At 66.1% G+C, this 57671-nt stretch carries 43 protein-coding genes and 1 pseudogene (2 of these 44 only partly in view); 30 read left to right on the top strand and 14 right to left on the bottom strand.

Translation table 11 applies throughout. The annotated features are described in order from the left end of the window. On the bottom strand, nucleotides 1-6919 hold part of the coding region annotated (locus tag E1832_RS09445; RefSeq protein ID WP_165978844.1) for a leukotoxin LktA family filamentous adhesin (this coding region is incomplete at its 3' end). Its footprint begins 8757 nt before the window's first position; 6919 of 15676 annotated nt are visible. A 356-nt stretch (nucleotides 6920-7275) separates the two neighbouring features. Here E1832_RS09445 and E1832_RS09440 point away from each other — a divergent pair. Next, nucleotides 7276-8301, top strand: a complete 1026-nt coding sequence (locus E1832_RS09440; RefSeq protein ID WP_133359493.1) for a helix-turn-helix transcriptional regulator — start codon at nucleotides 7276-7278, stop codon at nucleotides 8299-8301. Between the two features lie 379 nt (nucleotides 8302-8680). On the opposite strand, the gene E1832_RS09435 is transcribed toward E1832_RS09440, so the two are convergent. Beyond that, the gene (locus tag E1832_RS09435) at nucleotides 8681-9838 is read right to left on the bottom strand and encodes an acyl-CoA dehydrogenase family protein (protein ID WP_133359492.1); all 1158 of its coding nucleotides are present in this window, start codon (nucleotides 9836-9838) and stop codon (nucleotides 8681-8683) included. Between the two features lie 124 nt (nucleotides 9839-9962). Next, nucleotides 9963-10580: a TetR/AcrR family transcriptional regulator gene (locus E1832_RS09430; protein ID WP_245513926.1), complete on the bottom strand. Its 618-nt coding sequence runs from the start codon at nucleotides 10578-10580 to the stop codon at nucleotides 9963-9965. Between the two features lie 129 nt (nucleotides 10581-10709). Here E1832_RS09430 and E1832_RS09425 point away from each other — a divergent pair, with 129 nt between their 5' ends. Genes E1832_RS09425 through E1832_RS09410 form a run of 4 tightly spaced genes read left to right on the top strand, consistent with a single transcriptional unit; the run spans nucleotide 10710 to nucleotide 14621 of the window. Further along, nucleotides 10710-12029 carry a flavin-containing monooxygenase gene (locus E1832_RS09425; protein WP_133359490.1) on the top strand — a complete coding sequence of 440 codons (1320 nt, stop codon included), beginning with the start codon at nucleotides 10710-10712 and terminating at the stop codon, nucleotides 12027-12029. Further along, complete coding sequence (locus E1832_RS09420) at nucleotides 12026-12928, top strand: bile acid:sodium symporter family protein (protein ID WP_133359489.1); 903 nt, start codon at nucleotides 12026-12028, stop codon at nucleotides 12926-12928. The genes E1832_RS09425 and E1832_RS09420 overlap by 4 nt, the downstream gene beginning before the upstream one ends. Next, a complete protein-coding gene (locus E1832_RS09415) occupies nucleotides 12925-13863 on the top strand; it encodes an SDR family oxidoreductase (RefSeq protein WP_133359488.1) in 939 nt (312 codons plus the stop codon). The genes E1832_RS09420 and E1832_RS09415 overlap by 4 nt, the downstream gene beginning before the upstream one ends. Further along, complete coding sequence (locus E1832_RS09410) at nucleotides 13860-14621, top strand: SDR family NAD(P)-dependent oxidoreductase (protein ID WP_133359487.1); 762 nt, start codon at nucleotides 13860-13862, stop codon at nucleotides 14619-14621. The genes E1832_RS09415 and E1832_RS09410 overlap by 4 nt, the downstream gene beginning before the upstream one ends. Nucleotides 14622-14669: 48 nt before the next feature. On the opposite strand, the gene E1832_RS09405 is transcribed toward E1832_RS09410, so the two are convergent. Further along, complete coding sequence (locus tag E1832_RS09405; RefSeq protein ID WP_133359486.1) at nucleotides 14670-15248, bottom strand: cupin domain-containing protein; 579 nt, start codon at nucleotides 15246-15248, stop codon at nucleotides 14670-14672. 158 nt (nucleotides 15249-15406) lie between these two features. On the opposite strand from E1832_RS09405, the gene E1832_RS09400 reads away from it, so the two are divergent. After that, nucleotides 15407-16684, top strand: a complete 1278-nt coding sequence (locus tag E1832_RS09400; protein WP_133359485.1) for a 4-aminobutyrate--2-oxoglutarate transaminase — start codon at nucleotides 15407-15409, stop codon at nucleotides 16682-16684. A 3-nt stretch (nucleotides 16685-16687) separates the two neighbouring features. Next, nucleotides 16688-18169, top strand: a complete 1482-nt coding sequence (locus E1832_RS09395) for an NAD-dependent succinate-semialdehyde dehydrogenase (protein WP_133359484.1) — start codon at nucleotides 16688-16690, stop codon at nucleotides 18167-18169. A 267-nt stretch (nucleotides 18170-18436) separates the two neighbouring features. On the opposite strand, the gene katG is transcribed toward E1832_RS09395, so the two are convergent. The 3 genes from katG to E1832_RS09380 form a co-directional block, all read right to left on the bottom strand. Continuing rightward, on the bottom strand, nucleotides 18437-20632 hold the full coding sequence (katG, locus tag E1832_RS09390) for a catalase/peroxidase HPI (RefSeq protein WP_133359483.1): 2196 nt from the start codon (nucleotides 20630-20632) through the stop codon (nucleotides 18437-18439). A 269-nt stretch (nucleotides 20633-20901) separates the two neighbouring features. Then, nucleotides 20902-21489 carry a hypothetical protein gene (locus E1832_RS09385; RefSeq protein WP_133359482.1) on the bottom strand — a complete coding sequence of 196 codons (588 nt, stop codon included), beginning with the start codon at nucleotides 21487-21489 and terminating at the stop codon, nucleotides 20902-20904. Between the two features lie 397 nt (nucleotides 21490-21886). Next, on the bottom strand, nucleotides 21887-22207 hold the full coding sequence (locus tag E1832_RS09380) for a hypothetical protein (protein WP_133359481.1): 321 nt from the start codon (nucleotides 22205-22207) through the stop codon (nucleotides 21887-21889). A 488-nt stretch (nucleotides 22208-22695) separates the two neighbouring features. On the opposite strand from E1832_RS09380, the gene E1832_RS09375 reads away from it, so the two are divergent. From E1832_RS09375 to E1832_RS09360, 4 genes are all read left to right on the top strand, one after another. After that, entirely contained in the window at nucleotides 22696-23907 is a 1212-nt protein-coding gene (locus E1832_RS09375) for a TCR/Tet family MFS transporter (RefSeq protein WP_133359480.1), read from the top strand. Between the two features lie 70 nt (nucleotides 23908-23977). Next, nucleotides 23978-25066 (top strand): Zn-dependent alcohol dehydrogenase, encoded by a 1089-nt coding sequence (locus E1832_RS09370; RefSeq protein ID WP_133359479.1) that lies wholly within the window; start codon nucleotides 23978-23980, stop codon nucleotides 25064-25066. 54 nt (nucleotides 25067-25120) lie between these two features. Further along, nucleotides 25121-26353 (top strand): mandelate racemase/muconate lactonizing enzyme family protein, encoded by a 1233-nt coding sequence (locus E1832_RS09365; protein WP_133359478.1) that lies wholly within the window; start codon nucleotides 25121-25123, stop codon nucleotides 26351-26353. Nucleotides 26354-26461: 108 nt separating this feature from the next. Then, complete coding sequence (locus E1832_RS09360) at nucleotides 26462-26764, top strand: ArsR/SmtB family transcription factor (RefSeq protein ID WP_133359500.1); 303 nt, start codon at nucleotides 26462-26464, stop codon at nucleotides 26762-26764. 22 nt (nucleotides 26765-26786) lie between these two features. Here the strand turns inward: E1832_RS09360 and E1832_RS09355 are convergent, their stop codons facing one another. Then, on the bottom strand, nucleotides 26787-27635 hold the full coding sequence (locus E1832_RS09355; protein WP_133359477.1) for a fumarylacetoacetate hydrolase family protein: 849 nt from the start codon (nucleotides 27633-27635) through the stop codon (nucleotides 26787-26789). Nucleotides 27636-27830: 195 nt separating this feature from the next. Beyond that, the gene (locus tag E1832_RS09350) at nucleotides 27831-30773 is read right to left on the bottom strand and encodes an ABC transporter transmembrane domain-containing protein (RefSeq protein ID WP_133359476.1); all 2943 of its coding nucleotides are present in this window, start codon (nucleotides 30771-30773) and stop codon (nucleotides 27831-27833) included. Between the two features lie 211 nt (nucleotides 30774-30984). On the opposite strand from E1832_RS09350, the gene E1832_RS09345 reads away from it, so the two are divergent. Continuing rightward, nucleotides 30985-31398, top strand: a complete 414-nt coding sequence (locus E1832_RS09345) for a DUF3307 domain-containing protein (protein ID WP_206021029.1) — start codon at nucleotides 30985-30987, stop codon at nucleotides 31396-31398. Nucleotides 31399-31850: 452 nt separating this feature from the next. Here the strand turns inward: E1832_RS09345 and E1832_RS09340 are convergent, their stop codons facing one another. Further along, nucleotides 31851-32756, bottom strand: coding sequence for a LysR family transcriptional regulator (locus E1832_RS09340; protein WP_133359475.1), 906 nt, complete (start codon nucleotides 32754-32756; stop codon nucleotides 31851-31853). A gap of 150 nt (nucleotides 32757-32906) precedes the next feature. Here E1832_RS09340 and E1832_RS09335 point away from each other — a divergent pair, with 150 nt between their 5' ends. The 10 genes from E1832_RS09335 (at nucleotide 32907) to E1832_RS09290 (ending at nucleotide 42144) form a co-directional block, all read left to right on the top strand. Next, nucleotides 32907-33950 (top strand): ABC transporter substrate-binding protein, encoded by a 1044-nt coding sequence (locus E1832_RS09335; protein ID WP_245513925.1) that lies wholly within the window; start codon nucleotides 32907-32909, stop codon nucleotides 33948-33950. A gap of 5 nt (nucleotides 33951-33955) precedes the next feature. Further along, on the top strand, nucleotides 33956-34768 hold the full coding sequence (locus E1832_RS09330) for an ABC transporter ATP-binding protein (protein WP_133359474.1): 813 nt from the start codon (nucleotides 33956-33958) through the stop codon (nucleotides 34766-34768). Then, on the top strand, nucleotides 34768-35571 hold the full coding sequence (locus tag E1832_RS09325) for an ABC transporter permease (protein WP_133359473.1): 804 nt from the start codon (nucleotides 34768-34770) through the stop codon (nucleotides 35569-35571). The genes E1832_RS09330 and E1832_RS09325 overlap by 1 nt, the downstream gene beginning before the upstream one ends. Nucleotides 35572-35649: 78 nt before the next feature. Then, nucleotides 35650-37014 carry an FAD-dependent oxidoreductase gene (locus tag E1832_RS09320; protein ID WP_133359472.1) on the top strand — a complete coding sequence of 455 codons (1365 nt, stop codon included), beginning with the start codon at nucleotides 35650-35652 and terminating at the stop codon, nucleotides 37012-37014. A gap of 11 nt (nucleotides 37015-37025) precedes the next feature. Then, nucleotides 37026-38195, top strand: a complete 1170-nt coding sequence (locus tag E1832_RS09315) for a CaiB/BaiF CoA transferase family protein (protein WP_133359471.1) — start codon at nucleotides 37026-37028, stop codon at nucleotides 38193-38195. Next, a complete protein-coding gene (locus E1832_RS09310) occupies nucleotides 38192-38968 on the top strand; it encodes an enoyl-CoA hydratase-related protein (RefSeq protein ID WP_133359470.1) in 777 nt (258 codons plus the stop codon). Before E1832_RS09315 ends, E1832_RS09310 begins: the two co-directional genes overlap by 4 nt. Nucleotides 38969-38980: 12 nt before the next feature. Beyond that, nucleotides 38981-39337 (top strand): 4Fe-4S dicluster domain-containing protein, encoded by a 357-nt coding sequence (locus tag E1832_RS23110; protein WP_133359469.1) that lies wholly within the window; start codon nucleotides 38981-38983, stop codon nucleotides 39335-39337. A 1-nt stretch (nucleotide 39338) separates the two neighbouring features. After that, a complete protein-coding gene (locus E1832_RS09300; RefSeq protein ID WP_133359468.1) occupies nucleotides 39339-40220 on the top strand; it encodes a dihydrodipicolinate synthase family protein in 882 nt (293 codons plus the stop codon). A gap of 16 nt (nucleotides 40221-40236) precedes the next feature. Then, nucleotides 40237-41685, top strand: coding sequence for an aldehyde dehydrogenase family protein (locus tag E1832_RS09295; RefSeq protein WP_133359467.1), 1449 nt, complete (start codon nucleotides 40237-40239; stop codon nucleotides 41683-41685). A gap of 3 nt (nucleotides 41686-41688) precedes the next feature. Continuing rightward, nucleotides 41689-42144, top strand: coding sequence for a deoxycytidylate deaminase (locus E1832_RS09290; protein WP_133359466.1), 456 nt, complete (start codon nucleotides 41689-41691; stop codon nucleotides 42142-42144). 192 nt (nucleotides 42145-42336) lie between these two features. Here E1832_RS09290 and E1832_RS09285 read toward each other — a convergent pair whose 3' ends face one another. The 3 genes and pseudogenes from E1832_RS09285 to E1832_RS09275 form a co-directional block, all read right to left on the bottom strand. Then, nucleotides 42337-43455, bottom strand: coding sequence for an ABC transporter permease (locus tag E1832_RS09285; protein WP_133359465.1), 1119 nt, complete (start codon nucleotides 43453-43455; stop codon nucleotides 42337-42339). Between the two features lies 1 nt (nucleotide 43456). Then, nucleotides 43457-46065, bottom strand: a pseudogene (locus tag E1832_RS23255) (ATP-binding cassette domain-containing protein). 5 nt (nucleotides 46066-46070) lie between these two features. Further along, nucleotides 46071-47126 carry an HlyD family secretion protein gene (locus E1832_RS09275; RefSeq protein ID WP_245513923.1) on the bottom strand — a complete coding sequence of 352 codons (1056 nt, stop codon included), beginning with the start codon at nucleotides 47124-47126 and terminating at the stop codon, nucleotides 46071-46073. A gap of 420 nt (nucleotides 47127-47546) precedes the next feature. Here E1832_RS09275 and E1832_RS09270 point away from each other — a divergent pair, with 420 nt between their 5' ends. Continuing rightward, on the top strand, nucleotides 47547-47933 hold the full coding sequence (locus E1832_RS09270; protein ID WP_133359464.1) for a DUF302 domain-containing protein: 387 nt from the start codon (nucleotides 47547-47549) through the stop codon (nucleotides 47931-47933). Between the two features lie 38 nt (nucleotides 47934-47971). On the opposite strand, the gene E1832_RS09265 is transcribed toward E1832_RS09270, so the two are convergent. Beyond that, entirely contained in the window at nucleotides 47972-48886 is a 915-nt protein-coding gene (locus E1832_RS09265) for a LysR family transcriptional regulator (protein WP_133359463.1), read from the bottom strand. Between the two features lie 156 nt (nucleotides 48887-49042). Here E1832_RS09265 and E1832_RS09260 point away from each other — a divergent pair, with 156 nt between their 5' ends. From E1832_RS09260 to E1832_RS09230, 7 genes are all read left to right on the top strand, one after another. Next, the gene (locus tag E1832_RS09260) at nucleotides 49043-49825 is read left to right on the top strand and encodes an HAD-IIA family hydrolase (RefSeq protein WP_133359462.1); all 783 of its coding nucleotides are present in this window, start codon (nucleotides 49043-49045) and stop codon (nucleotides 49823-49825) included. Then, nucleotides 49819-50748, top strand: coding sequence for an ABC transporter permease (locus E1832_RS09255; protein WP_133359461.1), 930 nt, complete (start codon nucleotides 49819-49821; stop codon nucleotides 50746-50748). Before E1832_RS09260 ends, E1832_RS09255 begins: the two co-directional genes overlap by 7 nt. 7 nt (nucleotides 50749-50755) lie before the next feature. Next, on the top strand, nucleotides 50756-51646 hold the full coding sequence (locus E1832_RS09250) for an ABC transporter permease (RefSeq protein WP_133359460.1): 891 nt from the start codon (nucleotides 50756-50758) through the stop codon (nucleotides 51644-51646). An 83-nt stretch (nucleotides 51647-51729) separates the two neighbouring features. Beyond that, complete coding sequence (locus E1832_RS09245) at nucleotides 51730-53283, top strand: ABC transporter substrate-binding protein (protein WP_133359459.1); 1554 nt, start codon at nucleotides 51730-51732, stop codon at nucleotides 53281-53283. Nucleotides 53284-53378: 95 nt separating this feature from the next. Beyond that, nucleotides 53379-54251, top strand: coding sequence for a metallophosphoesterase family protein (locus E1832_RS09240; protein WP_133359458.1), 873 nt, complete (start codon nucleotides 53379-53381; stop codon nucleotides 54249-54251). Nucleotides 54252-54254: 3 nt separating this feature from the next. Beyond that, nucleotides 54255-56099, top strand: a complete 1845-nt coding sequence (locus E1832_RS09235) for an ABC transporter ATP-binding protein (RefSeq protein ID WP_133359457.1) — start codon at nucleotides 54255-54257, stop codon at nucleotides 56097-56099. Between the two features lie 283 nt (nucleotides 56100-56382). Next, on the top strand, nucleotides 56383-57671 hold the 5' portion of the coding sequence (locus E1832_RS09230) for an amidase family protein (RefSeq protein WP_133359456.1). It continues 103 nt past the right edge of the window; the window shows 1289 of its 1392 coding nt (coding positions 1-1289); its start codon is at nucleotides 56383-56385; its stop codon lies beyond the right edge, outside the window.

Raw genomic sequence — 57671 nt, 5'->3', positions numbered from 1 at the left:
CGCCCTCGCTGCGCAGCACCGCCGAGGTGTCGATCTCGACCCCCACCGCGCTGCCCAGCTTCACCCGCGCCAGCGCCCCGGTGAAGGAGACCGTCCCGCCGCTGACACCGCCGGAGGTGGCGGTGATAATGCCGCTCTCCTCGCCTGCGACAGTGACGGACCCGGCCCTCACCACCGCGCTTTCGCCCACCCGCGCGGTCACCCCCTCGGGCACCACCGTGCCGCGGGCCGAGGCGATCGCGCTGCGCACCGACAGGGCGCGCTCCAGTGCCGCCTCGGCGGCATCGTCGCCGGCGCCATAGCCGTCGAACGAGCCGGAGTCGTTCATTTCATCCTCAACGGTCTCAAGCGAGCTGTCGATCTCACTGTCCGAGCGCGGCTGGCCGTCATTGGCGGCCAGATCCAGCACGTCGAGCCCGTAGCTCACCAGCGTGGCCGAGCCCTGGAACGCGAAGCCGCCCACCGCGGCGGCGGCGGAGTCGGCGGTGATGTCACGCTCGGCCTTCGCCGTCACCGTCACCGCGCCCGAGGCGGTGGCCGTGGCATGATCGTCGATCTCGGCCAGCACCTGATTACCGCCGGAAAGCTGCAGCACCGCCGCGCCGATGGCCGCGCCGCCGCCGTTGATATTGCCGACGGTCGCGCTGTGCTGGATGTCCTGATCGGCCTCAACCAGAATGCTGTCGGCGGTCCGCCCGGTAAGGCTGGCATGTTCGCCGATCCGGGCCGAAACCTCCTGTTCGGTCTTCACCACCAGCACCGAGGCCGACACTGCGACAGCCCCTGCCCCGCCGCTGACCACGATGTTGTCGATCTCCAGATCCGACGCGGCAGTGATCGCGACATCGCCCTCGGCATCCACCACCGCATGATCGGCGGCGCTGCCATCGGCGATCTCGGCCGTGACCGCATCTTCGGCCTGCATGTAGAAGACCTGACCGCCCACCGCGGCATAGAGGCCGAAATTGCCGTTGACGCCGGTCTGGTCGATGCTCCGCACCGACCCCGCGTCGATATCCAACCCGCCGCCGGCCTCGGCCGTGCCGCCGCTCAGCACTGCGGTGGTCTCATTCTCGCCCTTCATCACCTGCACCACGCCCGCCACTGCGGCGGTGGCCCCGGCGGAGAGGCTGGCAGAGGTGGTCTCGATCTCCTCCGCCGAGGTGGCGTCGAGGCCGATATCCCCCACAGCGATCAGATCGGCATCCTCGACCAGCGCCGAGGTGGTCTTGGCGAGGTTCAGAACCTCCACATCCGCGCCGCCCGACACCGCGCCGGACCCCTGCGCCAGCATTGACAAGATGCGCAGCACAGAGGCGTTGCCGGCCATGACCGATATATCGGCGGCGCTGTCGACGCTGCCGCCGGCGATATGGGCGGTCACGCTGTCCTCGACGAACAGCACCGGCACCTGGACCGAGATCGCCACCGTTCCGGCCGCCGCCGCGCCCACCGACAAGGCATTGAGCGCGGTGGCGCTGTCGGCGACCACGGCGACACCATGATAACGATGGCTCTCCAGCACCTGACCGTCGCGCCTATGCCCGGCAATCCCGTTGTCCTCTGCGGTGCCGGTGGCGGTCAGCGTGCTGCCGCCCACCACCTCGGCCATGACCGTGGCGGATGAGGTGATCACCGTGATCGAGGCCCCGATCCCCACCGTACCGCCACCGGCCAGCGACACGGTCGGTGCGCCGATGCCCGAAAGCAGCCCCTCGCCGCCGCCGCCGGAGGCGCCGAGCGTGGCCTCGGCCAGCGATTCGACCAGGATGGAATCCCCCGCCGTTAGCGCCGAGCCGTCGACGCCCGCGCGCACCGTATCCTCGCGGGTGATCAGCGAGATCGAGCCGGTGATCCCCGCCGTGCCGCCCACATTGGCGCCCATGGCGGCAGAGCCGATGGAGCGCTCCGAACTGGCGCTCAGCTCGATATCGGAGGTATTCGCGGCCAGTGCGCTGGAAATGGCCAGCGCTTCGGTCTTGCCGCGCAGCGTCACGTCCGAGATTGCCGCCCCGACGGCGATCGAGCCCGAGCCGCCGCCCTGCACGGTCAGCGCGTTGGTGGTGGCGTCCTGCGTGGCCGCGATAGAGAGCTTGCCGCCGGTCGCCATCAGGGTGCTGCCGAAGGCCCCGGCCCGCACCACCGCCCGCTGCGAGGTGGCCCCGATGGCACCGATCCCCGAGACCGAGCCGGCCGAACCGCCGCCGGCGATGGCCAGCGACAGGGCGCTGCTGCTGTCGTTCGCGTCAATCGTCAGCCCGCCGCCCGCCGTCACCGTCGCATTGGTCACCGCCGCAAGGCTGGCCGCGTCGAGATCGGCCAGCGAGACCGTTCCGCCCACCGCTGCATTCCCGCTCGCGCCCAGCGCGATGCCGCCGATGGTGGTGGCCCGGCCGCTGTTCTCGGCCGTGATATCGACCGTGCCTGCCCCGACCGCCCCGTTCAGGATCCCGGCCGTTGCCATCTGATTCAGCCGCGAATGCGACACCGAGGCGCCGATGCTGTTGCTGCCCAGTTGCATGCCAAAGCCCAGCGCCGTGGCCGTGGCGCGGTTGCGGCTGGCGATGGTCAGCGCACCGGTGCTCAGGCTGCCATCGGCGGACCATTCATCCGCCGCGGTCAGATCGACCTCGGCCACGACGCTGCCGCCGATCACGGTCACCCCGGCCGCTGCGCCCACAGTGGTGGCCGAGGTCGAGATAGTCCCGGCGTCGCTGATCGCATCCTTGAAATCGGAGATCGCATAAGAGGCTTTGACCCCGGTGCCGTAAACCTGTTTGGCGGTGTCCACCGCGTCGCCGACGCTATCGGGCCGCAGCGACAGGTCCACCCCATCTTCGGACAGGTCGTCGATGGAGAAATAGGTGGTGAAGGCCTCGGTCGCCGCGGCAACCAACCCGGACTGAAGCTGCCCGGCGATGGCGGTTGCCTTGCGATCATCCACCGCCTCGACCGTGACCGAACTGCCGAGATCGGCAACGCCGTCAGAGACCTTGAGCGTGGCGATGGTCAGGCTGTCGCGCACGTCCTGCGGCGCGAGCCCGCCACCGCCGAGATCGCCGGCGGCGATGTAATCGGCCGCCATCGCGTCCAGCACCGTGTCGGTCTCACCGCTGTAATCCGCGCGCTCGGAGCCGCCGTCGAGCAGCACCTCGGTCGCCTCGGTCAGCGCGGTATCGTCGGCCAGATGTCCCATGTCGACATAGGCGAGCGAGCCCATGCCGCCGAAATTGTCGGCCGCCCCGCCGCCCATGGTCAGGTCAAAGGCCGTGGCCGCGTTGGTTGCGGTGATGGAAACCGAGCCACCGTCACCGACTGTCGCCCAAACCGGGGCAAATTCCGGATCCTCCGGATCGACCGGCTCCCCTCCGGACATCACCGGCGTATAGAGATTCAGTTTGGCCGCGGTCCGGGTTTCGCCCCCCAGCAACAGCACACCGACCGCGATCCCCGCCCCGCTGCCGGAGCTGGCCTCAGTTCCCTGCAACAGCACGTAATTGTCCGTGCGGGTGGCGTCGATCTCCAGACCGCCCTCCAGCGAGATCTCGCTATAGGAGGCCGCGAGCCGCGCGCGCACATCGCGATCGTCGACGATCCAGGCGCCCAGCCCGGCCAGACTGGTGCCGGCGTCGCCGGTGGCCCGGCCGATCGACACCACATTCGAGCCGGTCTCGGACAGGGCGGTGATCGACAGACCGTCCACCATCCCATGGATCGGGACATCGCTCATACGGGCTACGGTATCGCGGCGATATTCGTCATAGGCCAGCGCGCCCAGCACGTTCAGGCTGTCGCCATCGGCCGAGGCATTGGCGACGATCTGCCGCCAGGTCCGGTCGGTGGCGCTGATCGTCAGCGCATCGCGTTCGAGCCCGTACCAGCCCAGGACTTCGGCCCGCACCTCGCCATGAGAGGTTACCAAAGCGGTGGCCGCCGAAACCTGCGCCTTGTCGTCGAGCACCGTGCCATTGCGCATCGCCACCGTATCGAGGCTGGTAGCGCTGTCCGCCGCCACCGAAACCGCATCGCGTTTGTCCGAGATGAACTGATTGTTCCCGATCCGCGCCAGCACGTCGGAATCATAGTCGGTGCGGGCAAAGCCCAATGTGCCAGAGGCGGCATCCGAGAACGTTACCGCCTCCTGCGCATTGGTCAGCTCCAGCTCTTCCGTCGCGCTGACCGCAATCCCGGCGATGTCCGAGGAAAAGAAATCGGTCATGATCGCCTGAGTGGTGAAATCGGTGTTCAGATAGCCGAAGGAGAGACCCATATCGGCGCCGCCAACGCTGCTCTGACGCATGGCATAGCCGCCGGTCAGCTCTGCCTCGACCGCCAGCTCGGGGCCCGAGAGGATGTTCAGCCCGTCCGCCGTGGCCGTGGTCTCGATGCCGAGGCCCGACAGGATCGCGGTGCCGCCGGCACTGAACCCCTCGTCGTTCTCCGAGCCGACCGTCGCGGCGACACTGCTTTCGCCCAGATCGGTCAGCGCCGAGATCGTCAGCGCGGTGCCCTCCGAGGCATCGTCTTCCGCATCCACCATCGCCGCGAAACTGCCGCCCGACCCTTCCCGCTCGGGCCACCAGGGATTGAGAACGCTCAGATAGGGTGTCTCCGCGCCGAAACTCGCCAGGGTTTCGGTATTGGCGACATCGACCACCATCGCCGCGCCGTCCAGTGTGCTGCCCAACACAGAGGACAGGGTCGCACGCGTGGCATCCAGCGCAGCGGCCAGCGTGTCGGTCCCGTCCGTCGGCGCGGCGACGGGCAGGCCAAGCCCGTCCTCGTCCACCGTCGCGCTCAGGTCATAGGCGACGTAATCGGTCAGCGCATCGATCGTGAAATCGCCGTCATCGGTGCGCAGAAAGGTCGTCACCGAGGCCTGCGCCAGCGTGTCATCATAGGACAGGATCACCGCCTCGCCGGCGCCGCTGTCATTTCCGCCCGACGTCGCCGAGATCGCGATGTCCTTGCGCACCTCCGCATGAACCGTGGCATCGCCCATGACCGTGGCGTCGAACGGAAAACTCTTGGTCAGCCCCTCGATCTCGGACAGGCGATAGGTCGATCCGACCATCAGCGCCGTGGCGCTGGACCGGCGCAGGCTGAGCGCCAGCGCCATGTTGCTGGCGCTGTCCGCATCATCGCTGCCCGCGCCGAGGTCCAGTTTCTCGATCGCCAGAGCCGATAGGTTCAGATCGCCGCCGGTGAACACCTGGCTGCCCTCGACCAGGGTTTCGGCCTGGGTATCGGAATAGGCGACGGCGATGGCCAGCGCCTGATTGTCAGGGTTCAACCCGATATCGGTCGTCGCCTTTGAACTGATCGTGGCGTTGCCCTTGGCGATGATATAGCTGCCGGCAACCCGGGTGATCGCCCTGGCGGTCAACGCGGCCGGCAGGTTCGCCTCGTCGAGGGTGTCGAGCAGTTCGGCAACGTCCTGATCGACACCGTTGACCGTGTTGCGCAACAGCGCGTCGATCTGGGTGACTCCGGTGCCGCCGAACATGTCGGTGACGTAGTCGTTCACCATGCCGTCGGTGGAATAGATGTTGTCCTTGTTCACCCTCGTGCGCAGGGTCACATCGCCGCCCCAGAGGACCGCGTCAAGAACGGTGATCCGGGCCGTGCCCGCCGGCAGGGCAGAGGTGGAAAGGTCGATATTGTCGAGCACATGGGCATCAAGCAGGATATCGCCGCTGGCAAAGCCGCCGGCATTTGCAAAGGCCAGCAGCATCGCCCCGGCCTCGATCTCGATCACCGGCGCCTCGAGCGTCAGCGCGCCGGAGGCGCCGATGGAATCCGCGGTCAGGTGATCGGTGGTGCCACCGGTATTGCGGGTCGAGACGGTCACCCCCTCGCCGACAGCAATCCGCTCGGAGGCCGTCAGGGTATAGTCCGCACCATGGGTGAACACATCCGCGCTCACGATCACCTCGGCCGGATCGATCAGGACCGAACCACCCTCGCCCATCGCCGACCAGGCCCGAAGCTCGCCCATCAGCTCGACAGTCTCGACCCCCGAGAACTCGACAAACCCGCCGCCGCCCTCGCCCAGGGCGGCGGCCGAGACCACCGCGCCCTCGCCCAGATGGGCCGTGTCCCCGGCAAAGATCACCACCTCGCCGCCGTCGCCGTTTTTCAGCCCCTCGGCCCCCACGACAGCGCCCCAGTCAAGCGAGATGTCGCGGCCGGCGCGAATGTCGACGCGACCGCCGTCCTCGCCTCCGCCGGCACTGATCCCGGCCCCATCCTGAAGGCGCACCGCGCCCCCCGCAAATAGCGAGACGTCCCCCATATTGACGGCTGCGTCCATCAGCCCGGCGCGGTCGCCGGCCTCGATCCGGCCCGAAACGGTGATGTCACCGCCCGCCCGCAGCCGCACACTCTCGTCCGCCGCAATGCGCCCGGCCACATCGATGCTGGCTTCGCCCAGCCGCGCATTGCCATCGACCAGCGTCCGCACCGCATCGCCGTCGACCCCACCATCGGCCCCGATCATGCGCCGGGCAAACCCTCTGGTCGGGGTCGACAGTCCGATACGCCCGGCCAGAATCTTACCATCGGCCCCGATCGTGAACCCATCGGGACTGGCGATATAAAGCCCACCGCCGACACGGCCGTTCTTCATGCCGTTGAGCGTTCCGTCGACGACCACACCGCGTCCGCCGGTGATGATGTTCACCGTTCCGCCGGCGCCCTTCGGCGCATGGATATTGGCGACCGTACCAACCCCGACATTCAGGTCGAGCAGACTATTGACGCCAAAGCCCTGCGATAATGTCGAAGTCCTGACATCGGTGACCCGCCCCTTGGTGGTCACCGTCGTGGCGGTGCGCCCATCCGGACGAATTCCCTGCGCTGCGGCCTGAAGCGCCGGCGCCACCGTCAGCACCGCCGACAAGACGGCCGCAGAGGCCATCCGCAATGTTTTGCGATGGATTATCAAATCAGACGAACGAAAAACGTTGGGGCAAAAAAATCCGGGCATTCTACAACTCTGTCTTCAAGATACCGAAATGTAGGCCGATCCCGCCGTCTCAACATCGAACAAACGTCCGATGCACATCCGGAATTCATCCCCCAAATCTTCTGTCCCGGCCCGAAACCGCCGAAGGGGTGCCCAAAAGCAAAATTCTGGGTATTCTGGTCGGATTTAGACGACGTCATTGCTTTAGGAGGTGGGCCTACTTGAGCCGAACGGAAGAAAAACTGCTGGCTTCGATCTCTGGGGTCTATGCCGCTGCCGAAGGATCCGGTTCCTGGAATCGGGCGCTGATGTCCATCTCCGACCTTTGCGAGGTCGAGAATGCCTCGTTGGTCATCAACGATCCCCGGCTTCGCCTGACCGAGGTGTTCTCTCCGCGGGTCAACCCCGAGGTGATCGAGTCCTATACCGACCATTGGTGGAGCAAGGATCCCACCATCAAGGCCACGGCCAGCGCGCCGGTCGGTCAGATCACCTCGCTCGAAGCATTTGGGCGAGACCGGTTTCTCGCGTCGGAATTCCACAATGATTTCTGGGCCCGGTCCGGCATTGGCGCGGAAAGACTGGCGAGCAAACTGATGATCCAGGATGGCGCCTTTGCCTCTCTGGTGATCCAGACCAGCTCGAACAACGACGTGATCGACGGAAACACGGCCCGGGCCTTTGCCGAGATCGTGCCGCACGCGATCCAGGCCACGGCGATCATGCGCCGGATGCAGGCGCTGAAACTGGCCCGCGAGGCCGCCGAACTGGCCGCGGAACATGGCGCGAGCTTTGTCATTCCGATCGACGCGCAGGCCCGCCCGGTCGTCGCCGATGACCATACCGAGGCGGCTCTCAGCGCGATATCGGTGCTTCAGCTGAGCAACGGAACCCTGGCCCTGAAGGCGCGCGAGCCCAACGCCAGACTGCTCCGATTAATCGCCGGTTGTGCCACCCCCGATGGCGGCGTGCGCGGCGGCGTGATCCGACTGGGCACCGATGACCATCCGGACAGGTTCATGATCGAGGTATTGCCCTGGTCCGATCCGGACGCCTCGGCGGGCATGATCCAGCGCCCCGTGGCGCTGGTTCTGGTCAGCGACAGGCGCCGAAGACTGGAAAACGACCGACGCCGGATCGCGCATCAGTTCGGTCTGACCCCGGCCGAGGCGCGGCTCACCACCGAATTGCTGGCCGGCGGCGGCCGCGGTGCAGTGGCTGCGCGTCTAGGCATCAGTGACTCGACGGCCCGCTCGCACCTTACGCGGATATTCGACAAGACCGGCACGCGCCGGCAATCGGAGCTGGTCGCACTCATCCTCGGACACAGGTGACCTCCTCCCGGCAGGGATGGAAAGCCTGCCAGGAGAACCCAAGGAAACCCATCTGACAGAGCATGGTCCAGACGCGTTTCGCCAATCGGCACCCATGTTTGGATACCCCCTCCTATGCAAGGTTCTTCCGACCTCCTGAACAGGGAACTCAGGCGCATTCATGTCACGGGCATCTCAGGGACGGCTTTGACATCCTGCGGGCCGATAGGGTGGCGCGCATGTGCCCCGCACAGGAGCAAGCGCGGTAAATTATCCTCGACTTCAATATATTACGGCCGATTTCCCTCCGGCCACTCCCGCCGGAGCCTCCCGCCTCCAGCCATGTGCCCAGCGCCGAACGGGACAGCGCCCCGCCCGGCACCCCGGCGCCAATCCCGCCTCACACGTCCATCGACCGGGCGATCAGTTCCTTCATGATCTCGTTGGTGCCGCCATAGATCATCTGCACCCGGCTGTCGGCATAAAGGCGCGCGATGGGATATTCCATCATGTAGCCATAGCCGCCGAACAGCTGCAGGCATTCATGCACCACCTCGTTCTGGGTCTGGCTGCCCCAGTATTTCGCCATCGACGCGGTGGCGGCATCGAGCTCGCCCGCCTGCAGCCGAGTGATGCAATCGTTGATGAAGGCCCGCAGCAGCTCGGCCTTGGTCTTCATTTCGGCCAGCTTGAAGCGGGTGTTCTGGAAATCCATCACCCGTTGGCCAAAGGCCTTGCGCTCCTGCACGTATTTCACCGTCTCGGCGATGGCGAAGTCGATCACGCCCAGCGCGGTCAGCGCGATCAGCAGCCGTTCCCACGGCAGTTGCTTCATCAACTGATAGAACCCCTGGCCCTCCTCTTTGCCAAGCAGGTTGGTCATCGGCACCTTGACGTCCTCAAAGAACAGCTCGGCGGTGTCGTTGGCCTTCATCCCGAGTTTTTTCAGGTTGCGGCCCCGGCGGAACCCCTCGGCGCCCTCGGTTTCCAGCGCGATCAGCGACACGCCCTTGGCACCGGCCGCTTTGTCGGTCTTGGCCACGACGATGATCAGGTCGGCGGTGTGGCCGTTGGTGATAAAGGTCTTGGAGCCGTTCAGCCGGTAGGAATTGCCGTCCTTCTCCGCCGTGGTGCGCACCGCCTGCAGGTCCGATCCGGTGCCCGGCTCGGTCATCGCGATCGCAGCCACCATCTCGCCCGTGACCAGTTTCGGCAGCCAGCGCGCCTTTTGCTCCTCGGTGGCGAAGCTGACCAGGTAATGCATCACGATGGACTGGATCGAAAAGCCCCAGCCGCTGTCGCCGCGCGCGCCCTGCTCATAGACGGTGACGGCGTCGAAGCCGATGCCGCCGCCGGAGCCGCCGAACTCCTCGGCAATGGCGCCGCCCATGATCCCGGCCTCGCCCGCCTTGGTCCAGAAGGCCCGGTCGACCATGCCCTGCTCGACCCAGCGGTCGATATTGGGCACCAGTTCGTTGTCGTAAAACCGACCGACGCTGTCGGCAAACATGCCGTGCTCTTCCTCTGCCCAGGCCGAGGTCTTGGTGATCAGGCTCATGATCCGTTCCTCCCAGAATGCGGTGTCGGGCCCGATCCTAGGCCGTGGCGGATCAAAGGCAATCCGGGCAGAGGCGCCGCTACGCAACGTCCCGGCGCCCGCTGCCGCAGCGTCAGCGCCAATGTCAGTGCGGGCGCAGCGCCGCCTCGATGCCCGCCGCGCAGAACGCCACCAGATCGCCCGGCGACGCCTCGTCTGCATCGCCGTCTGTATCCCCGCCCGCCAGCGCCCCGACCCGCCAGCCCGAGGTGACATGCGCCAGCATCGCCGCCACCGAATAGACGAACCCGGTGGCAACCGCCGGACGCGGCGCACCGGGGCGCAGGGCCGCAATTTCGTCGATAAAGCGGCCGGCGGTCGGGTCGAAGCACTCTGCCGCCAGCTCCCGCCACCGCGGATCGGCCGAGACATGGGCCACCAGCCGCGCATAGGCCAGCCATTGCGGCCCGCCGTCCCGCGCCATGCGGACATAAGGCTCCAGAAAACAGGCGACCACGTCGCGCACCGTCATCGCACCAGCCGCGCGGCGCGCCTCCAGCGCCGCCATCCGCAGCTGCGACAGCTCTTTCGCGCGGCGGGCAACGGTCAGATGAAACAGCGCCTCCTTGCCGCCGCCATGGTGATGCACCAGCCCCGCTTGCACCCCGGCCTCTGCCGCGATGTCGCGAATCGTCGCTGCGTCGAAACCACGCTCGGCGAAGATCCGTTCCGCCGCGTCAAGAATGCGCCCACGGGTCTGCAACGACCGCTTCGAAGGGGCCCTTTGTCGTTGATTTTCCGAGACTTTCCCCATCTCACCCCTCCTTCATGCAAATGCACATTGCGTTATTTTATACACATGTTCAATATATGCACAACGCAGGGAGGAGACATGACGGAAACGCGCGACAGGTTCGCCCTTATCGGGGCCGGACCAATGGGGCTGGCCGCCGCAAAGGTGCTGGCCGAACAGGATATTCCGTTCCAGGGGTTCGAATTGCACCGCGACGTGGGCGGTCTGTGGGACATCGACGGGCCGAAATCGACAATGTACGAGAGCGCCCATCTGATCTCGTCCAAGACGATGACCGAATTCACCGACTTTCCGATGCGCGCGGGGGCGGCCGACTACCCCTCGCACCGGGAGCTCAAGGAATATTTCCGGGACTTCGCCAGGGCCTTCGACCTCTATCGCCACTACCGGTTCGGGGCCGAGGTGACCGAATGCGAACCGCTGGGCGGGTCCGGCGACGGCTGGCGGGTCAGTTGGCGCGATGACGACGGCGCGCATGAGGAGGTCTTTGCCGGTGTGCTGATCGCCAACGGCACCTTGTCCGAGCCAAACATGCCGGAATTCGCCGGGACGTTCGACGGCGAGTTGATCCACTCCTCGGCCTATCGCTCTGCCGCCCAGTTCGACGGCAAGCGGGTGCTGATCATCGGCGCCGGCAATTCCGGCTGCGACATCGCGGTGGACGCGATCCATCACGGGGTCTGCTGCGATCTGTCGATGCGGCGCGGCTATTACTTCGTGCCGAAATACGTCTTCGGCAAACCCGCCGACACCATGGGAGGAATGATCAGGCTGCCGATGTGGCTGAAGCGGCGGATCGACGGACTGATCCTGAAATGGTTCGTCGGCGACCCCCAGCGCTATGGCTTCCCCAAGCCCGACTACCAGCTCTACGAAAGCCACCCGGTGGTCAATTCGCTGGTGATTCACCATGCCGGGCACGGCGATCTTTCGATCCGGCCAGACATTGTACGATTTGACGGAAAAACCGTACATTTCACCGACGGCCGCGCCCAAGACTACGACATGATCGTCGCCGCCACCGGCTACAAACTGCACTATCCCTTCATCGACAAGGCGCTTCTGAACTGGCAGGGCGACGCGCCGCATCTTTATCTCAACGCCATGCATCCCACCCGCGACGACCTCTTTGTCCTCGGCATGGTCGAGGCCTCCGGCCTCGGCTGGCAGGGGCGGCACGAGCAGGCCGAGATGGTGGCCCGCTATCTCGCCGGGCTGCGCGACGGCACCGCCGGGGCGAAAACGCTCCAGCGGGAAAAGGCCAAAGGCTTCAGCCCGGCGACCGGCGGCATGGCCTACCTCAACCTGCCGCGCATGGCCTATTACGTCGACAAGGCCACCTATCGCAAAGCAGTCACCGGCTGGATCGCGCGGCTCGGACGGGGGCGGGCGGCATGACCGGCATCGACGACATCACACTGAATTTCAGTCCTGCGTCGCTGATGCTGCTGAACGCGATCCTCGCGGTGGTGATGTTCTCCATCGCCATCGACCTGAAGCCGGAGGATTTCCACCGCCTGCGCCGGGCGCCCAAACCCCTGATCGTAGGGCTTTTTTCGCAGTTTCTGGTGCTGCCGGCCCTGACCTTTCTGATGGTGCTCGCGACCCAGCCGCGCCCCTCCATCGCGCTGGGGCTGATCCTGGTGGCGGCCTGCCCGGGCGGGAACATCTCGAACTTCATAACCCATCGCGCCGGCGGCAACGCCGCCCTCTCGGTATCCATGACTGCGGTTGCCACGGTGGGCGCAATCCTGCTCACCCCGGTGAACATCGCGCTTTGGGGCGGGCTTTACGGCCCCACCCGTGATATCCTGCGCGAGACCGCCATCGACCCGGTCCAGGTGGCACTCACCGTGGGCCTGATGCTGGTGCTGCCGCTGGTTCTGGGCGTTCGGTTGAACATGCGCCGCCCTGCCCTCACCGCCCGACTGCACCGGCCATTGCAGGCCCTTTCGATGGCGATCTTCTTCGCCTTCATCGTACTGGCGCTGGCGTCGAACTGGGATTTCTTCCTGGGGTATGCCGGGGCGGTTGCGGGCCTTGTGGTTCTGCACAACGCCCTGGCATTGGGGGGCGGCTGGGCCGTGGCCACTCTGGCCCGGCTGTCCCCCTTCAATCGCCGCGCCGTCACCATCGAGACCGGCATACAGAACTCGGGCCTTGGCCTGGTTCTGATCTTCGCCTTTTTCGGCGGACTGGGCGGCATGGCGGTGGTGGCCGCCTTCTGGGGCATCTGGCACGCGATCTCGGGTATCGCGCTGGCCGCGATCATGTCGCGGACCGTGGCGGAACGATGAGCAGGATCCTGATCACCGGCGCCGGCGGCATGGTGGGGCGCGCTGTGCTGACCGAACTGGCGGATAGCGGACAGGAGGTCATCGCAACCGATCTGGCCCAGCCGCCGGAACTGCCGGAAAACGCGCGCTTTGCAAGGATGGACGTGACCGGCGACGATCCCGCGCGGGTGATCGCGGCGGAGAAACCGGAGGTCATCGTCCACCTGGCCTCGATCGTCACCCCTCCGCCCGGATCGGGGCGCGATTTCGCCTACCAGGTGGATGTGGAGGGCACCCGCAAGGTGCTGGCGGCCGCGCGCGCGGCGGGGACGCGGCGGCTGGTGGTCACCTCCTCCGGCGCCGCCTATGGCTATTACCCCGACAACCCCGCCTGGCTGCGGGAAAGCGATGCGCTGCGCGGCAATCCCGAATTCCCCTATGCCGACCACAAGCGGCGGGTCGAGGAGATACTGGCCGAAGCCCGCCGCGACCATCCAGCGTTGGAGCAGGTGGTGCTGCGCGTCGGCACGGTGCTGGGGGAAGGCACCGACAACCAGATCACCGCGCTGTTCCGCAAACCCCGCCTGCTGGCCATCGCCGGATGCGACAGCCCCTTTGTCTTCATCTGGACCCGCGATCTGGCCCGCATCCTGCGGCGCGCGGCCACCGACGGGCCGGCAGGCATCTACAACGTCGCGGGCGACGGCGCGCTGAGCATATCCGAGATTGCCCTGCGGCTGGGCAAACCGGTGCTGCGCCTGCCCGCCTGGGGGATCAGGGCCGCGCTGGGGATCGCCCATCCGCTGCGGCTGTCCCGATACGGACCGGAACAGGTCCGGTTCCTGCAATACCGCCCCGTGCTGGCCAATGACGCGCTGAAACGGGAGTTCGGCTATGTCCCGGAAAAGACCAGCGCCGAGACCTTCGAGCTTTGGAAAACATGGGCCGGGCTATGAAACACGCGGTAATCTCGGGCGGCGCGGGCGGGCTGGGCCGGGCGCTGGCGGCGCAATTGCAGGCCGAGGGATGGGCCGTCGCCCTTCTCGACCTGTCCACCGAGGGGCTGGACGCCAGCCCGGCCCGGTTGCCGCTGGCCTGCGATCTGACCGACCCGGCCAGCCTCTCGGCGGCGATGGACCGGGTGGCGAAGTGGAGCGGCGGCGCGGTCGATCTGGCCATCTACAACGCCGGCGTAACCCAGATCGGGGCCTTCGATGCAACCGATGCGGAGAGCCACCGCCGGGTGTTCGAGATCAACTATTTCGCAGCCGTGGAAATGGCCCGCGCCCTGCTGGCCCCGGTGCGGGCGGCCGGCGGCACCCATCTGGCGATCTCCTCGGTCGCCGGTTTCTCGCCGCTGTATCACCGCACGGCCTATGCCGCCTCGAAACACGCGCTGGAGGGGTTCTTTGCCTCGCTGAGATCGGAAGAGCGGGCGCAGGGCGTCCATGTCGCCATCGCCGCCCCCTCCTTCGTCGCCACCAATATCGGCAATGATCAGCGCGGCGCCGACGGCATCGCCCGCCCCGGATCGGCGGCGGACGGGGTGGACTACATGACGCCGGATCAGGCCGCCGTTGAAATTCTGCGGGGGCTGGAGCGTCACCGCGACTTTATCCCGGTGGGACGCGTCGCGCGGCTGGCCTGGCGGATCAACCGGCTGTCGCCACGGCTGTTCCAGCGATTGATGGAGCGCAATATCGGCGGCTCCTGACCGCCGGGGACGCCCGCAAAGCCGGGCGGGACACGGTGCGCCCGCCTCTCAGAAGGTTGGCGGCGTGCAGGCGCTGACCACCACGCATTTCTCCGGTCCGACCTGCCTGAAGCGGTGCGGCTCGCGGCTGTCAAAGTAATAGGCGTCCCCGGGCCCGAGGATCTTGCGCTGCTCGCCCACCGTCACCTCGACCCGGCCGGAAATCACGATGCCGCCCTCTTCGGCCTCGTGCCCGTACATCTTGCGGCCGGTGTCGGCGCCGATGTCATAGGTTTCCTGCAGGATCATCATCGCCCGGCCGTGCAGATTGGTGCCCACCTGCCTGAACGACAGCTTGCCCTTGCCGATCTCGACCAGATCCTCGGCGGCAAAGAACACCGCCCGTTCGGCCTCGGGCTCCGGCTCGAAGGCGAAGAACTCCGACAGGCCGACCGGAATGCCGTCGAGGATACGTTTGAGCGCGCCAACCGAGGGGTTCACCTTGCCCGATTCGATCAGCGAGATGGTGGAGTTGGTCACCTCGGCCCGCTTGGCCAGCACCCGTTGCGACAGGCCGGCGCGCTGGCGCAGGGCGCGCAGCCGGCGGCCGATTCCAAGATCAAAGCTATCGCCCGGTATGTTGCGCATGTTGAGTATCCCGAAACAAATTCCAGCCTACTCTAGCAATATCAACAGCTTGCTCCAATGAAAAAACAGCCTATTTTTGCCATCCCATAACACCTTACGGTCGGCGCCAGCCCCGGATCCGGGCCTATGACACGATCCGCCAACCGAAAGGAAACAGGATGTCGAACGCAGATCTCGCCGCCCGCCGCGATACGGCCATTGCCCGTGGCGTCGGCATGTTGACCCAGGTCTATGCCGACCGCGCGCAGAATGCCGAGGTCTGGGACGTGGACGGCAACCGCTACATCGATTTCGCCGCCGGCATCGCGGTGGTGAACACCGGCCATTGCCACCCAAAGGTGATGGCGGCGGTCACCGAGCAGATGGGGCGCTTCACCCACACCTGCCATCAGGTGCTGCCCTATGCGCCCTATGTCCGGCTGGCCGAGCGGCTGAACGACAAGGTGCCGGGCAACTTCGACAAGAAAACGATCTTCGTCACCACTGGCGCCGAGGCGGTGGAGAACGCCGTCAAGATCGCCCGCGCCGCCACCGGGCGGCCCGCCGTGATCGCCTTTGGCGGCGGCTTCCACGGCCGCACCTTCATGGGGATGAGCCTCACCGGCAAGGTCGCGCCCTACAAGACAGGCTTTGGCGCGATGATGCCGGATGTCTATCATGTGCCCTTCCCGGTCGAACTGCATGGCGGCTCGGTCGATGCCTCGCTCGCGGCGATCGACAAGCTGTTCAAGGCCGATCTCGACCCCGCCCGCGTCGCCGCGATCATCCTCGAGCCGGTTCAGGGCGAGGGCGGCTTCTATCCCGCGCCGGCCGGGCTGATGCGCGCGATCCGCAAGCTTTGCGACACCCACGGCATCGTGATGATCGCCGATGAGGTGCAGACCGGCTTCGCCCGTACCGGGCGGCTGTTCGCGATGGAGGCCTATGACGTCGCCGCCGACATCACCACCATGGCCAAGGGGCTGGGCGGCGGGCTGCCGATCTCGGCGGTCACCGGACGCGCCGATCTGATGGATGCCGCCGCCCCCGGCGGGCTGGGTGGCACCTATGGCGGCAACCCGCTGGGGGTGGCTGCAGGCAACGCCGTGCTCGACGTGATCGAGGAGGAAGACCTCTGCGCCCGCGCCAATGAGCTGGGCGCCCGGCTGCGCCAGCGGCTTGAGGCAATCCGCGAGACCACGCCGCAGATCGTCGACGTCCGCGGCCCCGGAATGATGGTGGCCGCCGAGTTCAACAGCGCCGATGGCAGCGCGCCGGACGCCGATTTCACCAACCGGGTGCGGACCGAAGCGCTCAGCCGGGGGCTGATCCTGCTGACCTGCGGGGTCTATGGCAACGTGATCCGTTTCCTGGCACCGCTGACCGTTCAGGACGAGGTCTTTGCCGAGGCGCTGGACATTCTCGACGCCGCCATCACCGCCGCGAAGGGGGCCTGAACCATGCTGGATACCGCAAGCTTTCCCACCGCCCGTTCATTGAACGATCCCGGTCTGCTGGAATGCCGCGCCTATGTGAACGGGGAATGGATCGGGAAGGATAAGACCTTCGCGGTGCATGATCCGGCGACCGGGGCCTGCATCGCCCATGTAGCCGATCTGGATGCGGCGGATGCCGCCGCCGCCATCGACGCCGCCCATGCGGCACAGCCGGGCTGGGCGGCCTGGACCGGCAAGGAACGCGCCGCGGTGCTGCGCCGCTGGTTCGAACTGATGGTCGAGCATGCCGACGACCTGGCCACCATCCTTTGTGCCGAGATGGGTAAGCCCTGGGCCGAGGCGCGGGGCGAGATCCTCTATGGCGCCTCCTTCATCGAATGGTTCGCGGAAGAGGCCAAGCGTATCTACGGCGACACCATCCCGGGGCACCAGCGCGACAAGCGGATTGTGGTGCTGAAGCAGCCTATCGGCGTTGTCGGCTCGATCACGCCGTGGAACTTCCCCAACGCGATGATCGCGCGCAAGGTGGCCCCGGCGCTGGCTGCCGGCTGTTCCTTTGTCGCGCGGCCGGCCGAACTGACGCCGCTGTCGGCACTGGCGATGGCGGTGCTGGCTGAGCGCGCAGGCGTGCCCGCCGGCATCTTCAACGTGATCCCCGGCAGCGATCCGGTGGGCGTGGGGCAAGAGTTGTGCGCCAACCCCAAGGTCGCCAAGATCACCTTTACCGGCTCGACCCGGGTCGGGCGCATCCTGATGCAGCAGAGCGCGCCGACGATCAAGAAACTGTCGCTGGAGCTGGGCGGCAACGCGCCCTTCATCGTCTTTGACGACGCCGATCTGGAGGCCGCGGTCGAGGGCGCGATGATCGCCAAATACCGCAACAACGGCCAGACCTGCGTCTGCGCCAACCGCATCTATGTGCAGGCGGGCGTCTATGACGCCTTCGCCGAGAAGCTGCGGGCCAAGGTCGGCACGCTGAAGGTCGGCAACGGGTTCGACGACGGCGTGACTCTGGGCCCACTGATCAGCGAGGCGGCCCTGGCCAAGGTCGAGCGTCATATCGAGGACGCCGTGGAACAGGGCGCCGAGGTGATCGAGGGCGGCCAGCGGTCGAACCTGGGCGGCACCTTCTTCCGTCCCACTGTGCTGACCGGCGCGACATCGGGCATGGCGGTGGCAAAGGAAGAGACCTTTGGCCCGCTGGCACCGCTGTTCAAGTTCGAAGATGAGGCCGAGGTCATAGCCATGGCCAATGACAGCGAGTTCGGTCTGGCCGCCTATTTCTACAGCCGCGACATGGCTCGCGTCTGGCGCGTCGCCGAGGCGCTGGAGACCGGCATGGTGGGCATCAACACCGGGCTGATTTCCACCGAGGTGGCGCCGTTCGGCGGGGTCAAGCAATCGGGCCTGGGCCGCGAAGGATCGAAATACGGGATCGACGACTTTCTGGAGCTGAAATACCTCTGCATGGGCGAGATCGGCTGAACGTCGCGCCCGGCGGTTGCCGGCACCTCTCCCCGGCTGGCAACCGCCCTTTTGGGCGATGAGCGCGTCCCGCGTAAGGCCGCGCGACTGCAGATGGAAGCCGGGCGCGCCATCACCCAACAGTCCAGCCCGGCGTCTGCGCCGGGCAGCGCCTGCCGGGGGGCAGGCAGGCGCGGCCCTCTGCGCGTTGACCAATGAAAAAAGCGCGCCGCCGCAGCGACGCGCTCTCTTTTCTCTTGCATCAGGGGGCTACAGCCCCCTGCCCGGTCAGGCCAGGTCGAACCGGTCGGCGTCCATCACCTTGGTCCAGGCGGCGACGAAGTCGCGCACGAACTTTTCCTGATTGTCGCCCTGGGCATAGACCTCGGCCAGTGCCCGCAACTGGGAGTTGGAGCCGAAAACCAGGTCAACCCGGGTCGCGGTCCATTTCACCGCGCCGCCCTTGCGGTCGCGGCCCTCGAACACGCCCGCGTCGCCTGCGGCCGGGGTCCAATCCGTGCCCATGTCGGTCAGTGTCACAAAAAAGTCGTTGGTCAGGGCGCCGACCCGGTCGGTAAAGACGCCATGCGCCGAGCCGCCTTGGTTGGCCCCCATCACCCGCATGCCGCCAATCAGCGCGGTCATTTCCGGTGCGGTCAGGCCCAGCAGTTGCGCGCGGTCCACCATCAGCTCCTCGGCCGGAACGGTGTATTCCGTCTTGAGGTAGTTGCGGAAGGCGTCCGCCACAGGCTCCAGCACGTCGAAGCTGTCCGCATCGGTCTGCTCCTGGCTGGCGTCGCCGCGGCCGGTGGTCACCGGAACGGTCACGTCGAAACCAGCCGCCTTGGCGGCCTTCTCCACCGCCGCCGTGCCGCCGATCACGATCAGGTCGGCCATCGAGACGGGTTTGCCGAAGCCCTTCTGCACGCTTTCCAGCGCGTCCAGAACCTTGGCCAGCTGCTCGGGCTGGTTGACCTCCCAGTCCTTTTGCGGGGCCAGGCGGATGCGCGCCCCGTTGGCGCCGCCGCGCTTGTCCGAGCCGCGGAAGGTCGCGGCCGAAGCCCAGGCGGTCTGCACCAGGTCAGGTACCGACAGGCCAGTGGCCAGGATTTTCGCCTTCAGATCGGCGACATCCGCATCGGACAGCGGCGCGCCCGCCGGGATCGGATCCTGCCAGATCAGATCCTCGGCCGGAACCTCGGCGCCCAAGTAACGCGATTTGGGGCCCATGTCGCGGTGGGTCAGCTTGAACCAGGCCCGCGCGAAGGCATCGGCGAACTCTTCGGGATTCTCCATGAAGTGGCGCGAAATCTTTTCGTAAGCCGGGTCCATGCGCATCGCCATGTCGGCGGTGGACATGAAAATCGGCACCTTCTTCGAGGAATCCTCAGGATCGGGCGCCATGTCGGCTTCCTGGATGTCCTTGGGCGTCCAGACCCAGGCCCCGGCGGGGCTTTTCACCAGCTCCCACTCATATTTGAACAGGACGTCGAAATAGCCCATGTCCCATTTGATCGGGTTCGATGTCCAGGCGCCCTCAAGCCCGCTGGTTATGGTGTCGCGGCCCTTGCCCGACTTGTAATCGCTGAGCCAGCCAAAGCCCATCGCCTCCAGCGGCGCCGCCTCGGGTTCCGGGCCGACATGACCCGCGTCGCCCGCGCCGTGCATCTTGCCGAAGGTGTGGCCGCCGGCGGTCAGCGCGACGGTTTCATAATCGTCCATCGCCATCCGGGCGAAGGTCTCGCGGATGTCGCGGCCTGATTTGATCGGGTCCGGCTCGCCGTCCGGGCCCTCGGGGTTCACATAGATCAGGCCCATCTGCACCGCGGCGAGGGGATTTTCCAGCTCCCGTTCGCCGGAATAGCGGCTGTTCGCGGTGTCGGATGTGGCCAGCCACTCCTCCTCGGCGCCCCAATAGATGTCCTCCTCGGGCTCCCAGACGTCGGCGCGGCCGCCGGCAAAGCCGAAGGTCCTGAAGCCCATCGATTCCAGCGCACAGTTGCCAGCCAGGATCATCAGGTCGGCCCAGGAGATCCGGTTGCCGTATTTCTGCTTGATCGGCCAGAGCAGGCGACGCGCCTTGTCGAGATTGCCGTTGTCCGGCCAGGAGTTGAGCGGTGCGAACCGCTGCTGGCCTGTGCCGGCGCCGCCGCGACCGTCGCCGGTACGGTAGGTGCCCGCGCTGTGCCAGGCCATGCGGATGAAGAGGCCGCCGTAGTGACCATAATCCGCCGGCCACCAGTCCTGGTTGTCGGTCATCAGCGCATAGAGGTCATCCTTGATCGCCTTGAGATCCAGCCCCCTGAACGCCTCGGCATAGTCGAAATCGCCACCCATCGGGTCGGACTTGGCCGAGTTCTGGTGCAGGATCCGCAGGTTCAGCTGGTTCGGCCACCAGTCGCTGTTCATCCGGGCGCCGAAGGTCGTCGTCGCCCCGTGCATGACCGGGCATTTGCCGCCATTGCCGATATCGTTTCCGTCCATCTCTCTCTCCCAATTTGCAAGGATCACTCAAAACAATGGGGGCTCTCGCCGCCGGCCCGCGGTGGCCGCAACATGCAGCAGAGTCGCGCCCCTCTCTGGAATGGTTCTAACAAAATTGGACCATTGGTATAAGTTCTATTTAATGATCGTTACGATAGCTTATGATTATGGGGACTTCAGGACGGGCTGACCTCGGGGCACAGCCCCGGGTGCCGCCGCCTGACGGCGTGGCTGGACCAGCGGATGGACCAGAGTTACGCAAAGAACACTCAAAGAGTCCTGACGAAAACCCGCAGCCCAAATCGAAGCAACAGCAGCCACGCCACCAGACCCGTCAGTCCGCCAATGATCACATTGGCCGCGAGCCAGAGCGAGAAGTCGGAGGTGGCAAAGCCGAAATCCACCTGTGCAAAGGCGAGCATGCTGACGAGAGAGGCAAGCCCCCCCGCCGTCATCACAAGGCGCCAACTTGGTGCGTATGCACCATGTGCATAAGCGTACCACCCCAACGCGCGAAGACCCTCGAATGCGATGAAACTGCTGGTCGTAAAGGACAGGATCAACAACACAAGATCGCCCGCCCCGAGAGAGAAGTGTTCGGCCAACACGGCTGCCTCGACGGTCGCGCCGGGAAAAAGGAACACGATGGCCTCATGCCGGAACAGCCATGTTGCGACAACCCGGACCCCATGCGGCAGGATGACGAGACTGGTGACCTGCGCAAAGGCGACATACTCCGATGCGACGGCCACCTGGATCGGCATGAGAACGCAATACATCACCGCAAAGGCGGTAATATACAGGATCGAAATCAAACTCGTCAGAAAGGCGGCTCGCGACAAACGCATGTTTTCCACTCACAAAACTTGTTTCACATTGACACAAGAATCCGGATGCCCGCAAAAAAAACAGAACTACCTATAATTGTTTCACATCCAATCCATGCAATCAATATCAAAGGTCGGCGATCAACACTCTTTAATTGATTTCATCTCGCGGACTTTTATCTTAAGTGGAATTAATCCACGAAAAAGAACCGGAAATGCCCGGACCCGACGCAAAGTTATCCACTTGAAATATTTTAGCGGCCGCTCCACCCCCGGAACGAAACAGCGCCCGCGGTGAACCTGCTGCGATGATTTTTCGGCGTCGGCGCCGGTCCGGAAAACCTATGGCGCCGTTTGAGACGCCGAAAGCCCCGCCCGCCCCTGAGAGGCCCTCCGCAGCCGCCCGGACTGCGGACGGCAAAGCACATCAGGACCGACCGAACTTGCCTGAGAACAGCCCTTCTGCCACTTCGTACAGACCTGTTTTCTTACCTTTCACATGCCGGATGAGATCCTTTTGCAACAGCCGCTTCAGGTTCCGGTAGAAGGTAGGATTCGACATCCTGCTGCACAGGCTGTGCTTCTTGATGTCGGCGCTCAGAAAGGTCGCCCCTTCCGCGGCAGTCACCGACGTGATGGCATAGATCATCGCCCGCTCATCCTCGGAGAGCGTATGCAATCCAAGATCTTTTTCCATGGAGGCAATCAACTCATAAAGCTTTGCCAGGTGGAAAAGGCTGTCATTCACCAATGCACGCAGGCTCCCATAATTCAAATGGCATCACTTGGACCCAACACCCCGCCTGGCCACGCCAACAATCGGGATCGGATTCACCCAACATGTACCGCAAAGCCATTACCACACGCAAATCGCACGCACAGGTTAAAAAGGCGGGATGCTCAATATGGCCGACGGCCCCGGTTCCCGCAATCATATTCACATGTTTAATCGCTTGAATACGACCTGACGGACCGACCGGATCAGAATTAAATCGACGAGTCTCGAACATTGAATGTCAGCCCGAAGGGGATGCATTCCGGCGCCGGGGGTGTTCCGAGACCGGAATGCGGATCGGATCCCGCGGATTCCCCGGCTGAAACCGCCCCCGGCAATTGCGGCGGCACCCCGGCCGGACCTCAGATGCCGTTACGGCAGACCAGACCCTTTGCCCTTCCCGCCCCGGCTCCGCACCGCTAGCGTCTGGCCACTCGTTTCAGCCCTTTTTGAGCGCTGCCTTGCCCCGCCTGCCGATCCTGTTCCTGCTGATCACCGTCATGCTCGATGCCATGGGCATCGGGCTGATCATGCCGGTGATACCGGATCTGATACGCGATGTTCGGGGCGGAAGCCTGGCGCAGGCCGCGCTCTGGGGCGGGGTGCTGTCGACCGTCTTCGCGGTGATGCAATTCCTGTTCAGCCCCGGGTTGGGCAGCCTCTCGGATCACTTTGGGCGGCGCCCGGTATTGCTGGTGTCGCTGGCGGTGATGGCGCTGGATTACCTGGCGATGGCCCTGGCAGGCTCGATCTGGATTCTGTTTGCCGGCCGGATCGTCGGCGGCATCACCTCGGCCACGCAGGCCGTCGCCAGCGCCTGTATGGCGGACCTCTCGGCGCCAAAGGACAAGGCGGCGAATTTCGGCCTGATCGGCGCGGCCTTCGGCGTCGGGTTCGTGCTGGGGCCGCTGATCGGCGGCACGCTGGGCGCGCTGGGACCGCGTGCGCCGTTCCATGCCGCCGCGCTGCTGGCCACGGCCAACCTGATCTTTGGCCTGCTGGTGATGCGTGAGACCGTGGAGGACAAGAACCGCCGCCCGTTTGTCTGGGCGCGGGCCAACCCGCTGCGGGCCTTCCGCGCGATCTCGGACCTGCCCGGGCTGCGCCCGCTGCTCTGGGTGTTCTTCCTGTTTTCGGTCGCGCTCTATGTCTACCCGGCTATCTGGTCCTATTTCACGCAAGAGCGGTTCGGCTGGTCGACCCAGGTGATCGGCCTGTCGCTGGCCCTCTTCGGGATCACCATGGCGCTGGTGCAGGGCGGCTTGATCCGCGTCGCTCTCTACCGGCTGGGCGACCGGGGCACGGTGGTCTGCGGGCTGATCCTGAACCTCTTCAGTTTCGGCCTGATCGCCATGGTGACCGAGGGGCGGCTGGCCCTGATCCTGACGCCGGTGGCGGCGCTGGGCACTGTGGTCGTTCCGGCGCTTCAGGGGATCATGTCGCAACGCGTGTCCGATGACGCGCAGGGCGCGCTTCAGGGGGTTCTTACCAGCGTGAACGCGCTGGCGACCATCCTGTCGCCGCTGATGATGACCAGCGCCTTTGCCGCCTTTACCGGGGCGGCGGCGCCGCTGTACCTGCCCGGCGCCCCGTTCCTGCTGGCGATGGGGCTGCTGGGCGCGGCGCTGGCGCTGTTCCTGGGCCTGCGCCCGTCCGCGACGGCGGTGCGCTGACGGCTGCCGAATTCCCGCTTGCCCTGAACCCGGCGGCGGGCCACCTTAGCCGCAAATCAGGGAGAATGAGATGCAAACCATCAAGGCCGCCGTCTGTCACGAATTCGGGCAACCGCTGAAAATCGAAGAGGTCCAGCTCGCCCCGCCCGGCATGGGTGAGGTCGAGGTCGAGATCGACGCGGTTGCGATCTGTCATTCCGACATCAGCTATGCCGACGGCGGCTTCGGCGGCCCGCTGCCGGCGGTCTATGGCCATGAGGCGGCCGGACGCGTCATCACTGTGGGCGAGGGTGTGCAGGGCGTCGCGCCGGGCGATCCCGTCTGCGTCACACTGATCCGCGCCTGCGGTCACTGCACCCCCTGCGGCTCGGGTCAGCCGACCATCTGCGAAACCCCCAAGGACGGCACCAAGGGCCCGCTCAAAACCCATGACGGCGGCACCATGTTCCAGGCGCTGTCCTGCGGCGCCTTCGCCGAAAAGGTCGTGGTGGATCAGAGTCAGGTGGTCAAGATCCCTGCGGATATACCGATGGACGTGGCCTCGGTCATCTCCTGCGGGGTGATCACCGGGGTGGGTGCGGCGGCGCTGGCGGCCGACATGAGGGTCGGTCAGGATGCGGTGGTGATCGGCGCCGGCGGTGTCGGACTGAACGCGATCCAGGGCGCCCGCATCGCCGGCGCCCGGCGCATCGTGGCGGTCGACATGCTGGATGAAAAGCTTGAGGTCGCCAAGGAATTCGGCGCCACCGACGTGGTTTCCGCCACATCGCCCAAGCCCTGGAACGAGGTCAAGAAGATCCTCGGGCGCGGTGCCGATGTGGTGCTGGTCACCGTCGGCGTGGCCGAGGTCTATTCCGCCGCGCCGCGCTATCTGGCCTCGGGCGGCAAGGTGGTGATGGTCGGCATGCCGCACGGCGACAAGGTCGCGACCTATTCGCCGCTGATCATGGCGGACGCGGGTCAGGGGCTGATCGGGTCCAAGATGGGCAATGTGGTGATCAAGCGGGACATTCCCTGGATCATCGACCTTTACAAACAGGGGCGGCTGAAACTGGATGAGCTGGTCTCGGGGCGCTGGACGCTCGAGCAGATCAACGAGGCGATCGACGACACCCGCACCGGTGCAGCCCGGCGCAACGTAATCCTGTTCAACCGCTGAGAAAAGCGGGCGCCGGAGGCCGCGCACCGGCCCGGCTCCCTCTGGGAGGCGCGAATGAAACTCACCGATCTCGAGGTCATCGTCACCGCGCCGCCGGCGCCCGGCTGGGGTGGGCGCTACTGGATCCTGGTGAAACTCACCACCGATACCGGCATCACCGGCTGGGGCGAATGCTATGCCGCCTCCGTCGGCCCGGTGGCGATGACCCATGTGATCCGCGACGTCTTCGCCCGCCATATGGAGGGCGAGAACCCGGAAAACATCGAGCTGATGTTCCGCCGCGCCTATTCCTCGGGCTTCACCCAGCGGCCCGACCTGACCGTGATGGGCGCCTTTTCCGGGCTGGAGATCGCCTGCTGGGACATCCTTGGCAAGGATCGCGGCCGCCCGGTGCACGCGCTGATCGGCGGGCGGATGAACGACCGCATCCGCGCCTACACCTATCTCTACCCCCTGCCCCGGCATAACCTGACCGATTTCTGGACCGCCCCTGACCAGGCCGCCGAGGCCGCCGCGGATTGCGTCGCACGCGGCTACACGGCGGTGAAATTCGACCCCGCCGGTCCCTATACCCTACGCGGCGGGCACATGCCGGCGATGTCCGACATTTCGATGTCGGTCGCCTTCTGCAAGGCGATCCGCGACGCGGTGGGCGACCGCGCCGACCTTCTGTTCGGCACCCACGGCCAGTTCTCAACCGCAGGGGCGATTCGCCTGGGCCAGGCGCTGGAGCCCTATGCGCCGCTCTGGTTCGAGGAACCGGTGCCGCCCGACAATGTGGCAGAGATGGCGCGCGTCGCCCAATCCGTGCGCATCCCCGTCGCCACCGGCGAGCGGCTGACCACGAAGGCCGAGTTCGCCGCCGTGCTGGCATCGGGCGCCGCCAGTATCCTGCAACCCGCCCTCGGGCGCGCCGGCGGCATCTGGGAAATGAAGAAGGTCGCGGCGCTCGCCGAGGTCTATAACGCGCAAATGGCCCCGCATCTCTATGCCGGGCCTGTGGAATGGGCCGCGAACATCCATCTGGCCGCCTCGATCCCCAATATCCTGATGTGCGAAACCATCGAAACCCCATTCCACGACGCGCTGATCAAGGGGACAATCCGGGTCGAGGAGGGCTTCATCGCCCCACCCGAGGCGCCGGGACTGGGAATCGAGGTGGACGAGGCGCTGGCGCGCGCCCACCCCTATACCGGAACCGGTTTGCACCTCGAAATGCGCGAGGCGCCCTGCGATTATGTCGAGGGAAACGCCTTTCAGGGCGGCGCCCCTGCGATAGAAGGATGACTTGACCAGGAAAATTGAGGCATTATGTCCCTGTATACGAATTTCATGGGTGTTTGTTTCTTGGCTGTCCAGACCATATCAATCCTTCCCCCCGAAACGCCCGGCGACATGGCCGCGCGGGCCAATGACGCCGCCGCCTTCCTGAAGACGCTGGCACATGAGGGGCGGCTGATGATCCTGTGCCATCTGGGCACCGGCGAAAAATCGGTGGGCGAACTGGAGGCATTGCTGAATATCCGCCAGGCAGCGGTCAGCCAGATGCTCGCCCGGCTGCGCGACGAGGGGCTGGTCAGCACCCGGCGCGAGGGCAAGACGATCTTTTACGCGCTCGCCGACGCCAAGACCGAACAGGTGATCGAGCTGCTCTATTCCCTGTTCTGCGGCAAGGACAAGCCCGGCAGCCAGAGCTGACCGGGCCTGCACTGCGCGCCGCTCAATCGTCGGCGCGTATGCTCTGGCTCTGCATCCCCAGCCCTTCGATCTCCGTCCGGACGCGGTCGCCGGGTTTCAGATAGACCGGCTGCGGCTTCATGCCCATGCCGACGCCCGGCGGCGTGCCGGTGGCGATCACGTCGCCCGGGTGCAGCGTCATCATCTGCGACAGATGCGAGATGATCTGCGCCACGGAAAAGATCATCGTCGCGGTATTGCCCGCCTGCATCCGCTGCCCGTTCACGTCGAGCGTCAGATCCAGCGCCTGCGGGTCGGCCACCTCGTCGCGGGTCACCAGCCAGGGGCCGATCGGGCCAAAGCTGTCGCAGGACTTGCCCTTGGTCCACTGACCCGAGAGCTTGATCTGGAAATCGCGCTCGGACACATCGTTGACCACGCAGTAGCCGGCCACATGGTCCAGCGCCTCGGCCTCGGAAACATATTTCGCCGCCTTGCCGATCACCACGCCCAGCTCAACCTCCCAGTCGACCGCGCGCGCGCCGCGCGGGATCACGATATCGTCCTGCGGCCCGGCAATCGCCGAGGTCGCCTTCAGGAACAGGATCGGATGTTCGGGGATCGCCATGCCCGCCTCTTCGGCGTGATCGGAATAGTTCAGCCCGATGCACATGAACTTTCCCACGCCGCCGACACAGGGGGCCAGACGCGGCGCGCCCTCGACCCGGGGCAGGCTGTCGGGGTTCAGCGCCGCGAGCCGCGCAAGCGTGGCCGCATCAAGCGCCGGGCCGGAAATATCCGCGACCTCACCGGCCAGCGACCGGATCACTCCCGCCGCATCCAGCAGACCGGGACGGACCGTGTCACCCTCGAAATAGCGCAGCAATTTCATCTTACTCTCCCTCAGCCTGTTCCGGGGCCTGCGCCCCTGTCCCTGTGATTCAATGCCCGGCACCGAGCAGAGCGGGGGCTGCCGCCGCTCAGGTTGCCGGCCCGCTCTCTATTTGACCCCGATATCTCCTCCGGAGGCATGGCGACGCCATAGGCGACGCCATTTCCGAGCGCAACCGCCACCAAAGACGCGACATCAGTTCGAAACGTAGCCCGCCACCACCTGCAACAGCTTGAAGGCGGTCGCGGCGTCGTTTTCGACCACGGCTAGAAACTCCTCCTCGCCGATCCGCAGACAGCTCAGGTCGGTTTCCGCAACCATACTCAGCGCCCGCGGTTCCTTGCGGATCAGCCCCAGCTCGCCCACCAGCGTGCCCGGCCCGACCTTGGCGATCAGTTGGTCCGCCGTCCCCTCTTTGGGCAGATAAAGACCCGCCTCCCCCTCGATCACCATATAGGCGCCGTCCTTGGGCTGATCGCCCTTGAGGAACACCACCTCGCCGGCAGGCGCCTGATACCAACGGGCGCCAAAGGCCAGCAGACGGAGCTGCTTGCGGTTCAGCCCGGAGAACAGCGGCGTCTGTTCCAGCGCCCGCAGCTTGCGGGCCAGGTCGGCGCGGGCGCCGCCGTCCTCTTCGCCCCCGGTATCGGCCTCTTCGCTGACCAGACGGCCCTGGCGCAACTCGAGGAACAGGTCAAAGACGGTTTCGTTCTCGAAACTCTCGTTGATATAGATCAGCGTCGTCTCCGGCAGCAGCGCGCGCAGGTTGCGGAACACCGCCGCCTGGGTCTGCATGTCATAGCTGGCCAGCGCCTGATCCAGGATCAGGATGTCGGGCCGTTTGATCGTGGCGCGGCTGAAGGCCAGCGGTTCGGCGAACAGCCCCGGCAGATTCTGCCCGCCCAACGCGATCGGCACGTCATAAATCAGCTCGATCACCAGATCCTGCGCGCCGTTCTCTTCCAGCACCGTCGCCACGAGTTTGCGCAACTCATCGGCCTTGCTGCCCGCCGCATCCGAAATCTTTCCGAACAGCGCGTTCTCCAGCACCGTCAGCCCGGGCGCGAAGGCATCCATCCTGAGCGGGGCAAACAGGTCGCCCAGACTGTCCTGCAGCTCAAGTGCATGGCCCGCGCGCAGCTCGAGGATGCGCGTCTTCAGATCCTCGGAAAAGGCCGGGCCGATCTGCTCGGCCGAGATCCGGAAAGGCACCATGAACAACAGCGCCATATCCGCGCCGCTCACCGCCGCCGCGCCGCCGCGGGTCTTCTCCACCAGCTCGACCGCCGTCTCATAGGTCTGCGCGTCGATCCCCAGCTTGCGGAACAGCGGGTGATCGGTGCCGTCGAGACCGAAGATCTGCCGCAGCATGTCGATCACGTCGCGGGTCAGATCCAGCAGCGTCTCGTCCAGCCCCAGTGTCCGCATCTGGGCCAGAAAATCGGCCCGCCCGGCCAGCAATTCGCGGGTGATCGGCTGGCGCGGTGTGGCGAACAGAAGGTTCTCACCCACCGGCAGGGCCGGGTTGTAGAGATCGGGCTTGCAGAAGAACGCATGCGCCCGCAGCCCCGCGTCGCGCACCGCCTGCTGCACGATGGGGCGCACCTCGACCAGTTTGGCGGCCAGTTCCGGGTGGTCGGACGAATCGAAACGCTGCTCCAGCCCGCGCCGGAACAGCGCCGAGCCCGAACCCATCCCCTGCACCAGACTCAGCCACCAGGCGCGCAGCGCCTCCGGGTCGTCCAGCCCCGCCAGCTTCGGATCGAGCCATTCGGCGTCAAAGGGATCGGCGCTGTTGCCGGCGCGCTGCGCCTCGGCGTAATGCACCGCGTCGCTGCCCTCGGACAGCGGGCGCATCCGCAGCGGCATCATCACATTTTCACCAAAGGTGCCCTGGAACAACACCGGGCGCGAAGAGGCATGGCCGATCCGCGCCGCGATCGCCGCCTGATGCAGCCCCGAGAGGTCATGCTCGCCGATCCGCAGCCGGCCGCTGCTGGGCAGCAATTCCCGCGTCAACAGTTCGGACAGGGCGCGGCGGTCCTCTTCGCTGGGGGCGGCGATGCCGATCACCGATCCGCCCGGCAGCGTTGCGGTGAGATCCTCCAGCACCAGATTGCCGTCCGCGTCCTGCACCGTCACCCCATCCAGAACGATATCCCCGGTCAGCCGCGGCAACTCCTCCGGCTCGCCGCTGAACAGGTTCTCATCGACCATGCCCGGCGGCGCGAACCGTTCTGTGATCACTTCCCAGCGCAACGCCATGTCCTGGGTCTGGTTGTAATAGGTCAGAAGCTCCTTCCACGGGCTCGACAGATCCTTGTAGGCTGCCAGCGCCGCCACCAGCGCGCCCAGCGACACCGCCCCCTGCAGCACCAGATAACCGCCGATGGAGAAAAAGAAGAAAGGGGTCAGCTGACCGATGAAGTTGTTGAGAAACTTCATGAAGAATTTCTTCTGATAGATCTCGAACCGGATGTTGAACAGCCGGCCAAGCTGCTCCGTAATCGCCGCCATCCGGTAACGCCAGCCGCCATTGAGCCGCAGGGCACTGGCGCCCGCCGCGCTTTCGCCAATGGCGGCGGCCAGCACCCGGACCTCCTGGATGCGTTTCTTGTTCAACAGGTTGATCTGGCGTTGCAGCTTGGGAATCAGCCAGCCCTGCAACGGGATCAAGGCCACCGCCGCCAGTCCGAACCAGAAGCTTTGCAGGAACAGGAACCCCAGAATGGTGATCATCTGTCCCGCCTGCAGCACCGGCTGGCTGATCGCGTCGCCCATCAGCCCGCCCATCGGCTCGCTCTCGGCGGTGACCATCGAGACCAGCTCACCCTGGCTGACGCGCTCGAAATAGGGCTGGGGAAACCGCAGGATGCGCGCGATGAGCTGATAGCGGAAGCGGCGCAGCATGCGCTCCGACATCACCCCTTTCATCGTGTTGATGCGCATCTTCAACAGCCCGTGCGCCAGCACCGCCAGCAGGAAGGCAATGCACAGGATCGCTAGGAAGGTCACCTGATCGAAGGTGAAGCCATAGGCGGTGATCGTCTCGCTCTGCGAGCCGATCGCATCGTTGATGATCCGCTTGGGCAGTTCCAGCGTCAGGTAGAGCATCGGGAACAGCGTCGTGGTGACCATGAGCAGAACAAGCTGGTCGCGTTTGGAATAGTTCCAGATGAAGCGGAAAAGCGAGGGTTCTATGGCATCAATCCCACGGCAGGACGGTTAAGGAGAATGACCTTTGCGCCACGATAGGTGGCAACGCCATATGTGACAAGCCACCGCACCCCGGGCCGGCCGGTCGACACAGACAATTGCAGGGTCGGTGCGAAACCCGTAAGCTTTCAGCATGACCCAATTGGGGGATCCGCCCTTGACCGGAACCATCGGTACGCTTCTGATCCTGATCTGCCTTTTGCAGATCAAGCATATGTTTGCCGATTTCTACCTGCAGACACCGCGAATGCTGTCCGGGCGCGGCGGCTACTGGCATGTGGGACGCGCCCAACATGCCGGGGTTCACGTGCTGGGCTCGATCGTCGCCTTCGGGCTGATTGGCGCGCCGGTGCTGTTCATCCTGGCGGTGGTGGCCGCCGAATGGTTGCTTCACTTCCATATCGATTACTGGAAGGGGCAGCATTGCGATCGCAAGGCGCTCGATCCATCCAAACCGGCCTTCTGGCGGGCCACCGGGGCGGATCAGGCGATGCACCAGCTTACCTATGTGACAATGGTCTGGGCCTGGGTGGAATGGGCCGTCTGAGACGGCCCTGTCACGCCCGAGGGGGTAACCGGATGACCGCCCGCCGCGACACCGGCGCCGAGGGGCGATGATCCGGGAAACCCGCGACCACCGCTGAACAGCTTTCGCGTACCGGCAACCCGATGATGCATGACGGGTCGTCTGCGGCCCCCGCCATCAGCGCGGCGTTTCCGGCCTCGGTGGTCGGGGTCGTCGAGGCCTTCCCCATCGTGCTGGCGCCTGGCCATTCCGGCACCGGAGCGGCGCGGGCCAGGCTGGGCGGCATCGCTGTGGCGCTGGGGCCGTTGCCGGACCCTGTGACGGTGAGCCTGTTGACCTGGTGCCCGGCGTGCTCTTGCTCCCGTTCGGGATCGGCTGGCTGCGCAAGGCGTCGCTGCGGGCGGGCCGAAGGGCGCGGCGCGGGCCGGATCGCAAGACGGGGCAAAGCGCCGGTTCGGTTTCCGGCGGAATGTTCAGGAGTCGAGCCGCATACCGCTCATCTCGCGGCCGATGGTGTCACACATCAGCCGTTTCGCCGGATCGATGGCCATCGAGGCCGACACCATGACGCCAACCCGGATATTGCCCAGCGTCTCTTCGATCAGCGGGATGAAGGCCAGATCCCCGCGCTGCACCTCGTCGTAAAACCCGATCTTGGTATAAAGACCGATGCCCTGGTTCGACAGGATCATGTCCTTGGCCAGGAACAGGGTGTTGGTAAAGATATGGGTCGAAAGCGGGGTCACCAGCGAGGTCATCGCCTGGTCGATGATCGAGTTGCGACCCCGCGCGTCGATGGTCCGCACCAGCCGGTAGCCCGCCAGATCCTCCACCGTGACGCTGGCCCGTCCCGCCAGCGGGTGATCGGGCCGGACCAGCGCGCCGAAGGGCGCCGATTTCTCCGACAGCACACGCACGTTCGGATGCGGCGCAAAGGTGAACGCGACGCCGATTTCCGCCTCGCCCGCCGCCACCGCCTCGACCACATCCTCGGGTTGCGCCGTGGTGACCGAGATCGAGATGTCGGGATAGACCTTGGAAAATTCATTGATCGCCCGCGGCAGGCCGCCGACGGTGATCGAGTCGATGGAGATGATGTTGAGATGGCCGGTGCGCAGGTCGCGCATGTCGTCGATCAGCACTCGGGTCCGCTCGTAATCGTGCAGCACCTTGCGGCAATGTTCGAGCAGCAGCGTCCCCACGGCGGTCAGTTTGACGCCCTCCGGGGTGCGGTCGAACAAGGAGATGCCCAGCCGCCCTTCGACGCTGAGGATCTTGCGGTTCACCGATGTGGAAGAAACATTGAGGATCAGCGCGGCCTTGCGGATGGAGCCCTGTCTTGCAACTTCGTCGAAGTATTTCAGAAAGATGGAGTGCATCGGATCACCGGTCAGATGGGGTGGTGCGAAATATGCACCACTGTTGGCGGAACTTTGTTCTACCTGCATCACCCATCCGGATTCTACAGTCATTTTCACAAGGTCGATCAAACGACCAAACCGCCGATATCCCGACAGGAGAAAAACAGTATGAAGACCGACATGACCCGTGGCGTCTCGCGGCGCGCTCTATTGAAATCCCTTGGTGTCACCGCCGGCGCTGCGTTCACCGGCAATCTCTTCTCGATCGCCCCGGCCGGTGCGAGCGGGATGCAGACGGTGACGCTGCAACTCGGCTGGCTGGCCAGCAACGGCATTCTGGGCGAGGTGGCCGCCGCCGAACAGGGGTTCTTCGCTGACGAGGGGCTCGCCCTCGACGTGGTGCCGGGTGGCCCGAACGTGGATGGGGTCGCCTCGGTCGCCTCGGGGCGGGCGAGCATCGGCTCGATTTCCTCCAGCCCGTCGCTGATGCTGGCGCGCTCACAGGGGTTGCCGGTGAAATGCATCGCCGCCGGCTATCAGCAGCATCCGTTCACGTATTTCTCGCTTGAGCGGAACCCAGTGCGCGAACCCAAGGACCTGATCGGCAAGACGGTCGCCACCAACGGCACAGCGCGGATCCTGCTGCAGGCGCTGCTGGCCAGGAATGGCATTTCCGAGGACGATGTCGAGGTGCTGGTGATGGGCTCGGACATGGCGCCGCTGATGACCGGCCAGGTGGATGTGGTCACCGGATGGAAAACCAACACCAGCGCGCTGGAGGTTCTGGGCGATGCGCGGGTGGACATGACGCTCTGGGATGCGGGCATCCGGCTTTATGCCAATCCCTACTACGTCACCGACAGGACGCTGGCCGACCACCCCGAACAGGTGCGCGGCATGCTGCGCGCGATCGCGCGGGGCTGGGGCTGGGTGCATGACAACCCCGAAGAGGCGGTGGAGATCCTGGTCAAACGCTATCCCAACCTGAACCGCGAGAACGAGCTCAAGACCGTCGGCATGGTGCTGGACTACAGCTTCAACGAGGCCACCGCGGCGCGCGGCTGGGGCACCATGACGCGCGAGAACTGGCAGGATCAGATCGGCACCTACGACCGGCTTGGCCAGTTCGAGAATGCCGCGCCCGCGGTTGACGACGTGATGACGCTTTCGGTGCTCGACGAGATCGCCGCGGCGCGGCCGACGTTCGGGTGACCGCGATGATGGCCGCCAACGACATCGCCGCCGGCGACCCGGTGACCGCCCCGCAAGGGGCGCTCGCCGCGTCGCTGAAAGGGGCCTCGGTACGCTTCGGCGCGTTCACCGCCATCGACCGGCTGGACCTCGATATCGAGGCAGGATCATTTTACACCATCCTTGGGCCGTCGGGCTGCGGCAAGTCGACGATGCTGCGGCTGGTCTCCGACCTGATCCCGGCCGCCTCGGGCGAGGTTTCGGTTCTGGGCAAGACGACCGAGGCCGCGCGGCTGGCACGCGAGTTCGCCTTTGTGTTCCAGGACGCCGCCTTGCTGCCCTGGCGGTCGGCGCTGAAGAACGTGGAATTGCCGCTGGAAATCGGGCGCAAACGCGGCGTCGACATCCCCATCGGCCGCCGCAGCCCGCGCGAGTTGTTGGAGCTGGTCGGGCTGAAGGGCCGCGAGGAGGCTTTGCCGCATGAGCTTTCGGGCGGCATGCGCCAGCGCGTGGCGATTGCGCGGGCGCTGGTCTGTCAGCCGAAGCTGCTGTTGATGGACGAACCCTTCGGTGCCCTCGACGAGATGACCCGCGACCGCCTGAACCTGCAACTGCTGGACATCTGGCGCGAAACCGGGACCACGATCCTGTTCGTGACCCACTCGATTTCCGAGGCGGTGTTCCTCGGCCAGAAGGTCGTGATGCTGCAGGCCAATCCCGGCCGCCTGCGCGAGGTGGTCGGGATCGACCTGCCCGAACCGCGCACGACCAAGCTGCGCGACACGCAGCAATTCACCCACTATTGCGGCTACCTGCGCGACCTGCTGGAGACCTGCTGATGGCTATCGCAGAAAACATCCCCGCCCCCGATCCGGAGGCCGAGGCCCGCGCCGAGGCGCGCCGCCGGAAACTGATGGCAGGCGCCGTGCCGCTGGCGACCGCCGCCGGGCTGATCGCGCTGTGGCAGGTGGGCGTCAAGGCGTTTGGGGTACCCACCTATATCGCCCCTGCCCCGTCGGACGTTGCCGCCACGCTGATCGACAAGTTTCCCTTGTTGATGCAGAACTTCTGGCCGACGCTGTTCGAAAGCATCGCGGGATTTGCCGTCGGCAACATCGCCGCCATCCTGATCGCCATCGCGTTCGTCCATTCACGCAATGTCGAGCGGGCCTTCTTTCCCATCGCGGTTTTCATCAACACCATCCCTATCCTGGCCATCGCCCCGATCCTCGTGCTGATCTTCGGACCCGGCCTCACAGCCAAGGTGGTGATCGCGGCGCTGATCTGTTTTTTCCCCACCCTGGTGAACATGGTGCGCGGGCTACAGTCGATCAGCCCGCAGGCGCTGGAACTGGCCCGGATCCTGTCCGCCAGCAAGTCCGAGGTGTTCTGGAAGATGCGCCTGCCATCCTCGCTGCCCTTCCTGTTCTCGGCGCTCAAGATCTCGGCCACGACCTCGGTCATCGGCGCCATCGTCGGCGAATGGGTCGGGGCGGATAAGGGGCTGGGCGCGCTGATCATCGACGCGACCTTCAACTTCAACTCGCCGCTGCTCTACGCGACGGTTTTCATGTCCTCGGGGCTGTCGGTTCTGATGTTCGCGCTGGTTTCCCTGGCCGAACGCCGGATCGTCCGCTGGTAGATTAACAAACTGAATTAAAATCGAAAAAACGCCATGGGTCAAAGTTTCCCCGCGGCGCGACAGGAGGAGTTTGTCCAAATGACCGACCCAATCAAAGATCATATCACGTCCCGCAGCGAACAGGTTCCGGTGGTTTCCGACACCGATGTGGTGGTGATCGGCGCCGGGCCCGCCGGGCTCTCCGCCGCGGTCTCCGCCGCCCGCAACGGGGCCAGGGTGACGCTGGTGGAGCGGTATCACCACCTCGGCGGCATGGCCTCCGGCGGCATGGTTCTGGTGCTCGACGACATGGTGAACGAAGGCAACGAGGTCGTCACCACCGGCATCGTCAGCGAATTCGTCGAGCGGATGGAACGGCAGGACGGCGCCGTCTATCCCCCGTCGGCGGATTGCCTGACCAACTGGGAGATGTGGCGCAAGTGGTCGCGCTGGGGCTGCATCGACTTTCACAAGCAGGGCATGCCGCAGCCGATCATCCACGCGGTGGCCTTCGACCCGGATGTGTGGAAACGGGTCAGCCTGGACCTGGTGCGCGAGGCCGGGGTTGAACTGCGGACCCACTCCTGGTTCTCCGAGGCGCTGATGGATGACGGCCGGATCACCGGTGTGATCGTCCAGACCAAGCTGGGCCGCCAGGCGATCCGCGCGAAGATGGTGGTTGACGCCAGCGGCGATCTCGACGTTGCCAGCTCCGCCGGGGCCTCCTTCATCACCGGGCAATTCATCGTCACCACCGTGTTCCGGCTGATGGACGTGGACACCGCCCGCGCCGAGGCCTTCGAATACGAGAACCCCGAAGAGTACAAGAAGCTCGATCGCGAAGCGCGCCGCGTCATCGGCGGCGCCTGGGGCATGTGGTGGCTGAAAACGCCGCTGCCCGGTGTGGTCTGGTGCAACTGCCCGCATATGCCGGGCTATGACGGCCTCTCGCCCGAACACATGGTCGAGGCCGAATACGAGGGTCGCCGCCGGATGATGGCGCTGCTCGACTTTGCCCGCAAGAACCTTCCCGGGTTCGAGAATGCCCGGATGCTGGGCGCCGCCGAACAGATGGGCATCCGCCAGACCCGCCTGTTGCAGGGCGAATATGTGGTGACCCGGGACGATGTGCGCAAACGCCGCCACTTCGCCGACAGCGTCTGCCGCGGCCGCGATTACTACACCCCCTACCGGGCGCTGCTGCCCAAGGGCATCGACAACCTGATCGTCGCCGGCCGCCATTACTCGGTGGAAAGCGAGGCGCAGAAGCAATCGCGCGAAATCCCGCCCTGCATGGCCCAGGGCGAGGCGGCGGGCGTCGCGGTGACGCAGGCGCTGAACGCCGGTTGCGCCCTGCGCGACGTCGATGTGACGGCAATCCAGAAACAGATGCGCGCCCAGGGCGCCGATCCGGGCGACCTGCCCTCGGCCAATGCCCTGGTCGCAGACGCGGTCGACGCGTGAAGGAGGATGAAATGACCCAAGATCAGTATCCGCTGGAGGGCGTGCGCGTCCTCGATTTCACCCAGGTGATGATGGGCCCCTGCGCCACCCAGATGCTGGCCGATTTCGGCGCCGACGTGATCAAGATCGAGCGTCCGGGTGCGGGCGATCTGTCGCGCAACTTCTTCGGTGAAACCTCGGAAGAGGCGATGAACAACGCTGTCTTCGCCTCGCTCAACCGCAACAAGCGCTCGGTCGAGATCGATACCAAGTCCGACGAGGGGCGCCGGATGATCTACGACCTGGTCGCCCGGGCCGACGTGGTGGTCGACAACTTCCGCGCCGGGGTGATGAAGCGGCTGGGCTTTGATTTTGACACGCTGAAAAAGATCAACCCAGGCATCATCTGCGCCTCGGGCACCGGCTTTGGCGAGGTCGGTCCCTATGCCCACAAGGGCGGCCAGGACGTGCTGGCCCAGGCCATGACCGGGGTGATGGAGAAAACCCAGGATCCCTCGATCCCCAAGTCGATCTATCCCACCACGCTGTGCGACTACACCGCCGGAATGCATTTGGTGCAGGGCATCCTTGCCGCATTGCTGGCGCGCCACCGGACCGGGCGCGGGCAAAAGGTGGCGGTCTCGCTCTACGACTCGATCATCGCCATGCAGATGCAGGAGGCCGCCCAATGGACCCGGCATCGCGAGGTGCTGAACTGGGCCGCCATGCCGCTCACCGGTGTGTTCGACACCACCGACGGCGCTGTGGTCGTTGTGGGGGCCTTCAAACAGAACCCGCTGAAAGATATTTGCACCGCGCTCGGGATCGAAGATCTGTCGCCGAGCTATCCCACCCTGACCGAGCAGCGTGCCAACAAACCCTATCTTCAGGATCGCTTCCGCGAGGTTTTCGCCACCGATACCACCGCCCATTGGATCGACCGGCTCGAGGCGCAGGATCTGCTTTGCGCGCCGGTCCGCTCGCTGGGCGAGGCGCTGGAGGATCCGCAGACCCGGATCAACGACATGCTGGTCGATCTCGAACACCCGATCCTCGGCGCGCTGACGCTGGTCGGCTCGCCCGTGCATCTGAGCGAGGCGCCGGTGGTGATCCGCCACGCGCCGCCGAAACTGGGCGAACACACCGACGAGGTGATCCGCGAATTCGGCCTGAACGCCCGGGCCCGTAAGGAGGCGGTATGAGCGTCCGGTTCGAGGTCGAGGCACAGGTCGCGCGCGTCACCATCGACCGCGCCGACCGGATGAACGCTGTCGATGCCGCGACCGAGGCCGCGCTGGAGCGCATCTGGGCGCAGATCGAGGGGCGCAGCGACATCCGCTGCGTGGTGCTGACCGGCGCGGGCGAGCGCGCCTTCAGCGCCGGGGCGGACATGAAATCGCAAAACGCGCTCAGCGGGCTGGAGTACTGGGCGGCGGGCAATCCCAACGGCTTTGGCGGCATCGCGCTGCGCGGCAGTCTCAACGTGCCGGTGATCGCCCGGGTCAATGGTCTGGCGCTGGGCGGCGGGTTCGAAATGGTGCTGGGGGCCGATATCGTGATCGCCTCGGACACCGCGAAATTCGGCCTGCCCGAGGCCCGCGTCGGCCGCCTGCCGCTCGACGGCGGCATGGTGGCGTTGCAACGACTGATCCCGCGCAACGTCGCCGCCGGGCTGATGATGACCGGGCGGACCCTCTCGGCAACCGATGCGGCCCGCTATGGCCTCGTCAACGCCGTGGTGCCACCCGAGGATCTCGATACCGAGGTCGCGGCCTGGGTCGCCGACATCCTTTCCTGCGCGCCGCTCTCGGTCGCTGCGATCAAGGACACGGTACGCCGCACCGCCCATCTTACCCCGCAGGAGGCCCGCGATCTGCGCACGCCTGCGCTGGTCGCCGCATTGGCATCTGAAGACTCCGAAGAGGGCGTTCGCGCCTTCCGCGAAAAACGTCCGCCGGTCTGGCGTGGCAAGTGAGCGGGACCGGCCATGCCACTTGTCATCCAGAGCCAGTGCATCGACGTCAAGGACGGGGTCTGCACCACCTCCTGTCCGGTGGACTGCATCTATGAGGGGGGGCGGATGTTCTACATCCACCCGACCGAATGCATCGAATGCGGCATGTGCGAAAGCATCTGCCCGGTCGACGCCATCCGCTACGATGATGAGCTTGACGCCGAGAACGCCCCCTTTGCCGCCATCAACCGCGCGGCCTTTCTGACCGCCGAGGGCGAGCTGGAGGAACCCGGCGGCTGGTATCGGGGGACAGAACCGCTGCGCGATCCGCCCCAGCTTGCCACCCATCTCGGGCGCAGGCCCGTGGTGCAACAGATTTTAGGAGAATGAGATGCAAGGCATCATCGCCGCCATTCCTACCCCGGTGGACAGCACCGGCCAGCCGGTCGAGGCGCTGTTTCTGGAGCACGCACGCTGGGCGCTGGCGAACGGCTGCGACGGGCTGAACGTCCTCGGCTCGACCGGAGAGGCCAATTCCCTCGACAGCCAAACCCGCAGGCGCGTCATGCAATGGGCGGCGCGGGGCCTTGATACCGCGCGGCTGATGGTCGGAACCGCCACCCCGTCGCTGGCCGAAACCATTGCCCTGACCACCCATGCCGACGATCTTGGCTATCCGGTGGCGCTGGTGCTGCCGCCCTATTACTACACCCCGCCCAGCGATGACGGGTTGCTGCGCTGGTACAGCGAACTGCACGCGGCGCTGGGCGACCGGCCGATCCGGGTCTGGTTCTACAACTACCCCCAGATGACCGGTTTCGCGATCTCCGAGCAGGTCATCGCAGACCTGCACCGGATCGCGCCTGACCGGTTCGACGGGATCAAGGATTCCTCCGGCGATCTCGACTATTGCCGCCGCCTTGCCGCAGCGATGCCGGCGTTGCGGGTGTTTCCCAGTTCGGAAACCAGCCTGCCGCAGGCCGGCGAAGCCGGCTTTGCCGGCTGCATCTCGGCCACCGTCAACCACAGCGCGCCGCTCTGCGCCCGACTGCTGCGCGGCGGGCCGGGTGCCGCGGAACTGGCGGAGGACATCGCCGAACTGCGGGCCGCGATCTCCGCGCAGCCGCTGATCCCCGCAGTCAAGCATCTGGTCGCCCGCCGCACCGGTGCCGCCGACTGGACCCACACCCTGCCGCCCTTCATGCCGCTCAGCACGGCACAGATTGCGGCGCTCGACCATCATGTGCCGGTCGTTTCGACCGTCACCGCCTGACAAGAGGAAGAAAATCATGAAAGATACCCAAGACGGTTTCACCAACCTGATCGGCGGCGAATGGGTGACCGCCGGCGCGACCCGCGCCAACATCAACCCCTCGGACACCTCAGACGTGATCGGGCAGTATGCCAGCGCCGAAGCCACGGCGGTCGACGCGGCCGTCGATGCCGCCAAGGCGGCGCTGCCGGCCTGGGCCGAAGCCAGCCCGCAACTCCGGCACGACATCCTCGACGCGGTCGGTTCCGAACTTCTGGCGCGCAAGGACGAAATCGGCCATTTGCTGGCCCGCGAAGAGGGCAAGATCCTGGCCGAGGCCATCGGCGAGACCACCCGCGCCGGCCAGGTGTTCAAATTCTTCGCCGGCGAGGCGCTGCGCGTGGCGGGCGATCTGCAACCCTCGGTGCGGCCGGGGATCGACGTCGCGGTGACCCGCGAACCGGTCGGCATCGTCGGGCTGATCACGCCGTGGAACTTTCCCATCGCCATCCCGGCGTGGAAGACGGCGCCGGCGCTTGCCTACGGCAATTGCGTGATCCTGAAACCGGCGGACCTGACCCCCGGCTGCGCCCATGTCATCGCCGAGGCGCTGCATCGCCATGGCTGCCCGCCCGGCGTGTTCAACCTGGTGATGGGGCGCGGCTCGACCGTGGGCGAGGCCATGGTCACCCACCCGGACATCGACGCGATCTCCTTCACCGGTTCGGTCGCCACCGGCCACCGCATCGCCGAAACCTGCGGCCGGCTGCGCAAGAAGGTCCAGCTGGAAATGGGCGGCAAGAACCCGATGGTGGTGCTCGATGACGCCGACCTGTCGGTCGCGGTTCCGGCCTGTCTCAACGGCACCTTCTTCTCCACCGGCCAGCGCTGCACCGCGTCGTCGCGGCTGATCGTGACCGAGGGTATTCACGACGCCTTCGTCGACGAACTGACCCGCCAGATGCAGGCGCTGACCGTGGGCGATGCGCGCGATCCGGCGACCCAGATCGGCCCGGTGGTGGACGCCAAGCAGTTGCAGTCGAACCTCGACTATGTCGCCCTGGCCCGGCAGGAGGGGGCCGAGGTGATGGGCGGCGACCGGCTGGATCTGAACAAGGACGGTTTCTACCAGTCGCCGGCGCTTTTCCTGGGCACCACCAACGACATGCGCATCAACCGCGAGGAAATCTTCGGCCCCTGCGGTTCGGTGATCAAGGTCACTGATTTCGACGCGGCCCTGGCGGTGGCCAACGACACCGAGTTCGGCCTCTCGGCCGGGATCTGCACCACCAGCCTGAAACACGCCAGCGCCTTCCGCCGCCGGTCGCAGGTGGGGATGGTGATGGTCAACCTTCCCACCGCCGGGGTCGATTACCACGTCCCCTTCGGCGGACGCAAAGGCTCGTCCTACGGCGCCCGCGAACAGGGGCGCTACGCGGTCGAGTTCTACACGGCGGTCAAGACCGCCTATATCGCGGCGGGCTGAGCCATGACATCGGAACAGGTCTGGACGGACCGCTTCCTCGCGCTCGCCGCCGAAATGGCGTCCTGGTCCGAGGACCGGGATTTCCAGGTCGGCGCAGTGATTGTCGGCGCAGGCCACGAGGTCCGCGCCAGCGGTTACAACGGGTTGCCGCGCGGCGTCCGGGCCGACGACGACACCCGTTTCGACCGGGCCAGCGGCGAGAAATTCCACTGGATCGAACATGCCGAGCGCAACGCGATCTACAATGCCGCGCGGTCGGGCGCAGCACTTGCGGGATGTACGATCTACGTGACCCGTTTCCCATGCGCCGACTGCGCCCGCGCCATTATCCAGAGCGGCATCGCCCGCGTCGTCAGCCCGCCTAGGCCCGAGAACGACGGCGCGCTCGATTACAGCTTTGCGGTGTCCGATACCCTGCTGGCCGAGGCCGGCGTTCAGGTGGAGGCGGTCAGCATGTGAACTGGCCAATTGCCCCATGGCTGGCGGCCCGGGGCGTTTGCATCCATGCCGCGCGCGGCGCGCCACTTGGGGGAAAAGGAACCGCGCCAAAGCCTGCCCTCTGCCCTCGACAGCCGGGAACGGATCGGCGCGCCTGCGGCAGGGGCAGACAGCGGCGGCGCCTGCGGCCTGCGCCCGGGGCAGGTCCGTCCGTCACGACAGGATCTTGCGGAACCGCGACAGCACCAGCGTCAGCGCGACCGCCGCCATCGCTCCGATCGCCAGCAACTCGGGATAGACCAGAGACAGACCGCTGCCGCGATAGAGCACCGACTGCGCGAAAGTCACGAAATGGGCCGAGGGGTTCACCCAGAGCATCACGATGCGCAGCCAATCCGGCATAGATTCCAGCGGCGTCACCCCCCCCGAGAGCAGGTAGAGGATGACGATGATCGGAATCACCAACAGCCCGAACTGGCCCATGTTGCGGGTAAAGCTGGCCAACATCAGCCCCAGCGATCCGATCGCCACCACATAGACCGCCGCGCCGAGGATGTAGAGCCACAGCGAGCCTGCCACCGGCACCCCCATCGCCCCCTGCACCACGATCAGCAGGCTTGCCACCGAGGCGATCAGGATCACCAGCCCCATCGCCGCGATCTTGGACAGCACGATTTCATGCGGGCGTACCGGCATCACCAGGACATGTTCGATGGTGCCGTGTTCGCGTTCGCGGATCATCGAAGAGCCCGACAGGATCAGCATCAGGATCGTGACGTTGCTCATCAGCTGCATCACCGAGGTGAACCAGGCGGCGCGCAGATTGGGGTTGTAGCGATTGCGAAAGACCACATCGACCAGCGCACTGTCGGCCATGCCCGGTTTCAGATAGTCGTCCAGCGCCTGCGACAGGGCCATGGTCAAATAGGTTGTCCCATTTCCGGCAAAGGCCACCGCCGTCGCGTCCACCGACAGCAGCAGCGTCGCCTCACGCCCCGTGCGCAGATCCTGTTCGAACCTCGGCGGGATGGTCAGGACGATCACATAGGCGCCGCCAAGCTGCGCCCGCGCGGCCGCGTCCGGCGACAGCAGGTCAGGCGGGGCGAACAACCGCTCTTGTATCGAGTCGATCAGCCGCTCCGAGAGCGGGCTGTGATCCTCGTTCACCACCGCGACCGAGAGGTCGTGAACCTCGGTCGAGGCAGCCATCGACACCAGCCAGACAGCGAGGGTGAAGACATAGAGGATCAGCACAATCATCACCTTGTCGCCGCGCAGGGCGCGCAACTCCTTGACGATCAGGCGCAGGGTGTTGAGCATGGAACGCCGCATCTCAGGCCTCCTGCTTGCGCAGCGCCAGCACCGCGAGCAGCAGGTAGGCAAGGCAGAACAGCGCCAGGATGATCAGGTTAACCGCAATATCGCCGAAACCGAATCCCTTGAGGAAGGTCCCGACCGAGACCGGCTGAAACCACGCCCCGGGAAAGGACAGCCCGATCGCCCGCGCCGAGGCGTCCAGAGTCGAGACCGGCGTGATCAGGCCCGAGAAATTCACCGCCGGAATGATCGACATCACCGCGGTGGCAAAGACCGCGGCGACCTGGGTCCGGGTAAAGGCCGACATCACCTGACCGAACCCGGTGGTGGCGGCGACATAAAGCAGCGCGGCCAGCGCCAGCGCCGGAAGCGAGCCCGAAAAGGGGATGCCGAAAACCCATCGCCCCAAGGCCACCAGCATCCAGAAACTGACCGTGGCCACCGCGATATACGGCAGCTGCTTGCCGATCAGAAACTCGACCCGCCGCACCGGGGTCGAGCGGAAATTGGCGATCGTCCCGGTCTCTTTCTCGCGCACCACGCTGATCGTGGACATGATCGCGGGGATCAGCATCAGGATCAGCATCAGCATCGAGGGCACCATGGCATAGGCGCTCTTGAATGCCTGGTTGAACAGGAACCGCGTCTCGATGGAAACCGTGCTGGCGGTGCTCAGGCCGGCCTCGGTCTTCAGCTGATCCGAGAACCAGGAGAGCAGGCCCAGCGCATAGCCGCGCGCGGTCTCGGCGCGGAACGGCATCGAGCCGTCGATCCACAGCGACAGTTCCGGCATGGTGGTGCCCTGATGCAGCGCCCTGCCGAATCCATCCGGGATTTCCAACGCCACCGTCAGCTCGCCCCGGCCCATCCGGTCGTTCAACTCGTCCAGGGTGGCGAACCCGGGGCCCTCTTCGAATTGCGGGATCGAGGTGAAGGCCTCGGTCAGATAGCGGCTTTCGGGGGTGTGGTCCTGATCGTTGACGGCAAAGCTCAGCCTGTTGACGTCAAAGGAGATCCCGTATCCCATCGTAATCATCAGGATCACCGGCCCGGCCAGCGCAAAGAACATGCGGATCGGATCCCGCACCAGTTCCAGCGCCTCGCGCCAGCTATAGGCCCAAAGCCGCGCCGCCGATGAGACAACGACCGGGGAGGCGACGTCCCGGATGCCGGTGTTTGGCGGCGAGGCCACCATCCCCGGCCCGCATGCATCAATGAGATGCGATCGCAGCGCTCCGCCTCGCTCATGAAATGGGTCGAGATGAAGATCGTCACGCCGTGATCGCGCGACAGCGAGATCAGCTTGCGCCAGAACCCGTCCCGCGCCACCGGATCGACGCCCGAGGTGGGTTCGTCCAGGATCAGAACCTTTGGGTCATGGATGACCGCCACGGCCAGTTGCAACCGCTGCCGTATGCCCAGCGGCAGCCGCTCCGGCATTGCGTCGGCGACCTCGGCAAGCTCGAAATCCTCCAGAACCTCTGTCACTCTCGCCGCGCGGCGGTCACCGGGAATCTCGTAGAGTTTCGCGTGCAGTTCCAGGTTCTGGCGAACCGTCAACTCGCCATAGAGCGAGAAGCTTTGCGACATGTAGCCGATGTTCCGCCGGGCCGTCATGTCATTGGAACGCAGGGTCTGCCCGAAAAGTTTCGACTGCCCCGCCGTGGGCGTCAGCAGCCCCGTCAACATCTTCATGGTCGTTGACTTGCCGCATCCGTTCGACCCGAGAAAGCCAAAGATCTCGCCCTCGGGAATGTTGAAGCTGACATCGTTCACGGCGGTGAAATCGCCGAATTTCATGGTCAGCCCCGACGCTTCGATCGCCGGCACGCCGCTGTCCTGTTGCCGCCGCGGCCGCAGAGTGACACCGGCATCGCGCGCCTCGTCCTCGGGCAACAACCTGACGAAGGCCTCCTCCAGCGTCGCGCTGCCGGTGCTTTCGCGCAACGCGGCCGGCGCGCCGGTGGCGATCACGGCGCCGCCGTTCATCGCCGCCAGCCAGTCAAAGCGTTCGGCCTCTTCCATATAGGCGGTGGCGACCAGCACGCTGGTGTTGCCCAGATGGGTGCGGATGCGGTCGATCAGATCCCAGAACTGGCGGCGCGACAGCGGATCGCCCCCTGTGGTCGGCTCATCGAGGATCAGCAGATCGGGATCGTGGATCAGCGCCGAGCACAGGCTGAGCTTCTGCTTCATCCCGCCGGACAGCTTGCCCGCCGGCCGGTCGGGAAACGGGGCCAGACCGGTTGCCTCCAACAGCATGTCGATCCGCGCGGACCGCTCGCGACTGGCCTGCCCGAACAAGCGTCCGAAGAAATCGAGGTTTTCCCGAACGCTCAGCGTCGGATAGAGATTTCGACCCAGCCCCTGCGGCATGTAGGCGATCCGCGATCCCAGCTCCGCCCGCGCGCGCCGGTCGCGCATGTCCCGGCCCATCACCTTGATCCGCCCCTGCTGAAGCCTGCGCACACCGGCGACAAGTCCCAGCAGGGTGGATTTACCGACGCCGTCCGGCCCGATCAGCCCCACCATCTTTCCGGCCGGGATGTCGAGCGATACGTCGTCAAGCGCGCGATGGGCGTTGTAGCGATGCGTCACGCCGCCAAGCTGAGCCACAAAATCCATCAGCGTCAGTCCGGAATCCGGACCTGAAGATGTGCGGGCCAGTCGGCGACCGGGTTGGTGCGGACAAAGCCGATCCCGCGCACCCCTGTCTTGATGCGGTCCTCGAACCGTTCCAGCAGCGCGCGCGGCACCGTCAGCCGGACCCTGAACACCAGTTCTTCGCGCTGCTCCGCCGTTTCCACGTTCTTCGGGGTGAACTGCGCATCCGGCGAGATAAAGGTGATCCGCGCCGGCACCACCTGATCCGGGATCGGGTCGAGGATCAGCCGCGCCTCGTCGCCCAGCGCCAGCCGCCCCGCCACCACCGCCGGCAGGTAGATGTTCATGTAGACATCGGTCAGATCCAGCATGGTGACCACCGGCGCGCCCGCGGCGATCACCTCGCCCGGCTCGTGCAGCCGGTACAGCGCCCGTCCGCGAAGCGGCGCCCTGATGGTCAGATCGTCGAGCATGAGCTGGACTTGCTGCTCTTCCGCCTCGCTCACAGCGATCAGCGCCTCGGCGTCGCTGATCTGGGCCCTGGCCATCGCGACCGAGGCCTTGGCGCTGTTCAGCGTATTGGTCGCATCGTCCAGAACGCTTTGCGCGGTGGTCCCGCTCTCGTGCAGCTTCACCGCCCGTTCATAGGTGATGCGCGCCACGTCGAACGTGCTTTGCGCCTGCATCAGGGTGGCCTCCGACAGCGCCTTGGCGGCCCGCGACCGCAGCACCGCGGCCTTGGCGCCATTCAGCTTGGCCATGGCGTCCGAGGTTTCCATCTGTGCGATCACCTCGCCCGCGGTCAGAAGATCCCCCTCCCGCACGGTGACGCTGGTGAGCCGTCCGGCGTATTTCGTCGCCGCATCGACCGTCTGCGCCTCGAGCCGGCCGTTGGAATGATATATATCCTCCGCAGCGCTGGCTTTGCCGAATTTCTCCAGCAATGCCTCGAACCGGCCCTCGGCCAGACCAGGCATCGCGCCCATGGTAACAAGCGCCAGCGCACCCAGAAGGGCAGCAACCGGGCGGGTCCGCATTACGCCGGGCATCCGGCCGTTCTTGAAAAAGATCGTGTTATCCATCGCGACTTGAAAAACCTAAAGGAATGGGGATCTGCCACAGCATTTCTATTCGATCGCAACCGCTCGACTCGCGCAATCAGGGGCGGGTTCAGGGTAGATCGGCGGGAAAAAGAAGGGAACCGCTGACGTTGCAGCCCGCGGTCCCGCGCGCGGCGGCGCAGAGCAACCTTTGCGCGAATCCGGGAGGTTTAGTGTTCCGCGTCGGACAGAGGGCTACTGTCGCCCCGCTCCCCCCGGCGGCTCGGACCCGGACGCCGCCGTATGAACCCTGACGCGCCGGTCCCGCCTCGCGCGGGTGTACGCCTCTGCCGGGGAAACGAACCTGTCAAACCCGGCCATCCTGTGGCAGCATTCGACCGCAAACCGGCGTCCTGCCCCGGATCCGACGGTCGCCAGGTCAAATCGCCAAAGGAGAAGAAAATGAGCTATACATATGACCGTGTTCTCGGCGGCGTCGGGATCGCCGATGCAGACGCGCGCGTGCGCAAGGCGCTGGCCGATGCCGGCTTCGGTGTGCTGACCGAAATCGACGTCCAGGCCACGATGAAAAAGAAGATCGACGTGGACATGGACGCCTATCGCATCCTGGGCGCCTGCAACCCGACCATGGCCTACAAGGCCATCGGCCTCGAACCGCGCGTCGGCGCCATGTTGCCCTGCAACGTGATCCTGCGCGAGATCGACGGCGGCACCGAGGTCAGCGCCATCGACCCCTCTGCCTCGATGGCCGCGATCGACAACGGCGAACTTCAGGCCGTGGCCGGTCAGGTGGGAGAAATGCTCAAGGCCGCCATCGAGGCCGCGTGAAAGATCGGACAGCACCCTGACCGGCAGCCACGCGCCGGTCAGATCTGCATGATCGTTTCGGGACGGAATTGTCCGGCGACGTTGAAAAACAGATCGACCAGCGCGTTTTTCTCGTCGGCCAGGGCAAAGACCACCTCATCCACGGTCGAGCGGAACTCCGGCACCCGGATACGGCGCACGGTGTCGGCGCGATAGGTTCCGAACCGCCACATGAAACCGACCCCGATGCCCAGCGCCACCGCCTCATAGACCGCGTCGCGGGTGTCCGCCGTCAGCCGCGGCTGCGGATCGTACCCGGCCTGACGAAAGGCGCGGTCGACGACCTTCTGCGTCGAGGATCCGGGCGAACGGTACACCAGCGGGCTCGCCGCCAGATCCTCCAGCGTCACCTCGCCCCGGTCCGCCATCGGATTGCCGGGCGAGACGATCGCCACCACCTCCTGGCTCAGCACCGGCGCGCGGCGGAACCTAGTGTCCGCGGGCAGATCGGGCAGGACCGCGACATCGACCTCGCGCCGGGAGACCGCCGCCATAATCTCCTGATGCGAGCCGCTGCCCACCGTGACGGTCAGGGTCGGATGCTGCGCCAGCACGCGCCCGACAAGGGCGATGCCAGGCATCGAATTGCCCAGCCCCACGCGCAGCCGGTGCTGCCCCGTCGGCCCGCGACGCGCGAGCACGCGGACGGCATCGCGCTCGGCTTCCTGCATCCGGTTGCCTATATCGCACAGCTCCAGACAGGCCGGCGTCGGGCGCAGCACCCCGCGCACCCGATCGAACAGGTGAATCGCATGCGCCCGCTCCAGATCGCGGACCTGCTGCGCCACGGCCGAGTGCGAAACCCCGATTCGGCGCGCCGCCGCGGAATATGACCCCTCTTCCGCCACCGCCGTCAGGGCGCGCAAACGCGAAAGCGAAAGACCGGGCACCGTATTTGAAACCAATGCTTTCATGACCTGAAGCATACACTTTCAATCGTAACGGCACGGTTACAACCCGCCGTCATATCCCCTTCCAGACAACCGGCCAGATACCGGTCCCTGACACCACCAGCACCGGCGCCGGCATTGGCGCGGGCGGGGCATCGCCCCGAAAGGAGAGATTTTGGCATGACCGACCCGGTCCGACTGACCTATTTTCTGAACGGCCCCTGGCCGGACCGCGCCGCTATCCTGGCCGATCTCGACGGGTGCCTGATCTCCGGCGACACGGTGCTGCCGGATGTGCCGGACCTGTTCGCGCGCTGCGGCGATCGGCTGTGGATCGTCTCCAACAACTCATCCGACACCGCCGAGACCCTCGCGGTGCGGTTGGCCCGGCTGGGCCTCGATCTGCCGGCCGAACGGATCGTGCTGGCCGGCGAGATGACGTTGCGCGCGATTCAGGTGGCGAAGCCCGGCTCGCGGCTGGCGCTGTTCGCCGATCCGCCATTGCAGGCGCTGGCCGAGCGTCTGGGCCTGAGGCGCGATCTCGACCGGCCTCAGATGGTGGTGCTGGCGCGCGACCGGTCGCTGGACTTTGACGACATCGCCCGCATTGCGGCGCTGGCCCATGCCGGTGTGCCGGTGACCCTCGCCAATCCCGACCCCAGCCATCCCGGCGCCGACGGCACGCCGCAGCCCGAGACCGGCGCGCTCTGGGCGGCGATCTCGGCGATCAGCCCCCGGGCCGTCGCCACGAGTCTGGGCAAACCCGCCCCCGACCTGCCGCGCGAGGCGTTGCGGCGCGCCGGCGTCACCCCCGGCGCGGCCGTCTTCATCGGCGACACCCCCGAGACCGACGGACGGGCCGCCGCCGCCGCGGGGATCGAGTTTCTCCGCCTTGAACGCCCCGGCGCGGCGCCCGCCCTGCCACCGAGCACCGGCCGGATAACCGGAGCCGTCCCATGCTGAGCTATGCCTTGCGCACCCTGACCCGGATGGCGCTGACCTTTTTCGTGATCGTCACCATCGTGTTTTTCGCCACCCGCCTGTCGGGCAACGCCGTCGATTTCGTCGTCGGCGAAGGGATCACAAGCGAGGACCGCGAACTTCTCATCGCTTACTACGAGTTGGACAAGCCCCTGTTCAGCCAGTACCTGGCCTTTCTGCGCGCCTTTACCGACGGGCAGTTCGGCCTCTCGTTCATCGAGCGCCGCCCGGTGAGCCAGATCGTGTTGGAGCGGATCTGGCCCTCGGCCCAGCTGCTGTTGTCGGCGGTCGCGCTGACGCTGCTGGTGTCGATCCCGCTGGGCATCGCCGCCGCGATCTGGCGCAAGAGCTGGGTTGGCAGCGCGGTGATGATGGTCGCCTTTCTCGGCTATGCGGTGCCGAACTTCGTGCTGGCCATCGTGATGGTGCTGGTCTTCTCCTACTGGCTGAACTGGCTGCCGGTGGTGGGCAACGGCACGCCGCTGCATTTCATCATGCCGACCATCGCCATGGCCGGCGTGCTGATCGCAGCGCTCACCCGGTTCACCCGCAACGCCATGCTGGACGTGCTGGGCCAGGACTTCATGCGCACCGCCCGGGCCAAGGGCCTGCCCGAGGGCCGCGTCATCGTCAAACACGGGCTGCGCAACGCCGGCATCACCATCCTGTCGGTGATCGGGCTTCAGGTCGCCGGCCTCGCCGCCGCCGGATCGGTGGTGATCGAGGCGATCTTTGCCTGGCCCGGCATCGGCGATCTGCTGGTCAACTCGGCCCTGCGGCGGGACTACCCGGTACTGCAATTCGGTGTGCTGACCGTCGCGCTCGCCGTCATCGTGATCAACGCAGCTGTCGATCTGGCCTATGCTTGGGCCGATCCGCGTCTGCGCCACACCGTCCAGGCGTGAGGCTGCCATGACCCATTCCGCCACCGTTCCCGCCCCGTCGCTGCCCGCCGCCGCCTATCGGCTCTGGCGCGGTGCAGATCCGATCCAGAAGGCCGCCATCTTGATCGGCCTGACGCTGGTCAGCCTCGCCATCCTCGCCCCCCTGATCGCGCCGTTCGATCCCAATTCGCAAAGTCTGATCGCGCGGCTGCGCCCGCCGCTCGGGTTCGAGCGCGCCAAGGCGGGCTTTCTTCTGGGCACCGACGAGCTTGGCCGCGATGTCTTCTCACGCAGCCTTTACGGGCTGCGGCTGACGCTGATGCTGGCGGGTCTCGGCGCCACGCTGGGGCTGATGATCGGCGGCACCCTGGGTCTGCTCGCCGGCATCGCCGGCGGCCGCACCGAGGCCAGCATCATGGCCGCGGTCGACACCCAGATCGCGGTGCCCTTCACTTTGGTCGCCCTCTTCCTGCTCGCCATCCTCGGCAGCTCGATCGAGGTGATCGTGCTGGTCCTCGGCCTCGCCGGGTGGGAACAATACGCCCGCATCGTGCGCGGCGAGGTGAAGCGTCTGATGAACATGCCCTTCATCGAGGCCGCCCGCGCCGCAGGTGCAGGCCCGCTCAGGATCGCGCGGCACCACCTGCTGCCCAATATCGTCTCGCCGCTGGTGGTCCAGTTCACCCTGTCGCTGTCGAACATCGTGCTGCTGGAAAGCACGCTGTCCTTCCTCGGCCTCGGGGTGCAGCCGCCCACCGCCACGCTCGGCTCCATGGTCGGCATCGGCCGCGACTACATGCCGACCGCGCCCTGGATCGTGATCGCGCCGGCGATGATGATCCTGCTGATCACCTTCGCCGTGCAGATCCTCGGCGACTGGCTGCGCGACGGCGCCGATGTGCGGCTGCGCGCCCGATGACCCGTTTCCCGGAAAACCAACAACAGAGGGCCGACAAGGTTCCCACACCTTCACCCGCCAATCCAGCACCACGGAGAAAACCAATGCTGAGACTGCTGCTGTCCACCGCCCTTGCCGCCGGTTTTGCGACCGGCCTCGCCGCGCAGGAAATCACCGTCGGCGCCGCCAACGTGTCGAGCTACCTCGACCCCGGCCGCGACCATTCCAACGTCGGCTCGCAATTCTACTACAACGTCTTCGACACGCTGATCGACAAGAACCACGACACGCTGGGCGCCGACTGGCAGCCGGCGCTGGCCACCGAGTGGAAACTGGTCGACCCCAAGACCATGGAACTGAAGCTGCGCGAGGGCGTCACCTTCCAGAACGGCGAGGCGATGACCGCCGATGACGTCGTGTTCTCGCTGAACCGGATGTATCAGGCGACCTTCCCGCCCTACGTTGTGCGCTCGCGCGACCGTCTGTCGAACTTCGTCAAGGCCGAGAAGATCGATGATCTGACCGTCCGCATCAGCGTCGAGAAGGAAGAGCCGCTGTGGGAAACCCTGCTGAACCTGCAGCAGGTCATGATCATCCCCGAGGACTATACCAAGGGTCTGACCGGCGATCCCAAGGTGGCCGAGGACGACGATTTCGAGGCCTTCTCGCTGGCACCCGTCGGCACCGGTCCCTACCGCGTGGCCGAGTTCATTCCCGGCGAGCGCGTGGTTTATGAACGTTTCGACGGCTTCTGGGGCGAAAAGGCGCCGCTGGCCAAGGCCACCGTGCAGCAGATCCCCGAGACCGCATCGCGCGTCACCGCGCTGAAAACCGGCGAAGCGGACATCATCACCAACATCGCCCCCGACCAGCTGGCGATGATCGAGTCCGACTCGAACCTGCGCACCGTGGGCAGCGCGACGCCGCTGTTCCACGTCATGATCATGAACGTGAACCACCCCAAGCTGCGCGACCCGCGCATCCGTCAGGCGATGAGCCTGGCGATCGACCGCGACACGCTGAACGAGGCGCTGTGGCTGGGCAAGGCGGTGGTGCCGGATTCGCACACCTACAAGGAATTCGGCGATCTCTACATGCCCGAGCTGAAGACCTTTGAATACAACCCGGAGAAGGCCAAAGAGCTTCTGAAAGAGGCCGGCTACGACGGGTCCGAGATCACCTTCGACACCCACCCGACCTATTACACCAACGGGATGCTGGCCGCCCAGGCCATCACCGAGATGTGGAAAGAGGTCGGCATCAACGGCCGCGTGAACATCGCCGAGAAATGGTCGGGCGGCTCGCCGGACCTGATGGCCCGCAACTGGTCGAACCCGATGTATTTCGCCGACCCGTTCGGCTCTTTCGGGGTGATGTGGGCGCCGAACGGCCCGTCCGAGGGCGAGGGCCGCTTCAACACCGACGAAGACTACGCCAAGATCTGGGAACGCTTCCGCTTCTCCAAGAACGTCGAGGCCCGCAAGGCCGCCTATGCCGAGCTGATGGAACGCATCAAGCAGGATCCGCCGGTGCTGCCGCTCTACCGTCCGTTCGAAAGCTGGGCGATGCGCAAGGACGTGGTGTGGGCGCCGAAGCCGGGCCACATTCCTTACGTGCTCGACTTCCGCGCCGGTTCGATCTCCTTCGCGTCGAACTAAGACCTCTCCGGCCCGCCGTTCGCGCGGCGGGCCGCCCCCCGACACAATTTCTTCGGGCCGGGAACATCGGCCCATTCTTCAGGAAAGACCTCGCCATGACCATCCGCCTCGCCATCGTCGCCGACATCCACCACGGCACCCCCTCTGCCACCAAACGCGGCGATACCGCCATGGGGCTGATGGAGGAGTTCGCCCGCTATGTCCGCGACGCCGATGTGACCCATGTGCTGGATCTGGGCGACCGGATTTCCGACGTGGATCACGACACCGACCTGCGGCTCGAAGCCGAGGTGGCCGAAGCCTTCCGCGCCGTGGAAAAACCGATCTGGCACCTCAACGGCAACCACGACCGCGACCACCTGAGCGTCGAGCAGAACGAGGAAATCCTCGGCCAGTCCCTCGGCCATGAGACCTTTGACATCGGCGGCTGGCGCATCGCGCTGTGGCGCGCCGACAGCCGGATCTATCGGGGCGCCGATCACTCCGGCTTCGTGCTGCGCGAGGCCGACCTGCTGTGGCTGTCGCGCACCGCCCAGGCCGCCGACCGGCCGCTGCTGGTGGTCAGCCACGTGCCGTTGTCCGGACATTCGCAGATCGGCAATTACTACTTCCAGAACAACCCGGGCCATTCCACCTATCCGATGGCCGAGCGCGCCCGCGCCGCGCTGGCCCAGGCCCGCGTGCCGGTGGTCTGCCTTGCCGGCCATGTACACTGGAACACCGTGACCACCGTCGAAGGCATCCCGCATCTGACCCAGCAGTCGCTGACCGAAAGCTTCACCACCGAAGGCGCGCCCGCCGGCGCCATGGGGGTGATCGAGCTGGGCGACACCGTCCGCTGGCAGGTCGCCGGCGACGATCCCTTCGGCACCGAGTTGCGCCCCGCCGCGCGGCGCTGGACCCCGGCCCTGCCCGAGTTTCGCGCCCATCCCGAGCTGCGCGCCCGACACACCCGGACCGAGGGCTGACCGATGACCCGCTCCCCCCTTCTCTCCGTCGAAAACCTGAGTCTGAATTTCGGATCGTTCAACGCGGTCCGCGACCTCTCCTTCGACATCGCAAGGGGGGAGACTTTGGCGCTGGTGGGCGAATCCGGGTCCGGCAAATCGGCCACCGCGCTGGCGCTGCTGCGACTGATCGAACGCGAGGGCGGGCGCATCGCCGGCGGCCGTGTCGTGCTGCACGGGACACCGGCGCTGGAGCTTTCCGCGCTTTCCGACCGGCAGATGCAGGCGGTGCGCGGCAACCGCGTCTCGATGGTGTTTCAGGAACCGATGACCGCGCTCAACCCGGTGATGCCGCTGGGCGAGCAGGTGGCCGAGGTGTTGCGGCTGCACCAGGGGCTTGATGCCGGCACCGCCCGTCTGGCCGCCCGCGACGCGCTGGAGCGGGTCAAGATCCCCGAACCCGAGCGGCGGCTGGACCAGTTCCCGCATGAGCTGTCGGGCGGGCTGCGCCAGCGGGTGATGATCGCCATGGCGCTGGCCTGCCGTCCCGATCTGCTGATCGCGGACGAGCCGACCACCGCGCTCGACGTCACCACCCAGGCCGAGATCCTGACCCTGATCCGCCAGTTGCAGGACGAGATCGGCATGGCCGTCCTGTTCATCACCCACGACATGGGCGTGGTGGCCGGAATAGCCGACCGCGTCGTTGTGCTGCGGCGCGGTGACAAGGTCGAGGAGGGGCCGGTCGCCGACGTCTTCGCCCGCCCCCGTGCGCCCTATACCCAGGCGCTGATGGCGGCGACGCCGAAACTGGGCAGCGGCGCGCCGAAACCGCTGCACCGCACCGAACCGCCGGTGCTGTCGGTGGACAATCTCGCGGTGCGCTTCCCTGTCCGGCGCGGGCTGCGGCCCGGGGCGCATCTGGACTATCACGCGGTGGCCGGCGTCTCTCTTTCCATCGCGCCGGGCGAAACGCTGGGGCTGGTGGGCGAATCCGGCTGTGGCAAGTCCACGCTCGCCCGCGCCGTGCTGCGGCTTGTGGATCCGGCCGGGGGGCGGGTCGCGCTGAACGGGCGCGAGATTACCCGGCTCGGCGCGTCAGAGCTGCGCGGCATCCGCAAACAGGCGCAGATGGTGTTTCAGGATCCCTTTGCCAGCCTCAACCCGCGCCTGCCCGTGCGCGACCTGATCACCGAACCGGCGCAGATCCAGTCCCGCATGAGCCGCGCCGAGCGGCAGGCGTTGGCCGAGGAGCTTTTGCACAAGGTCGGGCTGGAGCCGGAGGCGGCCCGCCGCTTCCCGCATCAGTTCTCCGGCGGCCAGCGGCAGCGTCTGTGCATCGCCCGCGCGCTCTCGGTGCGGCCGGCACTGATCGTCGCGGATGAGGCCGTCTCGGCGCTCGACGTCTCGGTGGCGCGACAGATCACCGACCTGATGGCGAAACTGCAGCAAGACGAGCGCGTCGCCTTCCTGTTCATCTCCCACGACATCGCGGTGGTGGAACGGGTCAGCCACCGGGTGGCGGTGATGTGGTCGGGCCAGATCGTCGAAACCGGGCCGACCGAGGCGGTGCTGCACAACCCGCAGCACCCCTATACCCGCCGCCTGCTGGCCGCGGTTCCGGTGCCCGACCCCGCCCGGCGCGCCGACCGGGTGCCGCCCCGCTCGGCGCTGACGGCGCCCGGGTTGCTGCTGCCCGTGGGCGAGGCCCCGGCGCGCGCCACCATGATCGAGGTTGCCAAAGGGCATTTCGTCGCCGCCGTCGACCCTGCCAGCAGCCTCCTGAACGGGGCGCCGCCACAGGCCCCCGCCGGCGCCGCGGCGCAGGAGCGTGAGCCGGCAGATCGGCGCCGGTTGCACCCGGTCTGAGGCGCGCGGTCGCGGCCCGCCGGATCGCGGCCAGACCCGCTCTTGCCCGACTGTACATTTCCGCCTTCGGATCGCAGGGTGCATCGCAGTGCCCAGCGATGGGGCGCGCGCCCTGCAAACCCGGCGACGCCAAAAACGGCGGCCTGCGCTGCGCGATCCTGCGGCAGACCGCCCCCTCTGCGCGCCCGACCACCGCGCCGGGCGCGGAATGGGGCGACAAGACCGCTGCGACCGGCTAGACCGGATCGGGGAAAAATGGCGTCTTTTTGTACAGGATGGAAATATGAAAGAGCTCTGGAACCTGACCGCGAGCGAAATCACCGCACAGATCCGCGCCGGCGACCTGACCGCGCGCGCCGTGACCGAGGCGGTCCTGGGCCGCATCGACACGGCCAACGGCGCGGCGAACGCGATTGTCGATCGCTGCGATGACGCCGCCCTGGCCGCCGCCGACGCGGTCGATGCCGCGCGCGCCGCGGGGCAGGCGCTGGGTCCGCTGGCCGGTGTGCCGGTGACGATCAAGGTGAACGTCGATCAGACCGGCCATGCCACCACCAACGGGCTGCGCATTCAGAAGGATCTGATCGCGGCCCGGGACAACCCGGTGGTCGCCAACATGCGCAAGGCCGGTGCGGTGATCGTCGGGCGGACCAACACGCCGGCCTTCTCGCTGCGCTGGTTCACCCGCAATAGCCTGCACGGGGCGACAAAGAACCCGCGCAACCATGCGCTGACCCCCGGCGGCTCCTCCGGCGGGGCGGCGGCGGCGGTGGCCGCCGGCATGGGGCCGCTGGCCCATGGCACCGATATCGCGGGATCGATCCGCTATCCGGCCTATGCCTGCGGCCTGCATGGGCTGCGCCCCTCGCTCGGCCGTGTGCCGGCCTTCAATTTCACCGGTCAGGACCGGCATATCGGCGGCCAGCTGATGGCGGTCTCCGGTCCGATCGCCCGCTCCATCGCCGACCTGCGGCTGGGGCTCGAGGCGATGGCGCAGCCCGATTTGCGCGACGCCTGGTACATGCCGGCACCGATGCGCGGGCCGGATGCGCCGCGCCGCGCCGCGCTGTGCCTGGCCCCCGACGGGATGCAGGTCGCGCCCGAGATCAAGGCGGCGCTGCGCGCGGCCGCCGCGCGGCTGGAGGCGGCCGGCTGGCTGGTCGAGGAACAGGACACGCCGCCGCTGCACGAGGCGATGATGCATCAGCTGACGCTCTGGCTGACCGATACCCGGCGCAGCGGCGAGGAGGCCATCCGCACCGAGGACGACCCCGACGCCAACCTGGTCCACGCGCGGCTTTCGGCGGTCTGCCCGGCGGTGGATGTGAACGGGCTGATGGACGCGCTTCAGGCCCGCTCGCGGCTGGCGCGGGACTGGCGCGCCTTTCTCAGCGACTGGCCGGTGCTGCTGTGCCCGGTCTCGGGCGAGCTGCCCTTTGCCGATCAGCGCGACGTCGCCAGCCAGGCGGATTTCGACGCGGTACTCGCCGCCCAGATGCCACAGATCGGCCTGCCCTTCATGGGGCTGCCGGGCCTGACCGTCACCACCGGCACCGTCGAGGGGCCGAACGG

Origin of the sequence: Antarcticimicrobium luteum (assembly GCF_004358185.1) — a bacterium.
Lineage (GTDB): Bacteria > Pseudomonadota > Alphaproteobacteria > Rhodobacterales > Rhodobacteraceae > Antarcticimicrobium > Antarcticimicrobium luteum.
This window is presented reverse-complemented; position numbering and strand designations above follow the sequence as displayed.

Coding starts and splice junctions, on each gene's coding strand:
- E1832_RS09290 (WP_133359466.1), top strand. CDS start 41,689: ATGACATCGGAACAGGTCTGGACGGACCGCTTCCTCGCGCTCGCCGCC.
- E1832_RS09330 (WP_133359474.1), top strand. CDS start 33,956: ATGATGGCCGCCAACGACATCGCCGCCGGCGACCCGGTGACCGCCCCG.
- E1832_RS09355 (WP_133359477.1), bottom strand. CDS start 27,635: ATGAAATTGCTGCGCTATTTCGAGGGTGACACGGTCCGTCCCGGTCTG.
- E1832_RS09310 (WP_133359470.1), top strand. CDS start 38,192: ATGAGCGTCCGGTTCGAGGTCGAGGCACAGGTCGCGCGCGTCACCATC.
- E1832_RS09285 (WP_133359465.1), bottom strand. CDS start 43,455: ATGCGGCGTTCCATGCTCAACACCCTGCGCCTGATCGTCAAGGAGTTG.
- E1832_RS09255 (WP_133359461.1), top strand. CDS start 49,819: ATGCTGAGCTATGCCTTGCGCACCCTGACCCGGATGGCGCTGACCTTT.
- E1832_RS09240 (WP_133359458.1), top strand. CDS start 53,379: ATGACCATCCGCCTCGCCATCGTCGCCGACATCCACCACGGCACCCCC.
- E1832_RS09270 (WP_133359464.1), top strand. CDS start 47,547: ATGAGCTATACATATGACCGTGTTCTCGGCGGCGTCGGGATCGCCGAT.
- E1832_RS23110 (WP_133359469.1), top strand. CDS start 38,981: ATGCCACTTGTCATCCAGAGCCAGTGCATCGACGTCAAGGACGGGGTC.
- E1832_RS09420 (WP_133359489.1), top strand. CDS start 12,026: ATGACCGGCATCGACGACATCACACTGAATTTCAGTCCTGCGTCGCTG.
- E1832_RS09415 (WP_133359488.1), top strand. CDS start 12,925: ATGAGCAGGATCCTGATCACCGGCGCCGGCGGCATGGTGGGGCGCGCT.
- E1832_RS09315 (WP_133359471.1), top strand. CDS start 37,026: ATGACCCAAGATCAGTATCCGCTGGAGGGCGTGCGCGTCCTCGATTTC.
- E1832_RS09235 (WP_133359457.1), top strand. CDS start 54,255: ATGACCCGCTCCCCCCTTCTCTCCGTCGAAAACCTGAGTCTGAATTTC.
- E1832_RS09425 (WP_133359490.1), top strand. CDS start 10,710: ATGACGGAAACGCGCGACAGGTTCGCCCTTATCGGGGCCGGACCAATG.
- E1832_RS09350 (WP_133359476.1), bottom strand. CDS start 30,773: ATGGTCACCACGACGCTGTTCCCGATGCTCTACCTGACGCTGGAACTG.
- E1832_RS09370 (WP_133359479.1), top strand. CDS start 23,978: ATGCAAACCATCAAGGCCGCCGTCTGTCACGAATTCGGGCAACCGCTG.
- E1832_RS09335 (WP_245513925.1), top strand. CDS start 32,907: ATGAAGACCGACATGACCCGTGGCGTCTCGCGGCGCGCTCTATTGAAA.
- E1832_RS09265 (WP_133359463.1), bottom strand. CDS start 48,886: ATGAAAGCATTGGTTTCAAATACGGTGCCCGGTCTTTCGCTTTCGCGT.
- E1832_RS09395 (WP_133359484.1), top strand. CDS start 16,688: ATGCTGGATACCGCAAGCTTTCCCACCGCCCGTTCATTGAACGATCCC.
- E1832_RS09440 (WP_133359493.1), top strand. CDS start 7,276: ATGTCCATCTCCGACCTTTGCGAGGTCGAGAATGCCTCGTTGGTCATC.
- E1832_RS09340 (WP_133359475.1), bottom strand. CDS start 32,756: ATGCACTCCATCTTTCTGAAATACTTCGACGAAGTTGCAAGACAGGGC.
- E1832_RS09325 (WP_133359473.1), top strand. CDS start 34,768: ATGGCTATCGCAGAAAACATCCCCGCCCCCGATCCGGAGGCCGAGGCC.
- E1832_RS09435 (WP_133359492.1), bottom strand. CDS start 9,838: ATGAGCCTGATCACCAAGACCTCGGCCTGGGCAGAGGAAGAGCACGGC.
- E1832_RS09365 (WP_133359478.1), top strand. CDS start 25,121: ATGAAACTCACCGATCTCGAGGTCATCGTCACCGCGCCGCCGGCGCCC.
- E1832_RS09400 (WP_133359485.1), top strand. CDS start 15,407: ATGTCGAACGCAGATCTCGCCGCCCGCCGCGATACGGCCATTGCCCGT.
- E1832_RS09345 (WP_206021029.1), top strand. CDS start 30,985: ATGACCCAATTGGGGGATCCGCCCTTGACCGGAACCATCGGTACGCTT.
- E1832_RS09260 (WP_133359462.1), top strand. CDS start 49,043: ATGACCGACCCGGTCCGACTGACCTATTTTCTGAACGGCCCCTGGCCG.
- E1832_RS09320 (WP_133359472.1), top strand. CDS start 35,650: ATGACCGACCCAATCAAAGATCATATCACGTCCCGCAGCGAACAGGTT.
- E1832_RS09405 (WP_133359486.1), bottom strand. CDS start 15,248: ATGCGCAACATACCGGGCGATAGCTTTGATCTTGGAATCGGCCGCCGG.
- katG (WP_133359483.1), bottom strand. CDS start 20,632: ATGGACGGAAACGATATCGGCAATGGCGGCAAATGCCCGGTCATGCAC.
- E1832_RS09250 (WP_133359460.1), top strand. CDS start 50,756: ATGACCCATTCCGCCACCGTTCCCGCCCCGTCGCTGCCCGCCGCCGCC.
- E1832_RS09275 (WP_245513923.1), bottom strand. CDS start 47,126: ATGGATAACACGATCTTTTTCAAGAACGGCCGGATGCCCGGCGTAATG.
- E1832_RS09245 (WP_133359459.1), top strand. CDS start 51,730: ATGCTGAGACTGCTGCTGTCCACCGCCCTTGCCGCCGGTTTTGCGACC.
- E1832_RS09410 (WP_133359487.1), top strand. CDS start 13,860: ATGAAACACGCGGTAATCTCGGGCGGCGCGGGCGGGCTGGGCCGGGCG.
- E1832_RS09360 (WP_133359500.1), top strand. CDS start 26,462: ATGGCCGCGCGGGCCAATGACGCCGCCGCCTTCCTGAAGACGCTGGCA.
- E1832_RS09295 (WP_133359467.1), top strand. CDS start 40,237: ATGAAAGATACCCAAGACGGTTTCACCAACCTGATCGGCGGCGAATGG.
- E1832_RS09300 (WP_133359468.1), top strand. CDS start 39,339: ATGCAAGGCATCATCGCCGCCATTCCTACCCCGGTGGACAGCACCGGC.